The sequence below is a fragment of the Pseudoalteromonas espejiana DSM 9414 genome, from assembly GCF_002221525.1.
In the GTDB taxonomy this organism is placed as follows: domain Bacteria; phylum Pseudomonadota; class Gammaproteobacteria; order Enterobacterales; family Alteromonadaceae; genus Pseudoalteromonas; species Pseudoalteromonas espejiana.
Genome location: NZ_CP011028.1, coordinates 2672543 through 2730213 on the forward strand (window position 1 = coordinate 2672543; position 57671 = coordinate 2730213).

A 57671-nucleotide genomic window follows, 5' to 3' on the forward strand; every position below is an offset into this window, starting at 1 on the left:
GCAATTCCCGCTTAACCCCCAAATAAGATATAGCCATGCTTTATTTTTACGCTCTATAAATGATTATGAAGGTGCTTTAGATACACTTAAATACATTCCTTTTAAAAACCGAGATGCCGATATTATTGCTCTAGAGCAGCAATTGTTGCTCAATGAGTCTCTTACACAAAGTCAGCAATATCTTGATTTAAAAAATAAATCTGTCGCTATTTATCACTTAAGTAACTTAGAAGCGAGAGAGCTAACACCTGAAATGCAAGCCGAGCTTTCAAATAGTTGGTACAAAATTGATGAAAAACTACACGCACTTAAATTACTTTCAAGTGCCTTGTCCGCTGACCCATTACTGTCGCCTTATTGGCATATTTTACAAGGCCAATGGTTATTAGAACAAGGTGACCAAGTTGAAATAAAAGGCTGGTTTGAGGATTACGTGTTACCTGAGAACGCCTCTGAAACAGACACATTTCAATATATTCAGTTGCAAAATAACTATCTAAACCAATTTTATACTGGTAGTGATTTGATTGCTAAACTCAATCAGCTAGATCAAAAATATAAAAATATCCCAGCAACAACTACCGCACTTATTAATGCAAACCTAGCACTAGAACAATATGAAGCAGCTGTAATTTTGTATCAGCGAAAAGTGCAAAGCAATCAAACAATCGAACCGCAAGCAATGCTCGCTATTGCAAATGCATACAAAGAACTTGGTAATGACTTTCAAGCAAAAGAAGTAACTAAGCAAGCAATAGCACAAACCACCTCACAAGAAGGTTACTTGCAGCGCCAAATAATGTCGTCACTCAATGAGTTTAATTATTCAGGCGATGCGCTTTATTTAGCAAAACAACTTATTGATAAGTCACCAAACGATCAAGAGCTTCGTTATTTGGGCGCACAGGTAGCTAGTAACTTTAATGAATCAGAGCAAGCTCAAACTTGGTATTCGCAAACACTTTCACCTGATCGAACTCTAAACGATAAAGAGCTATATGAGTCCCTTTTAAAAATAGATGAAAACGACCCTTGGTATATAAATGGTGCTAAACGCGAGCTAATAAACGAGCAAAACAAAAACCAAGCTTACATTGCCATAGGCGTAAACTTTAGCGGCCAAACTAGTACCGAAAGCGAAGCAACGCTTGGAGCCGGTTTAGTGCCAATAGAAGCATACTTTCCTCTATGGCAAGGCCAAGGTTTTATTAAAGTAGACCCTACTAGTATTAGCGCACAAACCACACGTTTTGATGAACAGTTTGCAGGCAGCCGCTACGGGCAAGGTGCACTGTGTATTTTTACCTGTGCAATCGATGAAGTCACACCAGAGGAAAGCGGTGTAGATGTAGGTATTGGCTGGCAAAATGAAAATTGGCGCGTAGATGTAGGCACTACCCCACTTGGTTTCTTAATTGAAGATATTGTATGGGGTGTAAATTATGCAGATAGTTTTGGTGACTTTGGTTATAGCCTAGAACTTGAAAAGCGCCCTGTAACAAGTTCAGTGCTTTCTTATGCGGGCCTTGAAGATATAAACACCGGTGAAGTTTGGGGGGGCGTACGTTCTACAGGCCTAACTGCTAATGTATCACATGACTTAGGCGGCAAATGGGGTTTTTGGTCAAGTGCCGACTTTACCATGTATAAAGGCCAAAACGTAAAAGATAACCAACGCTATCGTATGTTGGGTGGCACTTATTACCGTGTACTTAGCAATCAAGAACGTGAATTTACCGCTGGCGCTAGTTTATTATATTGGGCATACAAATATAATTTAAGTGAAGAAACATGGGGCCATGGTGGTTATTACAGCCCACAAAACTACGTAGGTTTATCTGTACCTCTCACTTATGATGCACGTTGGGGCGATGATTTTGTTTACCGATTAAAAACCGGTGTTTCATATTCACAAACAAAAACTCAGTCAATTGACTTTTTCCCTAATGATGAAGAGTTACAAATAGCTGCATACAATAGAGAATTAATAACAGGTGTTGACCCTGTTTTTGAAGGCGATACAAGTTCTGGTGTTTCCTATAATCTCGAAGGTAGTTTTGAGTATCGTGTAACACCACATTGGTTTTTTGGTGGTTACTTAGCTATTGACCGCTCTGATTTTTATGAGCCGAACTTTGGCCAGCTGTATATTCGTTACTACTTCAACCCTGTATACGGTACATTAGAGTTTCCAGGTACGCCGATTATACCTTACGCTGACTTTTAACGCGGTAGGCGGTGATACATCGCGAATGCTTCCCCTCGCACTAAGGTATATGTATACTTGAGCCCAATTGTAACTAGGATAAGGGTGTGTCTCTTACCTTGTGGTGTTACTACCATTTAGCAAATCATTATCTTAGCTACAAATAATATACAGAATGGTCGAGCGTTTAAGTGTTTAAAAAAACACTCAAACTGCTAAAGCAAAAAATTATAAGGCCATTACAACAATTCTTAAAGTTAGGAAGTAAATATGAGTTCAGCTCCAGATAGTGGTTGGTTTGGCCACCCTAAAGGACTTTCAACATTGTTCTTCACTGAAATGTGGGAACGAATGAGTTACTACGGCATGCGAGCGATGCTCGTATTGTTCATGACAGCAAGCTTACAAGAAGAAGGCCTTGCCTTTACCGTTGCATCAGCTGCTGCAATATATGGTTTATACACAGGTGCAGTATACTTTTTAGGTTTACCAGGTGGTTGGCTTGCCGATAGATTATTCGGTGGTCAAAAAGCTGTGTGGTATGGCGGTATAATCATTATGTGTGGCCATATTATTTTGGCTGTTCCACATGAATATTCATTTTTTATTGGTTTAATATTTGTAGCAACAGGTACTGGTTTACTTAAACCAAATATCAGCGCAATGGTAGGCCAATTATACAGTGATGCTGATGAGCGCCGCGATGGCGGTTACGCTATATACTACATGGGTATTAACTTAGGTTCTTTAATTGGTTACTACGTATGTGGTTACTTTATGGAAAACGTTGGCTGGCACTGGGCATTTGGTGCTGCAGCTGTAGGTATGGCGATTGGCTTAATCCAATATAAACGTACATTAAACAACTTACCAGAGCACAGCGCACTACCTGCTAACCCATTAAGTCCTCAAGGCACTACACGCACATGGGGTGCAATTGCTTTGTTTGTTGCTGTTGTTACTGGCGTTACAGTAGCCGCTATAACGGGTGCAATTGTTATCAACCCTTCTGTTGTAGCGGGTTATACAGCTGTTGCCTTCACAATTATTTTCTTTGTTTACTTTGGGCTTATTTACTTTAAAGGTAATTTAACCGGTGAAGAAAAACAAAGAATGTGGGCACTATTTTTAGTGTGTGTTGCCTCTGCATGTTTTTGGTCTGGCTTTGAGCAAGCGGGTTCATCACTTAACTTATTTGCCCGTGATTACACAGACCGCCTGATTGGTACCTTTGAAATTCCAACTACATGGTTCCAGTCGTTAAACTCAATATTTATTATTGTTCTTTCACCATTTTTTGCTGCGCTTTGGATTAACTTATCTAAAAAAATGATCTCGCCAACTTACAGTGTTAAATGTGCACTTGGCTTAATTATTATGGCTTCTGGCTTTTTAGTTATGTTTATGGCTGCTCACTACGCTGCTGAAGGTTTAAAGGTTGCGCCTTACTGGCTTGTTACTACTTACTTTTTACATACTGTGGGTGAGCTTTGTTTAAGCCCTGTAGCATTAAGTGCAGTAAGCAAGTTATCGCCTCGTCGCTATACAGGCCAAATGATGGGTGTGTTTGTATTAACCTACTCTATTGGTAACATTATCGCAGGCTTACTAGCTGGTAACTTCGATCCAAATAACGTTCAAGAAATCCCTAATCTTTACCTACAAATTGCTCTATTTAGCATTGGTGTTGGTATTGTTTTAGTACTTATGAGCTTTAAAGCTAAAGTATGGGAAAAACAAGGCTTAGAAGAAGCCTAATCCTAAACGTTTAAATACGCGTTATAGTATTTCCCCCATACCCTAATGGGGGAAATTTTACCAAACCCCTAGGTCGTCACGCTGTAAACTGGTATTATCTCCTGATTAATTTTTAACTAGACTCAGGGAAGCAGTACATGCGCTTGTTAACTTTATCTCGCACCACATTTTTAACTTTATGTATTCTTTTATTATCTGCCTGTGGTGGTACAGATGATCAAGTTACAACTAATCCTAATGATCCAGTCGAACCAGAGCCAAGCGAATTAACAGTATCTGCAAGTGTAGGCCTAGATGTGAGCCTTGATGAAGGCAACTTTTTACTCACAATACCTGCCAATGCAGTATCGCAAAGCACTGAAGTTACCTACGAAAAAAACGTTTTAGATGATGCTAATGCACTTCTAAATATTATCTCTGATATACATGTACTCACTCCAAACACTGCTTCTTTTAGTAATCTAATAACCATTACCATAAAAATACCAGATGATTACCAGTTAGGCGGGCAGCTCTTTATTGTTAGTCAATCAGGTGATAGCTGGGCAGTTATTGAAAACTCTTACGTTGAAGATGGCTTTGTAAGCGCCCAAGTAAACACACTTGGCACATATGCCATTATTATGCAGCGCAACGAAGCCTTTGCCGATATTGGCCCAACTTGTGATATTAATGCGACTGAGCAATCAGTAAGGTTTATTCATGTTGCCGATTTACACGCGCGATTTGGTTATGAGGAGCAATATTTTAGCCGCATAAAAGCCTACTACAACCAAGCGTTAGCGCAAACGCCGCACACCCTTTTTACCAACGGGGGGGATGACTACGAAAAAGGCACTGTTGCCGAGCAGCTATCGCAAGGCAGCGCAACTGAAGAAGCAATAAAAGCAATGCAGTTCGACTTACGTGTTGTAGGTAATCACGATTATGCTTGGGGCCCAGAAAAATTACTGAGCTACTCGCAAGATGACAGCGCCATAGTACTTGCAAGTAATACCCGCTATGAGGGCGAACAGCTACAAGACTTTGCTGCAGTAGGCTTTGCTAAAGTGCAAGTAGGTTGTGTTACCTTGGGCGTATTTGGTATGACCTCAGTACCATGGAACGAGCTAGATGAACCTATAGACGATGAGCCAATTCCTGATTTTATCAAACAGTTTAAAATGAGCTGGCAATGGCAACAAATAGCACTAAGTATAGTAAGCCAATACCAAGACGACGTTGATTATATGGTAATGCTAAGCCATTTAGGTGAAGGCTTAGATATTGATATGGCAACCGATGTTACCGGGATAGATTTAGTTTTAGGTGGACATACACACGGCGGTGAAAGTTATACTACGCTTGAGAACGGAAGCGTTGTTATTCAGCCAGATTTTTATGCAAGAGGTATTACCGACGTAACACTTACCTTTAACACACAAGATAAAACATCACCCACAATTAACTACAATACAATTGAAACCGACAGTGTGGCAGAACTCGATGAGCCAACTAAACTGGCAATTGATGAAATTATGGGTCGTTATGCCCCTGATGCAGATACTGAAATTGCTATTTCTGAAAACTACCCTAGCAATTTAGAATTAGCAGAAATAACGGCACTCGCAGCAGTACATACAAGTAATATTACCGCAGCACTACTAAACCCAGATTTAGTACAAAAACGCTGGACCCCAGGTACGCTTACACAAGAAGACTTTCACAAAGCCTATTACGTTGAGAGGCAACCTTCTAATACGCCTGGGTTTAACTCTGTATATGCAGTTACAGTATCTGGTACTAACTTAAACAGTATGTTTGCCAGCCAACCGGATTGGTTTTTACTTAAACCGGATGAAATACAAGCCGATAGTAATTACCGAGTCGCTTTATTTAAAGGCGCAGCGCTTAATCCTGAGTTATTTTTTAATGGTGTGACGTTCTCAAATGTAGAAGTCATTAGCGAAGCATGGTGGTTACTAGATCAATATGCGCGCTTTAGAACGAGCCAATGCTTATATCTAGATACCGATAATCAATTATTTTCATGTAATGAGCAAAACAACATCACAGTGTGGAATTTTGACGATGAAAATAACCCCTTAATCGCAGATTATGGTCCCTCAGTGTTAAGCTATTTTGATCCTGAAAATACTTTATGGGGACCAGATAAAACCCAATATAAAACAACAACAGCATTTTCTATTGAAGATTTAAATGATGGACCTTCTGGTGTCATGGCCTTTACTGATCATTCACCTACGCAAGGGCTATTATTAACTTTAAATACTCAAGCTAATGGTGATTACGCCGATCAAGGGATGGTGTCAGACTACACTATCATTATGGACTTATATTGGCCCATTGAAGGGAAAGATATATATCGTCCAATTATTCAAGCAAATACCACTGATTACTTAACTGATGATGCTGATATTTTTATTGACCCCTCTGGAGGCTACGGACAAGCAACTAGCGACAGTGGTTACTTTGGCTCTACCGAGCCTGAAACATGGCATCGCGTAGCATTTGTTTTTTATACCGCTCCAGTTAATGGAGCATATGAAATATATATTGATGGTGAGCTTGTAGGAGTGAAAGAAGATGGCGAAATAAATAGTCGCTGGGCACTTACTCAAGCCGCATTACTGTTTGCTGATAATAACTATGAAACAGAGCCTGGTTATTTAAATGCGCTTTTATATGCCGGACGTGCAATGACCCGAGATGAAATTAAAAGCATGGGTAACGCGCAATCAAAGCTTAGTTTTGAACCTGCGACACGTGTGTTAAGTCAAACTATTGAACGTCACTATCAAGCTGCCCCTGAGATAAAACCTAATGCATGGCTAGAGCAACGTAACAAGTTTTTTAATAGCGGCCCAGAAACTGTAAATAATTAATTACAAAACTCAACGTAAAAACTCATCACTAAAAGAGGTTTTAATTATTTAAAACCTCTTTTTTATTTATATAAAACAATATTTTAAATATAACTCGCACTATTAGCCGCAGTTAATTTTGCCTCTAGTATTTCAAACCGTAATGTAAAAAACTAACATTTTAGTAAACGTCTTATTTAATTTACAGTTAGGCTATTTACTAAATATTGCCCCCCTCTTCCCCAAATCTAAAATCTGGTTGATTATCTAGCTCAATACGACAACAACACATAATCGCAGTAGCAATATTTATTGCAGGAGTAATAAAAAATGAGTGAAGCAAATAATCCACTAGGTTTAGTTGGTATTGAGTTTACTGAATACGCAACACCCGATGTAGACTATATGGATAAAGTGTTTACTGATTTTGGTTTTTCAAAATTAAAAAAATTCAAAGGCAAAGATATTGTCTACTACAACCAAAACGACATTCACTTTTTACTAAATAACGAACGCGATGGTTTTTCAGCAGAATTTGCTAAAAGTCATGGTCCGGCAATCTGTTCTATGGGCTGGCGCGTTAACGATGCGCAGCACGCATTTGAAACAGCGGTATCGCGTGGTGCAAAACCCGCAACCGATTCAACACACAAAGATCTACCTTATCCTGCTATCTACGGTATTGGCGACAGCCTAATTTACTTTATTGAGCAGTTTGGCGATAAAGGCACTATTTATCAAAGCGACTTTGAAGATTTAGCCACAGCAAACATTGTTGATGATAAAGGGTTTATGCGCATCGACCATTTAACTAACAACGTTTATAAAGGCACAATGGAAACATGGGCTAACTTTTATAAAGATGTATTTGGTTTTACAGAAGTCCGTTATTTTGACATTAAAGGTCAAAAAACAGCGCTTATTTCGTATGCTCTTAAATCACCTTGTGGCACCTTCTCTATTCCAATCAATGAAGGTAAAGGCAACGACAATAACCAAATTGATGAGTATCTAGGCGAATATAACGGCCCAGGTGTTCAGCATTTAGCGTTTTTAACTGATGATTTAGTGAGCTCACTTGATAAGCTTGATAAATCGACCATTGCTACTTTAGATATTATTCCAGAGTACTACGATACTATTTTTGACCGTGTACCTTGGGTTGCAGAAGATAAAGAAAAAATTCGTGAGCACCAAATACTCGTAGATAGCCAAAGTGAAAATTGCTACTTATTACAAATATTTTCTAAGAACTTATTTGGACCAATTTTCATTGAAATGATCCAACGTGTTGACGATGGCGGCTTTGGCGAAGGTAACTTCCAAGCGCTGTTTGAATCAATTGAACGCGATCAAGAGCGTCGCGGCGTTTTATAACTTTTTGAGTAAATTAAAAGCAGCGATTTTCGCTGCTTTTTGTCGTTTTAAATTTAAAAAGTATTGTGCCAAGCACTAGTATGATTAAATAAACCATACCTTGTCGCTATACAGTAAAAATAAAAAGGAAATGTAATGAGCCTTATTAACGAAACCCATGATATTAATTTAACAAGCTGGGTAAGCTCGGCAAATAATGCAGAGTGTGATTTTCCGATTCAAAATTTACCTTTTGCAGAGTTTCGCACCAAAGGCACTAATGAGACCTTTCGTGGCGGTGTAGCCATAGGCGATCAGGTTATCGATTTAGCAAAATTAAGCCATTTAAACATTTTTACCGGTGATGCTAAAACAGCGCTTGATGCAGCAAGCGAATCTACATTAAATACGTTTATGGGGCTTGGCCAACAATATTGGTCTGCACTGCGTTTAGCACTTTCAAAAGCACTTCGCGAAGGCGCAAAACAACAAAAAGAAATTGAAAGTACATTAATAGCCCAAGCTGATATAGAGTTTTCACTCCCGTGTCGCATTGGTGATTACACCGACTTTTACACCTCAATTTACCATGCAACAGCCGTTGGTAGCTTATTCCGCCCTGATAACCCATTACTGCCTAACTATAAATGGGTACCAATTGGCTATCATGGTCGCTCTTCATCTATTGATGTATCAGGGCAAACCTTTCATCGACCTAAAGGGCAAACAAAAGCGCCTGATGCTGAAACACCTTCTTTTGGCCCATGTAAACGCCTAGATTATGAGCTAGAACTTGGTATTTACTTAGGTAAAGGCAATGCACTTGGCGATGCCATAGCCATTGAGAATGCTGAAAATCATGTATTTGGTTTTTGTGTATTTAACGATTGGTCAGCACGTGATTTACAAGCATGGGAATACCAACCTCTAGGCCCATTTTTAGCTAAGAACTTTGCATCAACCGTATCGCCTTGGATTGTAACCACTGAAGCACTAGCCCCTTATAGAACAAGCTGGACACGTGATGAAAACGATCCGCAACCTATGGCGTATCTAGAGTCTGCGGCTAACCGAGAGCAAGGTGCGTTTGATATTCAGATGGATGTTAAAATTCAGACTGAAAAAATGCGCAGCGAAGGCCACTCACCTGCACAAGTCTCTACTTCTAGCTTTAAGCACTCTTACTGGACTGTAGCGCAAATGGTAACGCACCATACAGTTAATGGGTGTAACTTTATGCCAGGTGATATGCTGGGCTCTGGTACGCAGTCAGGCCCAACTCATGAAGAAGCAGGCTCTTTATTAGAGCTTTCTCGTGGTGGTAAAGAAAAAATAACACTCAGTAATGGCGAACAACGCAGCTTTTTAGAAAATGGCGATAACGTGATTATGCGCGGCTGGTGTGAAAAATCAGGTTTTGCGCGCATTGGCTTTGGAAGTGTAGAAAGTACAGTGCTTCCTGCTAAATAACCCATTTATTTAAGGCAAATAAAAAGCCAGCTAGTTAATTAACTAGCTGGCTTTTTTATACTTAACGTGCTTAGTGATTAAAGTTCTTTTTCAACTTCATCAAATAGCGCTGTAATGTTTTGCTCAGGCTCTTTTGTTGCCAAGCTCACTACTACAATTGCGATGCTCGCTAAAATAAAGCCAGGTACAATTTCGTACATGTAGCTGCTTAAGCTTTGTCCATCAATAGTAAATGGTGAGTAAATCCAAAACAGAACAGTACCCGCACCTACAACCATACCGGCTAACGCACCTTCAAAGTTCATACGCTTCCAGTAAAGGCTAAATAGCACAAGAGGACCAAATGCCGCACCAAACCCAGCCCACGCATTACTTACTAAGCTTAAAATTGAGCTGTCTCTGTCATACGCTAGATAAATAGCACACAGTGCAACCGCTGCAACACTAATACGCCCTACAGTAACAAGCTCGGTATCGCTTGCTTCTTTACGTAAAAATGTTTTGTAAAAGTCTTCTGTTAACGAGCTTGAACTAACAAGCAGTTGAGAAGAAATAGTGCTCATTATGGCAGCTAAAATTGCAGCTAATAAAAAGCCAGCAATTAATGGGTGGAATAATAGCTCTGAAAGAATTAAGAAAATTGTTTCAGGGTCATCAACCACAATGTTGTTTTCATAGGTGTACGCTGCACCAAATAAACCAGTGCCTACAGCACCAATGGCTGCAACAATCATCCACGTCATACCAATACGACGTGCTGTTGGCATGTCTTTAACGCTGCGTACTGACATAAAGCGTACAATAATATGCGGTTGACCAAAGTAACCTAAGCCCCATGCCATTGCAGATATAATACCTAACGCAGAGCCCGCACCAATCCAGTTAAGCATATCTGGATTAACACTGTGTAGTGTTGACTCAAGTGGTTGCTCTAATAGTGAATAAGCAACTGTTGGTACAAGTATTAAGGCAATAAACATAATACAGCCTTGTACAAAGTCAGTTAAGCTTACCGCTAAAAAACCACCAAATAAGGTATATAAAACAACAACACCCGTAGTGATATATAAGCCCATCTCGTAGCTTAAACCAAACGAGCTTTCAAATAGTTTACCGCCAGCTACAACGCCAGAAGACGTATAAAGCGTAAAGAACACAATAATTACGACAGCTGAAACTACGCGTAGAAGGTTTGATTTATCGTTAAAACGATTAGAGAAGTAATCTGGGATTGTAATTGAGTCGTTTGCTTTTTCTGTATAAACACGCAACCTTGGTGCTACAAGAAAGTAGTTTAACCAGGCACCAATTACTAAACCTATTGCTATCCATGTACTACTAAAGCCAGTAACGAACATCGCGCCAGGTAAACCCATTAAAATCCAACCGCTCATATCTGATGCGCCAGCAGATAACACTGCAACACTTGGCGATAAGCTTCGTCCACCTAACATATAACCCGATACATCACTTGTAGATTGTTTGTATGCATAAAGTCCGATGCCAAGCATGACTACAAAATACAATGCCAGTGAAATAATCATTCCTGTTTCCAAATTCGCCTCCACAAAGTTGTATAAAACAGGCTTTTAATCCTAATAATGACTCTTAAAATATTATAATGAAGACACTATTGGGGTAAAAACCATCCTTCTCGACTATATCATGCTTAAAGGTGATAACTCCAACTTGTTACACAACAGTGAATAAAAAACATGTAAATCGAACATTTAACATTCAAACAGCAAAAACAACGTTAATTTATGTTGTATATATTGCTAATATTTAATAACAATTTATTAAATCAATAATAATTTACTAATGCTATTTAGAGCGTTTTCCCATATATTATAGCCATAGCCACTTATATTAATTTGTACGGAATTTTTTATGTATTTTTATGCTGCACGCCAACCTATTTTAGACCGCGAAAAGGAGCTCGTTGGGTACGAGCTGTTATTTCGTGATGGCGTAGATAACGTATTTCCAGACATAGATGGCGATGAAGCAACGACTAAATTAATTGAAGGTAGCCAATTCAATTTTGGCCTTGAAGATTTAACTGATAATAAACCAGCCTATATTAACTTTACTCTTGAGACCTTACTAAAAGGTTACCCAACCATGTTGGGTAAAGACACGGTAGTAGTAGAAATACTCGAAACCGTTCAACCAGGTAAGCGCTTACTCGCTATAGTTAAAGATTTAAACGAAAAAGGCTATACACTGGCACTAGATGACTATATTCACCAACCTGTATGGCGCCATTTTTATCCTTTTATCAATATTATAAAAATAGACTTTTTAAGCACTGATGAAGAAACCATAAAAAAAATAATTAGTGATTTAAAACCGTTCCCACATATTAAGCTGTTAGCTGAAAAGGTAGAGACGTATGAAACCTATAATTTAGCTCTCGAATTAGGGTTTGATTACTTTCAAGGGTTCTTTTTCTCTAAACCAGAAATGGTGCAAAGCAAAGCGCTCCCACCCTCTGAAATGGCTCTCGCTGAGCTTCTTTACGAGACATCATCGGTTGAAATGGATCTTAAAAAAATCACCGATGTATTCGAGCGCGACGTAAATTTGTCGTATAAACTTTTACGCTACTCAAACTCTGCGGCGTTTGCGCGTAGGGCTGAAATTAGTACCATTAAACAAGCTCTTATCGTATTAGGTGCCAACGAAATTAAAAAGCTACTCTCTCTGTTATTTGCCGCTCAGGTATCTGCAGATAAACCAGTGGAGCTTATTCGATTATCTCTGACTCGTGCGCGCTTTGGTGAGCTGTTGGCTATTTCTCATGGTCAATTTAAAGATACTGGCATGGCCTTTTTAACCGGTATGATGTCGCTTATGGACGCTATTTTAGATGAAAGCATGGAAAGCGTGATGCAAAAGCTCCCTCTTTCTGCAGAAATAAAAGCAGCACTATTAAATGACGAAGGTTTATTAGCACAGTACCTAAATTTAGTTAAATTTTATGAGCATGCTGATTGGGAAGCCGCTAATAACATTGCACAGCAATTAAAGCTAGGCGAGGAAGTTGCCGATGCTTACCATGAAGCGTTAACTTGGGTAAATGAACAAATGCAGTTAATGGTTAAAGAGTAGCTATGTTTATATACAGACTTACGAATTAACTATATAAAAAAATGCCAGCAGTTGCTGGCATTTTTTTATGGGTTCAATTTATAGGCTTTCTAAGAAGTCTTCATCAAAGTCTTCTGGCTCTTCTTTAATTGGCGGGTTGCCATCGTACAGCTCATACAGCTGGCGCTGAAAGTAAATATCTTTAACAAACAAGTACGGGTCTAATGAATCGTTAAGTAGACCTTCTTGCGGAATAAGCGCCGCACGAGCTTCAACCGCTTTTAACGCAAACACTAAAATAGTTTGTGGTGTAGTAAGTGCTATTTCAGGTAATACAAAGTTATCTACTACATCGCCCGTTAAATTACGCGCTGTTGTTGGCCCCATAGCCGGAAGCATAATATAAGCACCGTCGCCAACGCCCCACACGCCTAGTGTTTGGCCAAAATCTTCATCTACCAGCTCAAGCCCTAGTGAGCTTGCCACATCAAAAATACCAAAAATACCTACTGTTGAGTTTACTAAAAAACGTGCAAGGCTTACCCCTGCATTACCTGCTTTACCCTGCAGGCCTGCGTTAACCATATCAACTGGCGCACTAATGTTATCAGTAAAATTAACAATACCATTTCGCACCGGCACCGGGGTTACTTCAACATAACCAACCGCAACAGGACGTAAAATATAAGCATCAAGTATGTCCATATTAAAGTCATACAATGGGCGGTTAATGCTTTGTAGCGGATCGCGCTCATCAACTTTGCTTTGTGGTACTTGAGCACATCCGGCTAGTACCAATAAACATAAAAAAGTAAAACTGTGCTTTAACATCTAATGTCCTTAAGGTATTAATGTATCAATTTGAAGTTGGTAATCACTTAGGCCTTCACGCTGAAGTGTGTCAGAGTGCCCTTCGAGCTCGCCGCTGCTTGGCATAACCGACTCATCGTTTGAAATCCTAGCAGATATAACGATGTTTTTGGCGCTTGATAAGTTTAAACCAGCAACCATTGCATTGGCATCGGTTAGTTCAACACTTATCGGGAAACTATACTCTTTAAGCTTTACAACCGCTAGAGGCATTGGCGAGCCTTGAGCGGCTTTTGCAAATACAAACAAAATGCCTTTTTCTGGCTGCTTATTTTGAAGCTCGTCAGATAAACTAACCGTTACGCTAATGGCGCTACTCGTTGATACAGGCATAACCGAGCCTTCATTTTGCATTTGCTGCTCTATATCGGCTATACGCTGAGAGATCATTGCATAACGGGTATCGCTTTGTTCCATGCTAGCAAGCAACACTTCAAAGGCAGCTTTAGCTTGCGGCCAATCTTTTCGCTCATAAGCAATAAGTGCTAATAAAGATATAGCATCTAAATTAGTTGGCTCTACTTTTAATACCTTAGAGAGCATACCTGCTGCGCGTGTCATATTCTCTTCACTACCTTCAAGCAATAAAACTTGGCTGTAGCTAATTAACACCTGCATGTTATCTGGGTTCATACGCAGGGCTTTATCAAATGACTGCTGCGCCATATCAAACTCATTTAGCGACATAGCTACACGCCCTAGTAGCATCCATGCAACTTCGTCATCACCGGTTTCGCTAAGCTTAGTGCGCAGCGCTAAAGCAAATGCTTGTAACTCATTTTGCGTCAGGGGCTCGCCCTTTTGCATCACGGCACGCTCGCCATAATCAGCAAGGTTATCCATAGCATCATGCCAGGCAGCTATTTGCTGTTGGCTACCAGTAAATGTGTAAAAAACACCAGTAAGTGCCAGTAAAAATGCAGCACCAGTTAACGCGAATATACGGTTATTACCTTTACTGTTTAATGACTTTTCTGGTGATAACTCGTTTAATAAACGACGTTTTAATTCAATGACTGATTCACCATGACTTTGCGAGTCAATACGTTGGTTATCTAAATCAGTTTGTAACTCAACTAAACGCTGCTCATAAATGCTGATCAATTCAGCATTAGCATTATGAGTAATGGTTTGCACACGCTCTTTTTTTAAAAAAGGCAGCATAATAAATGCCAAAGCTATTAGTGTGAGTAAAGCAAAACACGCCCACATTAAAATCATTTAGTTTTGCTCCTGACGTTTATTTTGTGCAATTAACTTAGCTAGCTTGGCTTCATCATCACTATTCCAGGTTTGTTTAACCGACGCTTTACGCTGACGAATAACAATAAAGCCAAAACCAATTATTACAATCAGTACAGGTAAAACCCACAGTACTAATGTGGCCGGTGTAACTGGCGGATCGTAATGAACAAAATAACCGTAACGATCAATCATATAATCGATTACTTCGTCTTTTGTTTTGCCATCTTTTACTAATGTTAATACTTTATCGCGTAAATCCTTTGCCACTATTGCATCTGAATCTGCAATATTTTGGTTTTGACATTTAGGGCAACGTAGCTCTTTAGTTAGCTCTTCAAAGCGCACCGCTTGCTCATTGTTGTCAAACTGGTAGCGGTCTTGCTCGGCATAAACAGCCATGCTTATAAAAAAGCTAAGGGTTAATAAAAATAGTCTCATTAATTTAGCTCCTGAATAACAGGAGCAAATTTAGCGCGCCATACACGAGGGTTTAAATCTCCCGTATGGTGCAATAAAATTTTACCTGTTTTATCTACTAAAAAAGTCTCTGGCGCACCCGATACGCCTAAATCGAGAGAAAGCGTGCGGTGCAAATCAAGTATATTAAACTGATATGGGTCACCTGCTCGGCCAAGCATATCCGTTACATCAGTACGTAAAGCCTGCATATCAAATGGGCCATCAAAATCAGCGTCATAGCCTTGAACATAATAAAGACCAATAATTTTTACGCCTTGCTCACGCAGTTTAGTTAAGTAACCAAGCTCAACTAAACACGTTGGGCACCATGTACCCCACACATTGAGTAAATATACTTCGCCTTTTAGGCTTTCGTTGGTCCAGCGCTTATTGTCTTGCATTAAATCGGATAAATTAAATTCAGGCATATTTTGCCCAATTCGCCCCGTTTGAATTTCACGCGGGTTAGCAAATAAACCTTGGTATAAAAACACACATAAAAATATAAATATTAATAACGGCGCAATAGCTAAAATTTTACGGTTCATTACGCATTCTCCAACGCTTTTTTACGTGTGCTTGCTGATGTACGGTAACGTTTATCAAATAAAATCATAAAACCAGCTAGTGATATAAGTACACCACCAATCCACATCCAGCGAACAAAAGGTTTATGGTAAATACGTAGCGACCAAGCACCTTTACTTAATTGCTCACCCAGCGCTAGATACAAATCGCGGGTAAAGCCGGCATCAATTGCCGCTTCGGTCATAAATTGCATGCCTATATCATATTTACGTTTTTCTGCATGCAGTTGAGTAACTAATTCGTTATTTTTTAATACTGATACCACGCCAGCGTGCCCGCTGTAGTTAGGGCCGCGTATACTTTTAACCCCTTCAAAACGGTATTCGTACTGGTTAAGCGTTACAATATCGCCTTGCTTCATCGATACGTCGCGCTCCACCGAGTAAGCAGAAGTCAGCGTTACCCCAGCAATTACAAAGGCAAGGCCAACATGGCCAAGCACCATGGCCCAGTAACTTACACCTAAACGTTTAAAGCCTTCTTTTAATGTGCCGTGCACAGACGCTTTTGCGTATAAATCAATTGCAGTTGAAACAGCAACCCATACACCTAGGGTAGTCGCTAATAAAGTGAGCGGTTTAACTACGTCATAACTTGAGAACAACCATGCACAGGTAATAACCACACTGACTAGCACACCCATTAATACTTTATTTTGAAGTACTGCCCACTTGTTTTGTTTCCAGCGTAAAAATGGCCCTATTCCCATTAAAATGGCAAATGGCACTAACAAAATGGCAAACATTTTATTAAAAAACGGTTCGCCAATAGAAATACTGCCAAGACCCATTTCTTTGTGCACCATAGGTAACAATGTACCTAGCAATACAATAAGGGTTGCTACAACTAAAAATATGTTGTTAAGCCATAAAGCGACTTCGCGCGATACAAACTTGTAACGCCCTTCACTTTTAACTTGTGATACACGCAGTGCATAAAGCGATAAACCGCCGCCAACAACTATGCCCAAAAACGCGAGAATAAACAGGCCGCGGTCTGGGTCTGTGGCAAATGCGTGAACCGATACAATAATGCCCGAACGTACTATAAAGGTACCCAAAAGGCTTAACGAAAATGCGGCAATAGCCAGTAATACTGTCCATGATTTAAACACACCACGTTTTTCGGTCACGCTAAGAGAGTGCAATAAGGCCGTGGCAACCAACCAAGGCATAAGTGAAGCGTTTTCTACTGGATCCCAAAACCACCAGCCGCCCCAGCCAAGCTCCGAATAAGCCCACCAGCTGCCAATGGTAATACCTAAACTTAAAAATCCCCATGCAGTCATTGTCCAAGGACGAGACCACTTAGCCCAAGTATTATCTAACTTACCTGTTAAAAGTGCAGCAATAGCAAATGAAAATGCAACCGATAACCCCACATAACCCATGTAAAGTAATGGTGGGTGAATAATCATGCCTGGATCTTGCAGTAACGGGTTTAAATCGCGCCCCTCTACCGGAAAATACGGCAGTAAACGCTCAAACGGGCTTGAAAGCAGTAGCGTGTACATCATAAAGCCCACGCCTAAAAAGCCTAGCACTCCTAAAACACGAGCACGCAATACCCAAGGTAGTGACTGAGAACGCACTGCTACCACGGCGGTCCAGCCAGCTTGCATGACTAACCACAGTAAAATAGCCCCTTCGTGGCCACCCCAAGTAGACGTAATTTTATAATACCAAGGTAAAGTACTACTTGAATGATACGCCACATAAGAAACGGTAAAGTCATCAGTTAAGCTGGCATAAATAAGTGCCGCAAACGAAATAAGAACAAAAACAAACTGCCCAACAGCTAAAGAAGGGGCTGCACGCATTAAACGAAGATTACCGGTATGCGCGCCCCATAGCGGAAATATACACAGTAAAACGCTTAGCACCATGGCAAGCGTTAAAGAAAAATAACCGAGTTCTGGGATCATATTAGCTACCGCTATCTAGGTTGTATTTTGGTTTTTCGTGTTTAATTCCTTTTACTGCCTCTGCTACTTCTGCAGGCATGTATTCTTCATCATGCTTTGCAAGTACTTCAAAGGCTTCAATTACATTTGGTTCAATAAGAACGCCTTGCGCTACAATCCCTTGTCCTTCACGGAATAGGTCTGGCAAAATACCTTGGTACTTAATCGTTACCAATGGGCCTATATCGATTAATTTAAAGCTAACTTGTAAGCTTTGCTCATTACGTATTACCGAGCCAGGCACTACCATACCGCCTATACGCAATTTTTGGCCTATTTGGGGTTTTTCTTTATCAGGGCCTTTACCATCTATTAACTCGCTTGGCGTGTAAAATAAGTTTATGTTTTCTTGCAGTGCATACAGCACTAAGCCAATAGAGGCACCAACACCAAACAATACTGCAATAATTACCAATAGGCGCTTCTTACGTCTTGGGTTCATGAGGTTTGTTCCTGCTTCGCTTTTTTAATACGCGCTTCTCGCGCAACTTGCTGCTCTACCGAGGCCATAATACGTTTTGTATCACGCAAAGAGCTAATTAAAATACCTAATAAAATTAAGGCGCATGTGCCAAAAGAAAGCCACACATAAAAACCGTAGCCTCCCATTGCAATAAAATCAGAAAAAGAGTCAAACTGCATATTTACCCCTTATTTAACAACGCACGTACCCATGGGCGGTGTTTTTCGCGTTGTAAAATTTCATTTTTAAGACGAATTAAAGTCACAGTACCTACAAAAGCAGCAAAGGCTAAAATGTTCACCATAAGTGGCCAAAACATACTAGAGTCGATTGCTTTTGTATCGAGTTTGGTAATGGTGGCGCCTTGGTGAAGCGTATTCCACCACTCTACTGAGTAATGAATAATAGGTAGGTTAATAACCCCCACAATGGCTAAAATAGACGCGGCGCGCCCTGCTGCTTTTTTATCTTCAAATGCATGATAAAGCGAAAGCACACCTAAATATAAAAATAATAAAATGAGTTCAGAGGTTAAGCGTGCATCCCACACCCACCATGCTCCCCACATAGGCTTGCCCCAAGCTGCACCGGTAATTAAAGCAATGGCAGTAACACATGCTCCCACAGGGGCAATAGCTATAACCGCTAATTCGGCATTTCGTAATTGCCACACTAAAGCAACAATGGCGGCAATAGCCATAGAGGAATACGCACCCATAGACAAAATAGCCGACGGCACATGAATGAAAATAATACGGTAGCTGTCTTTTTGTTGGTAGTCGGCAGGCGCAAACCCTAAGCCCCAAATCCAACCAACAAGCATACTTATAACCGTAACAACGGCAAAATAAGGCAGTAACGTATTACATAACTGGTATGCTCGCTCTGCTTTTGCGTAGGGATGTAACCACTTCCACATATTAACTTACACTCACTTTCAATGCTGACGATATGGCGATGGGTGCACACATAATAGCAACTACTAACATGGCCCCAAGAATGGCAAGCTGGCCGCTATAATCCAGCGACATAGTGCTGGTATCAATGGCAGACGTTGCAAAAATTAAAACAGGAATATACAAAGGCAGCACCAGTAAGCTCATTAATATGCCACCTTTTTGTAATCCCACGGTAAGCCCAGCCCCAATTGCGCCGATAAAACTCAAAAGTGGCGTGCCTAATAATAATGTTAATACGGTTGCAAGTAGCGCAGAGCTCTCTAAATTAAGCAATAATGCGAATAAAGGCGTCATAAGTACTAAAGGCAACCCTGTTACAACCCAATGTGCCGCCACTTTTGCCAGTACAGTGAGTGATAATGGATAGGATGAAGCAATAAGCTGCTCAAGCGAGCCATCGTGGTAGTCATCTCTAAATAACTTATCAAGCCCAAGCATGGTTGAGAGCAATGCGGCCACCCAAATAATACCTGGTGCCATACGTGCTAATAGACCGGGCTCTGGGCCAATAGCTAACGGGAACAACGAAATAACAATTAAAAAAAACAAAATAGGATTTACTATTTCAGCGCGCTGGCGAAACGCAAGCTTTACATCTTTACTGAAAACCGCACTAAACAGCAGCCAATATGAATGTTGACGAGTCATTAGTGACGGTACTCCAAGGTCACGGTTTGCAGGTTTTCAAACTGGGTTGTTAGGTCTTGGTGGGTAGTAAGTAAAATAGCACCACCGCTATTTAAGTGTTCACTAAAGCGCTGCTGTAAAAAGGCCACCCCACTTTTATCAAGCGCGGTAAAGGGCTCATCAAGCACCCACAATTTTGCATCACTTAACCAAAGCCTAACCAACGCCACTCGGCGCTGCTGCCCTGCAGAGAGCATTCTTACCGGCACATCTTCAAGGCCTACTAAACCAAGCTTGGCTAAAATGGGATATAGGTCGGGCTCGTTAGTATAACCATTAATGTGAAGCCAGTGACGAACGTTTTCGATTGCACTGAGCTGCACATTGACACCTGTTTTATGGCCGATAAATAACAGCTCACGCGCGTACTCTTCATAATGCTTACCAATTGCTTGCTGATTATAAAAAATAGCGCCTTCATCAGGCACACTAAAACCTGCGATAATACGCAATAATGATGTTTTACCAGCCCCATTAGGACCCGCTAATTGCATGATTTGACCGCTATTTAGGCTAAAATTAAGATCCGCAAACAAACAACGTTCTTGCTTGATGCAGGTGACGGACTTAATGTGTAACAAGATGACGTTTCTCTATGCCAAAAATTAGGCGTTAGTCTACCATAATGATAGGGTAATACGAATATTGCTTTAAAATCGATTCACGAAAAATAACGAAAACTTGATTTAAAATAATGAATAATCCAACGCAAATCACATTAACTAATTCTGTTGTTAACAACCACACTGCGAATACCTCTTCACAGGAGTTAGTACAATTACCTGAACATGTGCTTGCGGCAAAAAACATTCAGTTTTCAAAAGGCTCTATTACACTCGATGTATTTATTGATAAGCATTGGCAAACACTTCGCTTAGGCACCACTAATGCGCCACAAAATTTAGATAAAATAGCAAGTGCTAACATACAACTTAGCTCAGATGGCAAGCAATTAAATATAGTGCCAAACAACACCAGTATTACGCTTAATCAAGCACCGCAATTTCAACGTTTGCTAAACTTTGTGAGTACAGGAACTGAGGTACACAGCAAGCCTTTGCCTGTTAGTGTACAAGTCACCCCTTCGCCTAAGCTTGTTATACTCAATTTAAATGCCAGTATTGCAATTAACAAACAAACCGCAGAGCTTTTAAGCTCAGAGCAACCTTTGCAAATTGTAATGAATGCAACTAACAAAGGTACACAAATCAACATTATTAATCGCTTTGCCGATACAGTGCATACACATACCATCAGCCAAAATAAAGTGGCTAATTTATTGGCTAACTTACTACCTAACGCACAATTAAAAGCAACCCCAAACCTTGCCATTATTACTAAGCCCGAGCAATCTGGGTCTTTTACAACAGCGTTAAATTCAAAGCAACTGAGTGAGTTACCAAATAAAGCTGTTGCCGTTACTATTTCAAGCCAAGCAGATAAGCTGTTAATAAAAACAAATTTACCCACTGTCCAGGTTTCGCTTAACAACTCTTTTAGTAAGCCTTTTTCCGACTTATTATCAGCGCAACAGCAGCAAAGCCCATCAAGTGCTACAAGCGATAAAACAAGCCTTCAACTGAGCGCGCAAAGTCCTATTAAGTCGTGGCTTAAAACAAGCTATACCGATTTAAAAACCCGTATTAACGACGCTGTTAAATATTTCGAAAACAAACCTTTTGCAAGTTCAGTAACGCAGCAAACACTGCAAACTAAGGGAGAGACAAATAAACCTGAAGCCGCGCCACTTTTAAATACGTTAAGTGGGAGTAATTTAGCAAAAATAAATATAACTGAAGGTTTATCAGCTCAACCACTAGTACAAAACACACAAGTATTGGCTAAGCACTTCAATCAGCTAGCGCCACTGGTGCAGTTTACCCAACAACTAAAAGCAAACGTATCACTGTGGCAATCACCTAATAGCGCTGGTTTAACAAAAAACATTAGCAATATGCAGCCTAGCAAGGCCAGCATTTTAAGCGCTCCTCAATTGCCGACTAAGCCAAACAGTACGAACAATGCCGCGATACAATTAAAAATAGTAAGTAACCTCACCTCACCTATGACTGCACCTAATGTTTCTAAGAGTCAGCAGCTACAACCTACTGAAGCTAAGCTATTAACCCCATTATTGAATTTGCCACCTTCAGCCTTAAAAGCCGATCCCCCTTTAAAGCATAGCCCTTTGTTAAGTGGCCAAATTACCGATATAGCAAACAAAGCAACGCAAAACACACCTGATTTAACGCGTTTAGTAAACCAAGCTTTTAATAGAATGGTTTCGAGTAATAATATTCACCCCGCGACCATACAGCGCGAGCTTTTAAGTACATTACAGCCATTACATACAAATAACGACAGCCTACAAAGCAGCTTTACTAAAGGGCTTGAACAGCTCGCGGTTACGATATTAGCGGCTCCTATAATCAATAACAGTACCTCGCCTATTAGCTTTAATAACCAAACCGGAGTAGATGCGCTACTCAATGTACTTTTACCTACTTTTAAGGTTGGAAACGGTGGCGAAAAATTAGTAGAGCAACTTCAGCTTGCACAAATACAAGAGCTAGCGGGTGAGCTTATACAAGTGAAGAACACACTTAGCCAAGTACAACTAACTACCCCAGCTCAGCAAAATGACTCTAACCCTTTGGCGCAATTTTTATTTCCAATGAAATTACCGCCTGAAGCTGGGCAAACAGAAATCACCTTAGGACAATATAAAAAGCCAAGCCATGATAAAACTCAAGATAAAAATGTTTGGTTTGTAAGGCTTAATTTTGACTACGCACAACTAGGCCAATTACAAATAATGGCAGAACTGATGGACAAGGCCCTTGATTGTCAGTTACTTGCCTCGAGCCAAGAAGTTAGTGCTATTGCCCACCCTCATTTAGATAACCTAAGAGCTAAATTGGCTCAACATGGGCTTCAAGTCGGGGAGCTTAATTTAAAGCGAGGCGATGCAAGTCATCAGTCTTTTTATCAATCTCATGCCATTATAAATATTAAGGTTTAATATGAGTGACACCGCAAATAAAGCCGCTAACAACAAATCAGCAATTGGGCTTTTGTACGAGGCAGGTAACACCCCTTCGGTAAGTGTTAAGGGATTTGGCGAACTCGCTGATGAAATAATTGCTGCGGCAAAGAAAAAAGGCATTATGATCCACGAAGATGAAGCTCTGGCTAAAACACTATCGCATTTAGAGTTAGGTGAAGAAATACCTAAAGAGCTCTATTACGTTATTGCCGAATTAATTGCTTTTTCGTATGTACTGCGCGGGCAATTTCCGCCTGGTTGGCAAGACTTTCAAGGTAAATTAAACATCAAAGCTTAAGGCTTATGTTTTCACAGGTTATCACCGCTCTAAAGCAAAAAAGACGCTATGCGTCTTTTTGTTTGTGTAACGAGAAGAGTAATTCAGCTTCGGCCCTGGGCAATTCGCATTCACGTATTACTTCATCTAAATCGGCGCCAAGCTCTACCATTTTAACAGCACGAGAATATATTTTTGCGTCTGGATCATCATACTTTTGCGCGGCTTGCTGCTGTATTAAATCTTGGTTTTGCTGCTCAACTTCAAGTACACGTTTACCTATACTTAATAACCCTGTTCTGAGCTCCGACACTTCACTGCGCAGAATGTGAGTTTGCTCTGAGGTATCTTTTAACTGCTGCGACATTGCATTTAGTTCAGCCGCTTGGTTATTTTTTAGTGCAACTATTAGCGCCAACGAAATTAAAGCTATCGCAAGCGCCGCTATCGCTATACTTAGTAACAACATAGTTTTAGTGGCAAAGCTTAAATATCGCTTAACTCATCCCATTCATCATCGCTAAGCAATTTATTTAAATCAACCAAAATAAGTAGTTCGTTATCGCGATTACATACGCCTTGGATGAACTTAGCGCTTTCTTCTGTACCCACATTTGGTGCACTGTCTATTTCTGAACTACGAAGGTACACAACCTCAGAAACACTATCAGCCAAAATACCAATAACTTGCTCTTCAGCTTCAATAATTAAAATTCGTGAATTATCAGTAGCATCAGCCGCAGCTAAACCAAAACGTGCACGAGTATCAATAACCGTTACTACATTACCACGTAAGTTAATGATACCAATTACATAAGATGGTGCGCCAGGTACTGGGGCTATTTCGGTATAGCGCAAAATCTCTTGCACTTGCATTACGTTTACACCGTAGGTTTCTTCCTCAAGCTTAAACGTTACCCACTGTAAAATTTCGTCATTATCTGCATTTTTATTTGCTGATAGTAGTCTGTCTTCACTCATGCTGTTACCCCGTAATGGTCGTTACTACTGACGGCTATCTAAGCCTTTTTCTAATAGTGCATTTAAATTATCTACATCTATTAAAGCACACATTTTTTCTTTAATGACACCAGCAAGCCAAGGGCGTTTGCCGTTGTTTGTTCGCCATTTTACATCTTCTTTACTCAATGTAATGTTATTTATTAACTTTTCTGCCAATAAACCCCAGTTACTATCGCCTAAAGTAATCAAATATTGATAGTTAAGAGACTCTTCAAGTTTTTCATCATATTTCTCTGGCATTACCCAACGCGCGGTATCTACTACATTGAGCTTCTCATCTCTATTTAGCATAACGCCTTTAAACCACTTTGGCTTACCAAATAGATGATTTACCTCACCTAGTTGATGAATTCCACCCAGTGCTTTTAATGGCACTGCTAATGTGAGACCTGCAACTTCAAAAAATAACGCCTGAAATTCCCCTTCAAAATAGTCTTCTTGACTTTGTAATAACGGTGCCTCTTCAGTGGTATGTTGGTTTTGTAGAGCCGATGGCGTTGCTATTGGTGCAATCTCTTCAGGAGCTGGCGATGCAGGTTCAGCCTCTACTGGCTCTTCTACTTGTTTAGTATAAAGTTGCTCAGTGGCTTTTAACTGCTCTTTAGGTTTTAAAAGTACGTCTTCATTTTGCAAGGCACTAGGCACTTGCTCGAGTAATTTTGCTACTGGCTCAAGGTTTTCCTCAGGCTCGTCTTCGCATAACAGCGCACCTAAGTATTGAGTCATTACTTTTTCATTAGCAAATAATTGCTTACTCATTCATTAACCTTGTTCAATTAAATAATCTAATAACGCTTTATACGCGTATACACCACGCGAACGTGGGCAAAATTCAATAGGCACTTTTTGTGCTAAGCTTGCATCTCTAAATTTGGTATCCACGGGTATCACGCCCGGCCACACCTTGTCTTTATATGTATTTTGCAATGTTTTATATGCTTCTAGCGATGCTTTAGTTCGCTTGTCATACATAGTTGGAATTATAGTATATTCATACTGTTTCGCTTGAGAGCTCTGCATTAATTCCATCGTGCGCATCATTCTATCAAGCCCTTTCAGTGCCAAAAACTCAGTTTGTACTGGCACTAAAATTCGTTCACTGGCGGCTAGGGCGTTTACCATTAAAACACCTAAAACGGGCGGGCAATCAAGCAGCGCATAATCGTAATGTTCACTGATTTTTGCAAGTGTTTTTTTAAGAATTAAACCCATTCCCGTTTTATTCCCCATACTCCTATCAAGCGTAGCAATAGCCATTGTTGCAGGGAGTATATCGAGGTTTTCCATCGTTGATGGGCAAAGCGCTTGGAGTATTTCTTCACTTTGCATTGATGTACCGCGGGCAAAAATATCGTAAACACTCACTTCTAAATCTTCAGAGTCGATACCAAAATAGTATGTTAGTGAAGCATGGGGATCAGTATCAATAAGCAGCACACGCTTACCCTGCAGCGCTAAAATCCCCGCCAGGCTAACAGCGGTTGTTGTTTTACCAACTCCACCTTTTTGATTTGCTACAGTCCAAATCTTCACATTTAGTCCTAATTACTGTTCATTGCGAGTGGTTATTCTGATCCCACCATGGGGCAACCGAATTATTTTAATTGTATCGTCGTCTGAGGGAAGCTCGATCTCAGGCTCTAAAGCTTGCTGCTCCTGTTTAGGTTCGCTCTCGCTTTCAGGGTCTTGTTCTGGCAAGCCATATTTCGAAAGAGCAATCACTACTTTTCGATTTTCAGCGCGGCCTTGCTGCGTGTCGTTATCAGCAAACGGAGAGTATTGACCATAGCCTTCAATTGCCATTCTCGCAGGGTTAATACCTAAAGCTTCTAGCTCTACTAAAATTGAGGTGGCCCTAGCAACCGAAAGTTCCCAATTTGAGCGAAATATCTCATTGCGGATTGTTTCGTTATCAGTATAGCCTCTGACCCTTACATAGTTATCTACGGGTGCAATAATATCGTTAACAATCTTAACTACTTGCTTTGCCCTTGAATGCGCTACAGAGCTACCACTAGAGAACAGCATCCCAGAGCTAAGCTCTATAATAAGCCAATCCTGATTAAGTTCTAAACTTGCTTCGCCATCACGTATTTCATCAATAAGCGCCGATTGCAGTTTAGTTAATAAACTATCAAGTGGCTTACCCAAGTGCTTTTGTTTTATGTTGCTCGTATCACTTTGGCCATCAAGTAACTCAGGGCCAGACTCTTGCTTTTGAATACTTTCACCATATAAAAGCTCCTGCTCAGGGGTAACTCTATCGGTAAGTAGCCCTTCACCAGTTACGCCTTCGCCTTGTTGCGAATGCTGCCTTGCTGATTTATCAAAGACGTGCTCTAAGGAGTCTGAAAGAATTTGAAAGCTTTCTTCTTTATTGATCGCGATTGCATACATCACGACAAAAAATGCAAACATGATGGTCATGTAATCCGCATAAGACACTAACCAACGTTCCGTATGTTGGCTTTTTTCAGAAGATTGACGTAGTCGCCGGCGTAACATAAATGTTATTCAACCACTACATTAGGACGCTCTGTGCGGTAAGCTTCAAGTTTTAATTCTATGTTCAATGGGCTTTCACCTAGGCTTATCGCAATAACACCTTCAGCCATCATTTCGTGATAAAGCATTTTTTGCTCCACACGCTGCCTTAATTTATTGGCCATAGGTAAAAAGAGTAAATTTGCCAAGCCTACACCATAAATTGTGGCGATAAATGCTGTAGCAACCCCTGCACCCAGCTTTTGCGGATCGGTAATAAAAGACATGGCTTGAATAAGGCCTAGTACAGCACCTAAAATACCGATTGTGGGACTATATCCGCCCATCGCTTCATACACTTTACTTGATTCAAGTAAGCGGTCTCGCTCTAGCATTAAATCAATTTCAAGGGTGTCGCGTAATTTTTGTTCTGAGCAGCCATCAACTAATAAACTTAAGCCTTTGGCTGCATATGGATCTGGATGACTAAGCGCCTCATTTTCAAGAGCTAAATACCCTTCTTGGCGAGCCTTATGAGACCAGCTTTTGATTTGTTCTATTGCTTTTTCAATATCATAATTAGGCGTAAAAAATACCCAATGGCTCATGCTCAACGTTTTTTTAAACGTACTGGTTGCTGTTTGCAGCATTACAGCACCTAAGGTGCCACCTAATACAATTATAAGCGCTGGGCCATTAAATAAAGCTGATACTACCCCGCCCTCTAAAGAGTAACCAATCGCGATGGCACCTAAAGCGATTATTAACCCTAAAACAGAGAGCTTATCCACAATTTGTTTCTCTTTTTATTCTTGAGGCAACGTCGTTTAACGCTAAATGCTCTGAAGCAAGCCCTGCATTTGCTATAGCTTGTGGCATACCATAAACAACACAGCTTTTTTCATCTTGCGCCCATATTGTTGCGCCTGTTTGCTTGAGCATACGAGCACCATCACGTCCATCAGCTCCCATACCCGTGAGAACAATAGCTAATACATCACCCAGATAGCTCTTGGCTACACTTGCAAAAGTTACGTCAACGCTCGGTTTATAACTAATACGCTCACTATTATCTTCAAATACACGTAGTGTTTTATTACCACCACGTCCCTCAACCATCATCTGCTGTCCACCTGGCGCTAAATAGGCAGTTCCAGCTTCTAAGCGGTCACCTTGTTGAGCTTCTTTAACGCGAATTTTACACAGGCCATTTAATCGCGCTGCAAAAGCAGGAGTAAATGCGGCAGGCATATGCTGAATAAGTAAAATAGGGTGTGGGAAATTTGCTGGTAATTGCGTAAGAATAGTTTGTAGTGCAACTGGCCCACCCGTTGATGTGCCAATTGCCACCAATTGATATTTTTTCCCGCTGGCACGCGTTGGTAAAGTCTGCGCTGAGCTTGGTTGCTCAGAAGCTGTACGTTGAAAGCTTCTATCGGGTTGCCTAACCGATGTACTTGCAGGCGGCACTTTATTGCTAACGGGTGAAGTAACTCGGCTTGGAGCTAATGGCTTTATAGGGCGAGGAGCACGTCTGCGACCAATTTCTTTTACTTTAGCTTGCAATAGCTTAATTGCATCTTCGTTATTGCGTGCTATGTCTTCAAACTTTTTAGGTAAAAAGTCCATCGCACCTGCATCTAGTGCATCTAAAGTTGCTGTAGCACCATCACGTGTAAGCGAAGAAAACATTAAAATGGGCGTCGGATTACTCGCCATAATTTCTTTAACAGCACTAATTCCATCAAGCACTGGCATTTCCACGTCCATGGTGATCATATCAGGGCGTAGTTGAGCCGTTTTTTCCACAGCCTCTCTGCCATTAACGGCAAAACCAATTACTTCAATACCGCTGTCATGTTCTAGGATTTCGCTTACTCTGCGGCGAAAGAAACTGGAATCGTCAACAACTAAAACTTTTACGGCCATTGCGCTCTCTTATTAAATTTATTTGCAGGCACAGATGAATGTGCCCGCTTTTTATCCTGCGTAATGCTTAAGCATATTTGGCACATCAAGAATCAATGCTATACCACCATCAGAGGTAATAGTTGCACCTGCCATTCCCGGAGTACCTTGTAGTAACGCATCAAGAGGCTTAATTACTACTTCTTCTTGGCCAATTAATGAATCAACTACAAAGCCTACTTGCTGAGTACCAATTTGTACAATAACAACATGCCCTTGGGCTTTACGTTGTGAACAATCAGCGCCTTTAACTAACCAGTGCTCTAGGTAAAATAACGGTATCGCTTTTTTACGCACAATAATGGTTAATTGACCGTCAACCACATTAGTTTTAGTTAAGTCGAGATGGAATATTTCACTCACACCAGCCAACGGCAGAGCAAATGTTTGCTCCCCTACCACCACCATTAATGTTGGTAAGATAGCTAATGTTAGCGGTACTTTGATTTCTAAAACAGTACCAACGCCTAGCTCTGATTGAATATTTACAGAACCATTGAGTTGTGTGATTTTAGTTTTAACCACGTCCATACCCACACCACGACCAGAAATATCAGATATTTCTTCTTTGGTAGAAAAACCTGGTGCGAAAATAAGGTTATATGCTTCAGTGTCTGATAAGCGGCTTGCTTGGTCGTGATCTAGCACGCCTTTGCTTATTGCTATTTTTTTCAGTTTTTCAGCGTCCATACCTGCACCATCATCTTTAATGGTTAGCAAGATATGATCACCTTCTTGCGATGCAGATAATGTAACGTTACCTGTTCTTGGCTTGCCAGCAGCTTCACGATCTGCAGGCATTTCAATACCATGATCCACTGAGTTTCGTACTAAATGCACAAGAGGATCAGCAAGTGCCTCGACTAAGTTTTTATCTAAGTCAGTCTCTTCACCTACTAGCTGTAAATTAATATCTTTATTTAAGCTTCGAGCTAAATCACGAACAACACGCGGAAAACGACCAAATACTTTCTTGATTGGCTGCATCCGAGTTTGCATAACAGCGCCTTGAATATCAGCAGTCACCACATCTAGGTTTGAAATAGCTTTACCCATTGCTTCACTGTCTGTATAGGTCGCTAGGCTTACTAACCTGTTACGAACTAATACAAGTTCACCAACCATATTCATAATTTGATCAAGGCGTTTAGTATCAACTCGAACCGTTGTTTCTGCAGGTGGTGGCGTCGCTTTTTTAGGGGCCGTGTTACTAGCTGGTTTTTCTACAGGTTTAGGAGTAGGTGCGGCTTTTGCTGCAGGTGCGGCTTTAGGTGTAGGTGCTGATTTTGCTGCAGGCGCTTTAGCTGCTGGAGCCGGTGTTGCAGGTTTAGCCGCTACAGGCGCAGGTGTCGGCTTTGCAGCCTCCGGAGCCGGTTTATCAGCCTCTTTAGACTCGGGAGCTCCGCCTTTACCATGCAGCTCATCAAGTAATGCCTCAAATTCGTCATCACTTATTTCATCACCCTCTACATCACTTGAGGCTGATACAGCGGGCGCAGGCTGTTGTGCTGCGGGCTCATGTTCGGGTGTGCTATCTGAACCAACTGGGCCAAAACTACCAACGCCATGTAACTCGTCTAATAAGCTGTCAAACTCATCATCGGTAATGTCTGAACTTGTATCTTGAGCAGGGCTTGTGTCTGAAGATGTTACTGGACTTTGCCCTTTGCCGTGTAATTCATCGAGTAAGTTTTCAAACTCATCTTCAGTAATTTCGTCAATTTGTGAGTTGTCTGATGTAGGCGTTGAGCCGGCACTATCAAATAATTCATCAAACGCAAATGGGTCTTCATCATCACTTGCATCAGCTTGGGCTGCAGATGCTTCTTCAACGACTGCTTCAGCGGGTGTTTCAGCTAACTCATCATCTGTAGGCGGTTGGCCTAGCTTATGAAGGGTATGTAATAATTGCGGGTCTGCTGGGTCTGGTTGCTCGCGGTTTTGAATTGTAGCGAACATTTCATTAATAGTATCAAGCGCTTGTAATATAACGTCCATCAATTCAGAATTGACTGTTCTGACCCCTTGTCTTAAAAGGTCAAATACATTTTCAGCACCATGACACGCATCTACAAGCTCTGTCATTGCCAAGAAGCCAGCACCACCTTTTACGGTATGAAAGCCCCTAAAAATAGCGTTAAGTAACTCAGTATCTTCTGGGTTATTTTCTAGCTCAACTAACTGTTCAGATAAAAGCTCTAGGATTTCTCCAGCCTCTACAAGAAAGTCTTGTAATATATCTTCATCGACTTCAAAGCTCATGCAGTTACTCTCCTCTTAGAAGCCCAAACTTGATAGTAGGTCGTCGACCTCGTCTTGATCTGATACAACATCATTTCGCGACTCTTTATCAATAATAGGGCCTTCAGGACCTGCTAATGTTTGTGCGGCAACCAGTTCTTCTGTTTCTTGTTGTTCTTTACTTTCAACGATGCTGTCATCTTGTGCAGCAAATGCTGTTAAAAGGTGGATTAAACTTTCTTCTACTTCTCTGACAAGTTCAATAACGCGACGGATAACCTGTCCTGTTAAATCTTGGAAATCTTGCGCCATCAATACATTGGTCATTAAAGTTTGCAGCTCATCGGTTTTATGATGAGAGCTATTCATAAACTTATCTATGCTATGGCAAAGTGTTTTAAATTCACCGAGCTCTATTTCGCGATTCATAAGCCTATCCCATGTAGGCTTAATGTGCGCAATTTCGTCAGCTAATTGCTGCGCGATGGGTAAGCTAGCTTCAACTGCATCCATCGTTTTATTAGCCGCGTTTTCTGTCATTTCCATGACATAGTTCAAACGTTTTTTCGCATCGGGTATTGCATCAGTAGTTAAGTCAGTTAAACGTGTATCTAACTCAAAGCTTTTAAGCGCTTCGTGTAACTGACGCGTTAACTTACCTACTTCAGCAAATAGTTGCGATTGCTCTTTAGAGGCAGTATCTAAAATTAATTGATCAGCTTTATCTTGCTCACCGTTTTCTAAAAAAACGACAAGCTGACGAGCCTGTTCTAAAGTAATTTGAGGCGCAGCTGGTGCTGACATAAGCCTCTCCCCTCATTAACCTAAGCGTTCGAACACTTTTTCTAATTTAGTTTTTAATGTACCAGCAGTAAAAGGCTTAACAATGTAGCCATTAACGCCAGCTTGAGCAGCCGCTATGATTTGTTCTTTTTTAGCTTCTGCCGTTACCATTAAAACAGGAATATGCTTTAACTTATCGTCAGCTCGGATTGCTCGTAACAAGTCGATACCTTGCATTCCTGGCATGTTCCAATCAGTTACTACAAAGTCAAAAACTTGATTTTGCAACATAGGTAATGCTGTTGAACCATCGTCAGCTTCTTGAACATTCGTGAAACCTAAGTCACGCAACAGATTTTTTATAATACGTCTCATTGTAGAAAAATCATCAACAACAAGAATTTTCATGTTTTTATCCAAAACATCCTCCGGTGAGGTCTTAACCTATAATTTACTTACTACTAGTTTATCCAGTCATTGATTTTTGCTTTGAGCTTAATCATCGCCTGACCATGTATCTGACTTACACGCGATTCACTTACATCGAGTATATGTCCAATTTCTTTTAAATTCATTTCATCGTTGTAATATAAAGACAAAACCATTGCATCTCGCTCTGGTAAAGACTTTATTGCTTCCAACAATGATTTATTAAACCGTTCATTTTTAACATTATTAAATGGTTTGTCTAGCGCTAAATCTTGTCCCGCTGGGCTAATAACATCTTCATCGACCCCTAAGTCTTCTATACCTAGCACTTTACTTGAATTAACATCGTTTAAAATATGATGGTATTCTTCTAACGAAATTTCAAGTTTTTCAGCAACTTCTGTATCTTTTGGCTCTCGATTTAAGCTATTTTCAAGTTCGGTGATGGTTTCTGCTACTAATCGGCTTTTACGATGCACCGAACGAGGGGCCCAATCACCCCTGCGCATTTCATCAAGCATAGCACCACGAATACGAATACCCGCAAAAGTTTCAAAGCTTGCGCCTTTGCTTGCATCAAAGTTTTTTGAGGCTTCTATCAAGCCAATCATGCCTGATTGAATTAAATCGTCGAGTTGAACACTAGGTGGGAGTCGAGCTATTAAATGGCATGCCACTTTTTTGACAAGCGATGCATGCTTTTCAACAACCACATTTAAATTTTGTGTTGATTGATATCCCATAGCTCTATTCACCGATGTTGTCATAATTAGCCGTTTACTAGCTTCTCAATGAAAAACTCTAAATGTCCTGAAGGTTGATTAGGTATAGGCCATTTTACCGCTTTTGTCGCTAAAGTTTTAAAGGCAACTGCAGCTGGAGAGTTAGGAAACAGATCAACAATAACTTTTTGTTTACGCGTTGATTTACGCATATTTTCATCGTAAGGAATTGTAGCAACAAGCTCCATCGACACATCTAAAAAGCGATCTGTGACTTTTGAAAGCTTTGCAAAAAGCTCTTGGCCTTCACGCATACTGCGCACCATATTTGCTACAATTTTAAACTTATAAACGCCATGTTCACGGCTTAATACTTTTATTAGCGCGTAGGCGTCTGTAATTGAGGTAGGTTCATCGCATACAACAACCATTACATCTTGGGCCGCACGTGAAAAGCTAAGCACCATGTCAGATATACCCGCTGCGGTATCAACAATTAAAATATCAAATTCTGTATTAAGCTCGCTAAATGCACGAATTAGCCCAGCATGCTCAGATGGTGTAAGTTCAACCATGCTCTGAGAGCCTGAAGTCGCAGGTACAATTTTAATACCCGCAGGGCCTTCAACTAATATTTCATCTAGTTCGCATTCGCCCGAAAGAACATGCGATAGGTTTCTTTCAACACGTAGTCCTAGCATTACATCACAATTAGCTAAACCCAAATCGGCATCTAATACTAAAACCCGATTACCTTGCTGGCCTAATGCAATAGCTGTATTTAAAGATACGTTGGTTTTACCCACCCCACCTTTACCACCAGTTACTGCGATAACTTTTACGCCGTTGTTATTGTTTTGACTCATTTTGCGCAGGCCGCTTGCTTGATCTAATACTGTGTTAATCATACATCCCTACTGTGCTTGGCGCCACTGCTTGGTGCCTTGAATGTTGTGCTTTTGCTCTTTTTAAATACAATTGCTCAGCTTTTTTTACTAGTTTTTCTGCATTTGCAACGCGAATATCTTCTGGTACACGCTGACCATTAGTAAGATACCCTATTGGCAGGCGATTTTGAATCGCAATACTAATAATCTCACCTAAACTTAATGATTCATCTAACTTAGTGAAAATACAACCGCTTAGCTGTACCTTCTTAAAGTGCCTAACCGTTTCTTGTAGTACATTAATTTGCGCTGTAGCACTTAGTACTAAATAACTACGTATATCTACACGCTGGTTGCGCATTAATGTATTTAGCTGCTCTGTAAGGCGTAAATCACGTTGGCTCATACCCGCTGTATCAATTAATACTAGACGCTTATTGCGTAAATGATATAAAACTTCAGCTAATTCATTAGCATCTTTAACTTGTTTTACACCACAACCAATAATACGACCATAAGTAGCAAGCTGCTCGTAAGCACCAATTCTGTACGTATCTGTGGTAATTAACGCTACTTTATCAGCGCCGTACTTTTGAGCACCTAAAGCAGCGAGTTTAGCAACAGTAGTCGTTTTACCAACCCCTGTTGGACCAACTAACGCATAAACACCACCTTGACGGAGGATTTCATTGTTAGTGGTTTGCATTTGGTCTTCAACCATTTGCAGCAACGCTTTCCAGCCTTGCTGACGCGATACATCATCAGGAATGAAACAAGCCATTTGCTCTGCAACGTCTTTATCTATGCCCATGCCAATTAAACGGTCAATCATGCATGCACGTGTTGGGTCACGACGGGCCATATCTTGCTGCATTAAACCTGATACTTGATGCTCTAATAACTGGCGAATTGCGTTCATTTCATCACGCATTGCGCTCATTTCAGCAGTTTCTTTATTTTGTGCTTGAGGACGCGGAGCTACAGGCGCATCTAAATCGTCGAAATCGCGGTCTAAATCATCAAATCCTAGGCTATCAGCTTGAGTTTGCACACGTTTAGGTGCTTCATCTTCGCGGGCAAACATATTTGTTGTACGCGGCTGCGCTGGCTCTTGATAATGCTCAGACGTATCAATACCTGATTGAGAAAACATTGAAGCCAATTCAGGCGAACGAGGACGCGGCGACTGGCGTTCTAACAAAGCTTGTAAGCTGTCAGCGACTGCCGCTTGAGGCTCAGGTTGAGCACGCTGTGGCTCTGGCTTTACAAAGTTATGAGCAGGCTGTTGCTGATTGCGCACAGGTGCCGGTGCAGCTTGTGGTTGCGCTGCGGCTTTAGGGGCTGCTTTGTCGTAATCTACTGCGGCAACAATTTCTACACCATTTGCGAGTTTTTTGTTTGACATAATAACCGCATCAACACCTAGCTCATCTTTAACTTCTTTCAGTGCTGTGCGCATATCTTTTGCAAAAAAACGTTTAATTTTCATGGTTCAACCCCTGTTAAAATCTTATTGTTGGCCTACTGAGCTGACAATCTTGATCTGTCTTTCGTCTGGTACCTCTTGATAAGACATCACCCTTAAACCTGGTATGGTGTACTTAACAAAGCGAGATAACACAGTGCGTAACATTCCTGACGTTAGCAATATTGAAGGTTCACCGGCCATTTCTTGATTTTGATGCGCTTCGTTTAATGATGTTTGAAGTCGCTCAGCAAGACTTGGTTCTATTCCGGCACCTTCGTCGCCTGCATTTTGTAATGACTGATGCAACATCTGTTCCAACTCGGGCGCCAAGGTTATGACAGGGATTTCTGACGACATACCTACCGCGTCTTGAATAATTAAACGACGCAACGAAATACGCACAGCAGCGGTTAACACATCGGCATCTTGGCTGCGTGGGCCATACTCAACAAGGGTTTGTACAATTGAGCGCATATCGCGAATAGCTACGCCTTCGTTTAATAAATTTTGCAGCACTTTAACAACCGTAGTAAGTGGCAATACTTCTGGCACTAAACCTTCCACTAAGCGCGGATGACTTTTCGCTAACATATCAAGTAAGTTCTGAACTTCTTCATGTCCGAGTAACAATGCGGCACTATTAGTTAATAGCTGGCTGATGTGCGTGGCTACCACAGTGGCTGAATCTACAACTGTATAACCAAGCGATTGTGCTTCGTCTTTTTGGTCGGGCTTGATCCATACTGCATCTAAGCCAAATGCAGGGTCTTTTGTTTCTATGCCTTTAATTGGGCCAAATACCTGCCCTGGGTTTATTGCAAGCTCATCGCCATGTTTAAGCTCGCCTTCACCACTTGAAACACCCATCATAGTAATGCGGTATGCATTTGGGTCTAGCTCTAAATTATCGCGAATATGTACAGGGGGTACTAAAAAACCAAGCTCTTGAGATAGCTTTTTACGCACACCTTTAATTCGGTTAAGCAGTTCGCCACCTTGTGATTGGTCAACAAGCGGAATGAGTCTGTAACCGACTTCTAAACCAATTACATCAATTTGCTGTACATCGTCCCAACCAAGTTCTTTCTGCTCTTGTTTATTAGCCACACCAGTGCCTGGTGCAGCACCACTAGTAGCTTCTTCTTCAGCTTGCGCAGCTGCCTTTAATTTTTGCTGTTGGGTAAAGTAGGCTAAATAACCTAATAAGGCACCAAGGCTTAAAAAAGCAATGTGTGGCATGCCTGGCACAATACCCATAATAATAAGAATACCAGAGGCAATAAATAATGACTTTTCGTTACCTAGCTGTGTTTTAAACTGCTCACCCATGTTGTGTGATTCGTTTTGACGAGTAACAACAATCGCAGTACCAATAGAGAGTAATAAAGAAGGTAATTGGGCAACAAGACCATCACCAATAGTAAGCAGCGTATACACTTCCATTGCGCGACCAAAACTTAAATCATGTTGGATCATACCAACAAATAAGCCACCCACTATATTAATGATTAATATAACAATACCTGCAATGGCATCACCCTTTACAAACTTACTTGCACCATCCATAGAACCATAAAAATCAGCTTCACGAGTTACTTCGCTACGGCGTTCACGCGCTTGTTCTGCACTAATAAAACCTGCATTCAAATCAGCGTCTATAGCCATTTGTTTACCTGGCATAGCATCTAGTGTAAAGCGAGCTGACACCTCAGAGATACGCCCTGCACCTTTGGTAATTACTACAAAATTTATGATGATCAGGATTAAAAACACCACTAAACCAACGGCGTAGTTACCACCAATAACCACAGAGCCAAACGCTTCAATAACTTTACCTGCGGCGTCACCACCGTTATGACCTTCAAGTAATACCACTCGCGTACTGGCTACGTTAAGTGCCAGGCGCATTATGGTTGCAATTAATAACACAGCAGGGAACATACCAAATTCAAGAGGTTTCATGGTGTATACAGTCACCAGTAAAACCACTAACGCTAGGGCAATATTAAACGAGAATAATATATCAAGTAGAAATGGCGGCAGCGGTAAAATAACCATACCGAGGGCTGCAAGTACTAATAGCGGTGTGCCAACACCTTTGGCATACTCTTTTTTATCTTTGTTAAGTTGTTGTAATACCGCTTTAAAATCCATAACTCTACAATTCAATAAATTGACACTAGCTTGAATTTGCAATAACTATTCCAAGTTATAGAATTATTGATAAACCAGCTTGGCGAGGAGGTAAATTAAAGAGTATCACATAGCTTTACTTAAAAAAGCTTAGCGCTAATCGTATTTAAAATCATCAGGTATAGGGAGCTTAGATTTAAGCGGGATTGGGCGCTTCCCTCGGCCTTTTTTAAAGCGTTTAAGTTGAAAAACATACGCTAAAACTTGCGCCACTGCAGTAAAGAGCTGATCTGGAATTTGTTGTCCTATTTCTGCGGTATGGTAAAGCGCACGGGTTAGCATAGGCGATTCAACTACAGGGACTTCATTACCAATGGCAACTTTACGAATTTGCATGGCCATTTCATCCACCCCTTTAGCTAAAACTATTGGCGCACCAGCACGTTCTGTGTCGTATTTAAGCGCTACAGAGTAATGTGTTGGGTTAGTTACAATTACGTCAGCATCGGGTACATCTTGCATCATTCTTCGTTGCGACATTTGCCTTTGGGTTTGCCTTATGCGGGCTTTAATTTGCGGATCACCTTCAGAGTTTTTGTACTCGTCTTTTACTTCTTGTAACGTCATTTTAAGCTCTTTATGGTGTTTATGGCTTTGATACGGTGCATCGATGGCTGCAATAACCGTTAAAGTGCAGGTTAAGCCTAAAAACATCCAAGCCAGAATCTCTAAGGCATGTATAATATTGCCCGGAGCACTTTCAATGCTCAGGTGAAGAATCTCATCAAAAAAGGTATTAATTAAAAAAATAGCAAAACCACCCACTACTGAAAACTTCAAAATAGCCTTAACTAGTTCAACTCCTGCTTGGGGGCCAAACATACGCTTAAAGCCTTTTGCTGGTGACATTTTACTGGGTTTTGGGGCAGCGGCTTCCCAGCTAAAGTTAAACCCACCTAATAAAGTATTACCGATAACCCCTGCAAATAAAATAATAAAGACAAACATTGCCATAGGGAAAATAAGAGCGTCTGCAACACTCCCCCATACGGCAAACATTTTTGTCGTATCATAGGTTTCACTGCGATTTAAAGAGAGCATTCGACCCATAATATTGTACAAGCCTTTGCCTATCTCAGGGCCATACAATAACAACGACACGGCAGAAAAAATAAGCACAAACATAGTACCAAGCTCTTTTGAACGCGCTATTTGCCCCTTTTTCTTCGCGTCTTCAATTTTTTTCCCTGTAGGTTCTTCTGTTTTTTCTTGTCCTGAATCTTCAGCCATGGCCCCTCCTACACCGTGCAGCCAACAAGGCTACACATCAGCTCTATCATTTTAAGCCACTGAAACTCAAACTGCGTCACAAAATTACCTAACGTAGCCCAAATAATCATCAGGCCTGCGACTAGCGTAAACGGAAAACCAATAGAGAAAATATTTAACTGTGGCGCCGCACGGGTCATTACCCCAAACGACATATTAATAACCAGCATTGCCGTCAGGGGAGCTAAAGATAATACCAATGCAGTAGTAAACATCCAACCACCCCACGTTACTATGTTCCAGTAATGATCAACAGACCACCAGTTGCCATCAATTGGCAGCACCTGAAAGCTATGCACCACCATTTGAATCATCATTAAATGGCCATTAAAAACAAAAAATAAAAGAGTGGCTAAAATAAGAAAGAACTGGCCAACTGCCGGTACGCTTGCACCATTAGAGGGGTCGATTACAGAAGCAAAACCTAAACCGGTTTGCATTGCGAGTATTTGACCCGCTAATACAAACGTATTTAATAAAAGGGTTGATGCAAAGCCAATAGCAACACCTATCAACATTTGCTGAATAACCACTAAAATCATTTTAAACGAAAAAAGGTTAGTAAATGTAGCGGGCGGTAATACTGGTACCACTAAAAATGTAACAACTACCGCTAAGCCCATTTTAATCCGAGTAGGTACATTTTTAGCCCCTAAGCCCGCCATTATCATGATCATCGAGCTTATACGCACTAACGGCAATAAAAAGTCGCTTAACCACTGAATGATAACGGCAAATGGATATTCCACAGTTAACCTGCAATTTCAGGAATAATCAAAACTAAGCGCGTAAAAAAGTCCATTAGCTCTTGCGTTAGCCAATGCCCACCAAATATAAGTGCACTAATTGTTATTAGCAAACGCGGTAAAAAGCTTAATGTTTGCTCATTGATGGAGGTAGCAGCTTGGAATACAGCAACCACTAAACCAACAAGTAGACCAGGTACTACAATAGCTGAAACCAACTTAATCACTAAAAACAGTGCATCACTAAGAATATCAACAAAAATTTCTGGTTCCATGCTGTACTCCTAATTGAAAATTGCGCGAGTATAGAGCATTGCTAAGTCCCCAAACCAAAACTTTTGGCTAAAGTACCCATAACTAAGCTCCAACCATCGACCAGCACAAAAAGCATTATTTTAAACGGCAAAGATACAATCATTGGCGAGAGCATCATCATACCCATGGCCATTAACACTGAGGCAACCACTAAATCCACTATCAAAAAGGGTATAAAAAACATAAAGCCAATTATAAAAGCGGTTTGTAATTCACTCGTCACAAAAGCAGGTATTAGTACTATTAGCGGCGTGGCCTCTGGTGAGTCAAGCTGATCGTACCCTGCTATTTTGGCAAACGTTTCTAAGTCTTTTAAGCGCACCTGCGAGAGCATAAAGGCTTTCATTGGCTCTTTTGCAAGCTCCAGTGCTTGTACCGAAGTAACTTGCTCGTTTAGGTAGGGCTCTATAGCGCGCTCGTTAACTTGCTGGTAAATAGGCGCCATTATAAAAATACTTAAAAATAGCGACATGCCTAATAACACTTGGTTTGAAGGCGTTGATTGCAAGCCTATAGCTTGGCGCAATATTGCTAACACTACGATAATACGAGTGAATGAAGTCATCATAATTATAGCGGCAGGTATAAAGCTCAGCGCCGTCATAATTGCAAGTACTTGCAAAGTCACAGAGTAGTCTTGCGTGCCATCTGCATTTGTTGTGATGGTTAGTGCATCTATGCCCTCTGCACTGCTTGCAGCAGGTACAAATAACACAGCTAAAATAATAAGCAGCCACTTTATCATAGAGTTAGTTCTTTTTATTTTGATTAGTTTGCGGGTTTAATAATTTGCTAAAACGCTTTGCAAGCTCGGGGAGCTCTTTTTCACTCAGTGGCGTTTCTAATTTATGCAGATAGTTAATGCTATGTGGTGTTACGCCTAATAAATGTTGGGCATTATCAATTTCTACCACCATTAAGCGCTCACGCGATCCAAGCGGCAAGCTTCGAACTACTTTAAACTCGTCGCTATTGGCTAAATTTGGATTGAGCTTTTTAACAAAAAATGCCAGTACAATAATGAGTACTAGCACCATTATCAACGACAGTACCATAGACAGAATATCGGCCGTAGGCGTTACGGCGTCTGCTTTGGTAAATACTGAGCTGGTTAAAGCTACAAGTGTATTCATCGTAATTTTTTGATCCGCTCAACTTGGCTTATTACATCGGTTAAACGTATACCAAATTTGTCATTAACCACTACCACTTCACCATGGGCAATAAGTGTCCCATTTACCAATACATCTAATGGCTCACCAGCAACGCGGTCTAGTTCAACAACCGAGCCTTGGTTTAACTGTAATAAGTTACGAATATTAATTTTAGAGCGCCCTACTTCCATAGAAATAGTCACCGGAATATCTAAAATTGTATCGAGTTTACGTTTTTCATCACCGCTAAGCTCATGCTTTGCATCGCTTAACTCATCAAGCTCGGCTACTTGCGCCTCTGCGCCTTCATCACCGCCTTCGGCTTCTGCTAGGGCTGCTGCCCATTCGTCCATTGTGTCTTGATCATCGCTCATACTTTTAACCTTTTAATTAATTACCAGTCTAAGTCTACACCGTCAGAAAGGTGTAAATCATCTTCTAGTTCTGCTAATTCTGCATCTGAATCAATTTTCTTGCCGCCTTTCGTAAACACATGCAGCTCAGACTTAACTGAATCAGGACGTTTAATTTTTTCACTAATTTGTAATGCAACATTATCCCGTGAGCGACCCATTTTAGCTCTAAATGTCGGAAGTTCTTCAACAAATACGGTTATATGCTCAGGCATCTCTACCGGAATAATATCGCCCGCCTTAAGCTCCATTATTTGCTTAAGAGACAAGTCTACTTCAAGAAGTTGGGTCGACATATCAACCTCAACATCCATAATTTCATCACGCAGTGCTTTACTCCAACGTAAATCAGTATCTTCTGTATCTGATTGCACACCCGCATCAAGCAGCTCTCGTATTGGCTCAAGCATTGAATACGGAAGCGCGATATGGAAGTCACCACCGCCACCATCAAGCTCAATATGAAAAGAGCTTATAACCACAACTTCCGTAGGGCTAACAATGTTTGCCATGGCAGGGTTTACTTCAGAATCGAGATACTCAAACGATACATCCATTACCGGAGCCCATGCTTCTTTATAATCTTCAAAAATTATTTTAAGTAGCATTTGGACTATACGGCGTTCGGTGGGTGTAAATTCGCGGCCTTCTATTTTTGCATGGTAACGCCCGTCACCACCAAAAAAGTTATCTACCAAAATAAACACTAGGCGTGCTTCCATGGTAATTAAGCCTGTGCCTTTGAGAGGTCTAAAACGCACCATGTTTAAACTCGTTGGCACGAACAAGGTATGTATATATTCGCCAAATTTAATCATTTGTACGCCGTTAATAGACACCTCTGCGGTGCGGCGCATCATGTTAAATAAGCTAATTCGCATATGACGGGCAAAGCGCTCATTAACAATTTCGAGGGTCGGCATGCGACCACGCACGATCCGATCTTGCGAAGAAAAGTCGTACTGTAGCGTACTGCCTCCGCCGTCTTCACCTTCGTGTATATCTTCCTCTTCAACTTCATCAACGCCGTGTAATAACGCATCGATTTCGTCTTGGGATAATAAATCGCTCACGCTAACCCCTTATTGCATTACAAAGCCGGTAAACAATACCCGCTCAATTACTTTGGTGCCTTCAACATCATTTAGCGCTGCTTGTACTTTTTCAAGCGCAGTAAAACGCAATGTTTCTTTGCCGGCACTTGTGCTTAGTTCGTCGGCTGTTGTGGTTGAAAACACGCTTAACAAAGTGCCTTCAATTAACGGAATATGTTTTTTTGCTGTTTCTTCGTTAACATCACCACGAACAAGTAACTGCACTTTAATTTGAACAATTCTATCTCTACTAGAGCCTGGTACATTGAATACAAATGGTCTTGGCATAGCAACATAAAGCGCGCTGCCTATTTGAGCCGATGAACCAGCAGGCTCAGCTGCATCACTTTGCTCAGCGGTTGTGGTTTCTTCATCAAGAGTTTCTACGGGAGCGTCTGAGCCCGACATAAAAAAGTAGCCTGCCCCTGCGCCAACAACAAGTAAAACTGCAACTATAATAATTATTAGCTTTTTTTTACTTTTGCCAGTTTCTTCTATTTCTAAACTTGTTTCTTCGGCCATCGTGATTCCTTTTTTAGCAAAGGTACTTGCTTGTTTTACTTATTATAATAGCAGCACTTAGGCATAGTAATCTATTGATGATGAAGTTTGTTGTCGAGAACTTTGCAAGTTAGCGCCAACAAGCTCATCATTTTTATCCTGCTCGGTATTTTTATTCGCCATTTGTTCTTGCGAATGTTCAGCATTTTGCTCATTTTCATCGCCACTTGATTGGCCATATGAAATTGAGCTTTCACCTAAATCAATCCCCTGCTCTGCTAACATTTCACGCAAACGTGGCATTGATTGCTCTAGCGCTTCTTTGGCTTGCTGGTTTTGCACTACAAAGTTTATTTGCGCCTGCTCTGCATCGCTTCTAATACGAATTTGCATACTGCCCATTTCTGGTGGGTCTAGGCGAATCTCAGCTTCTTTGTTACTAATACTCAACATAGAAGATACGCGCTCTTGAAGCATTTTAGCTGCATCACTTTTCACAATATTAATAGCTTGCATCATGCTTGCATCAATATTTACTTGCTTAACTTGAGCACTATTTGTTTGTAACTGTTGTGATTGTAACGCTTGGTTTTCAATTATTGATTGCTCATAGCTTAAACTGTCGTACTGTGTATTTATTTGCTCTTGAGTGCTATTTAGCCCATTCATTATTAATGAAAATACTTGAGCTACCCGCGGCAATGCAGCCTGCGAATTAGACTCTTTTGCAAGGCTTTGCTGCTGTAGCTCTTTATTTAATGCATCAAAATCATCAATGCTTACATCAGATGTTTGCAGGCTCTGCAATTTAACGCTCGATTGCGCATCGCTATTAACAGATGAACTAATGCTGTTAGCCACTGTAGAGCCATTACTTTGCTCTGCTTTTAAAATCGAGCTTGTATTACTCGCGGCTGGTAAAACTTTGCTTTGGTTTGGCTCAGCCTCAATTAAAGCCTGTAAATCTTTTATTGATTCATTCACCTTATCAAGCGTTTTTCCACTAGGCTGCTCTGCACTCACATAATTATTTAATTGATTTAGTAATGCTTGCTTTTCAGTACTGCTTAATGTTTTTAACTGCAATTGAATGGTGGGTTCTTCTGAGGTGGCAGTCTCTTTATTTTGTACTGCAAACTCATTCAATAATTGTTTAATCGAGTCAATGCTACTATTACTTTTAGGCGTTAAGCCGTCATTGCTTAGTGTTTCAATTTTTAAGTTTAATTGCGCGCGCTGATCATCGGTTAGTGAGCTAAAAAGCTTAGACGTTGTTGTAAGCGATGTCTGTGCCATTGATTGTTTAGAATCAGATGCAGTAAGCGAAAGCTCTTTTACTAACTGTTCAATTTCTCCGTCGCTAACAGTTAACGACTCTTGTGCTTGAGAAGCTGCTTCGCTGCCAAGCGCAGCTAGGTCGGCCTTAGATTCAGCAGCATTGACTGCAGTGTTTAGCTGCGCATTTACAGCCTGAGCTATTGGCGTTTTCGATGTACTTGTATCGGTTAAGGTTCTCTCTTTTAGCTCATTTTTAGGTGACTCACTAATCGTTTTGGCGTTTGCCGCACCACTGACTGGTAACTGCACCTCAGAAGTTACTAACGCACTTTTGAGTGAGCTGTTTTTAATTAGAGAAACATCACTTGTGGCGCTATTTAAGCGCTGTGCGTCTTCATCAGTTAAAGTTTCAGAAGTGGTTGTTTTATCACCTTGAGAATCCATAACCGCGGCCGGTGTTAAAGCTTGCTTACTTGGCTGAGTATTTTCCTCTATGTAGCCATGTTTTTTAACACTTACATCTAATGCTTGTGAAGAATTTATTTGCGCTAAAACACTATCGCCGGTTAACACGTCGCTATTTTCAAGCTCTGAATGAGTTGATTTTTCTGCATCCTGATTGTGTGCTTCATCCTCAGCGCCTTCTAAAGCTATTAAGCTTTGCTGAGTATTAGCATTTGACGAAGTTTCTGCCATATGTGATTTATCAGCATCTTGTAGCTGGCTTAAAAAAAGCGTTTTAGATGCTTTATCTGTAGATAAGTCGCTGTCTTTAAATGCTAAAAAAGAGTCTTTCTCAGCTGTTGCTGCTATCGATATATCGTTTATCGCCATAATTCACCTACAGATCACTGCGGCAAGTTGCCACCGCAATTTGCCTAAAATTAAATACCACATGCTAGCAAAGCAATAAACGCGCCATTTTTTATAAGCTTTTACGGCGCTGAAAAAATTGATTAGCTGAAAATTCATCTAGCATTTTTTGCTCGCTTTTTGCCAATAACGCTGCCGCTTTTAAGTTTTGTTTTTCAATTAACTTAGCCACAGCTTTTGCTTTTACTTGCTGCTTTAACCATAAGGCTTTGCGCTGCGATACAACCTGTTTAGCAGTATTTACGGTACTCGCTTGTTGACGAATTGCTTCTTCTATTTTAGCTATAAACGCATGGTACTGGCCAAACCCCGCACTTGATAAACCAGATTTACCCTTAACGTGTAATTGTTGAGAATACTCAAGCCTAAAGTTATTTAGCCCTTGTAACTTTTGTTGGTTTGCCTGAAAGTTTTGATTTGCTTGCAGGTAACTCATACGCAAATTTTCTTCTTTATCGTTCTCGAGCTTTAGCAGTAAATCGAGCTTATTTTTAGCCATTATGCTTGCCCTAATAGCTGTGCAAGGCCATGCAAGCCATCATCGTAACTAATAACATCACGCATACCTTGTTGTAAAAAGGCATTTACTCTGGGCATCATATTAATAGCTTGGTCTAGCATTTGATCAGCCCCCTTTTGATAAGCACCAAGGGTGATCATATCTTTGTTTTGTTGATACATTGAATACACTTGTTTTAAAACTCGTGCCTGTTGCATGTGCGGCTCAGATACAACCTGTGGCATAACACGCGATATAGATTTTTCAATATCAATCGCAGGGTAATGACCGCTATCGGCTAAATCTCGCGAGAGCACAATATGGCCATCTAAAATAGCACGCGCAGCATCAGCAATTGGGTCTTGCATATCATCGCCTTCACTTAATACAGTAAAAAATGCGGTAATTGATCCTTGGCCTTCTCCACCGTTACCAGCTCGTTCCACCAGCGCGGGTAATTTAGCAAATACTGAAGGCGGGTAACCCTTTGTTGCAGGTGGTTCGCCTACCGCAAGTGCAATTTCGCGTTGCGCCATGGCATAACGTGTAACCGAATCAAGCAAAAGTAGTACATTTAAACCTTGATCACGAAAATACTCTGCAATCGTCACTGCGCTTTCGCAGCCTTTTAAGCGCATAAGGGGTGACGCATCCGCAGGCGCTGCAACCACAACCGAGCGTTTACGCCCCTCTACGCCGAGTATTTCTTCTATAAACTCTTTTACCTCACGGCCACGTTCGCCAACTAGGCCAACAACAATGACATCGGCTTCGCTGCCGCGGGTCATCATTCCTAACAATACCGATTTACCAACACCCGAGCCTGCAAACAAGCCCATGCGCTGGCCTTGGCCTACTGTAATTACAGAGTTTATTGCGCGCACTCCAACATCCATAGGCTGGCTTATTGGTCTTCTTGCAAGGGGATTTATAGGATTTTGAGCAAATTTTAAATAGTGCTCGGCATTAATTTTTCCGAGCCCATCGAGTGGGCGGCCTAAGCCATCAACAACGCGACCAAGCAGGTTCATGCCCACCGGTAAACCTGTATCATTTACTTGTGGTATTACACGTGCCCCAGGCAGTACACCCGAGATATGATCGTTTGGCATTAAGTAAAGTGTTTGATCGCTAAAGCCAACTACCTCGGCATCAACAAAGCCCGACATAGTCTCTATTTTACATTGACTACCTACAGGCGCGCGCAAACCTTTCGCCTCAAGCGTAAGCCCTACTACACGAGTTAAAATACCCGCTACAGCAGGTTTAAATGCGCTAATATGTTGTTGATACTGATTTAAGCGTTCGCTTAAGGGTGCACGTTGAGCTGCCATAACACGCCACAAAAATAGTTAGATACCGCTATTATGCAAAAAGCTATCCAACGTTTCTTTGACACGTGTTTTTAAGGTCATGTCTAATGACGACTGCTGTGTTTTAACTTCGCATCCGCCACGCTCTAAAGTCGGCTCTGCAATAAGTTGCCAATTGTTATCAGCAATAGTTTGTTCGCCATAACTTTCTTTTATGAGCGCTAGATCATCTGGGTTTAAATGTATGCGTACTTTTTCTTGCTCAGCATTAAGCGCATCAATGCTTTGCTTTAATGTGTGTAAAATAACATCGGGCGATGTTTTTACTTCTTGGTATATAATGGCCTCAGCAAGCATAACAGCTAGTTGCACTAAGTGTTTTTCTGCTTGCTCGTCCACTTTATTAAGTGGTGTGGTAAGGTTTTCAAGCACGCTTCGTAAGCTCGTTAATTGCTCTTCAATCAGTGGTTTTACGTCTTCTTGGCCTTGCGTTTTACCAAGTTCAACACCTTCTTTATAGCCAGCTTCTTTACCCTCACCTACCCCTTTTTCAAAGCCATCTATGTAGCCTTGTTCATGGCCTTGCTTTAAGCCTTCTTCATAGGCATCTTGCCTAATACGCTCAAGCTCAGCCATTGTTAGTGATGGTAACTCTGGTTCTTGAGGTTCATCCTCTGTTGGTTGCTGCTCTACTTCTTTTTTATAAAGCTCAGAAAGAGGAGTACCAAACGCGGTAGAGCGATTACCAAAACTTTGCTCATCGGGTGCTACATCAGGAATAGGCCAATTTTTTAAAAGCTCATCGGCTTCATCCGCATGTAATGGGCGTCCTTTTAACTTAGACATAGCTTACAAGAACTCCTCGCCGCCACCGCCGCCGAGCTGTATCTCACCAGAGTCAGAGAGCCTACGAGCAGTAGAGAGGATTTCTTTTTGCGCTGCTTCAACTTCGCTAATACGTACAGGCGCCATTGCCTCTAAATCATCAGCTAGCATTTCAGCGGCACGTTTAGACATATTGCCCAAAATTTTGTCTTTAAGTGCTTCATCGGTGCCTTTAATAGCTTTCATAAGTACATCTTGCTGCACTTCACGTAATATAGCTTGAATACCGCGGTCTTCCACATCCATGAGGTTTTCAAATACAAACATAAGATCTTGAATTTGTTGTGACATTTCTTCGTCGTGCTCACGGATTGAGTCCATTAACTGCCCTTCTACATTGGTATCTAGGTAGTTCATAATATCTGCCGCAGCTTTTAAGCCACCCATTTTAGCTGCTTGCGCGCCTGCTTGGCCGGCAAATTGTTTTTCCATAATTTCGTTAAGTTCTTGCAGTGCAGCAGGCTGAACTTCTTCAAGGTTGGCAATTCGCATTGTTAAATCTAAACGCACTTTTTCAGGAAATTGCGCCAGTATTTCTGCCGATTGCTCAGGCTCTAAGTACGATAAAACAATGGTTTGAATTTGCGGGTGCTCATTACGAATAATATTTGCAACTTGCTTTGAGTCCATCCATTTAAGCGAGTCCAAACCTTTAGCGCCAGATCCCATAACAATTTGGTCAATAAGGCTGGCTGCTTTATCTTCACCAAGAGCTGCGGTAAGTGCTTTTTTAATAAAGTCTTCAGATTGAAAACCTATTGTACTAAAGCTTTGAATCTGCTCTATAAATAGATTGTGTACAGCGCTTATTTTAGATTGAGACAAGTCATCTAAGGCGGCCATAGCCATACCCACTTTTTGCACTTGCTTTGGCTCTAAATGTTTAAGTATTTGGGCGGCATCTTCTTCTGAAAGGCTCAGAAGAAGAATAGCTGCTTTATCTACACCGTCTAGCTTATCAACATCAAATGCTGGCGGGAGTTGTTTTTGTTCTTGATCAGTCATCTTCTGTTAACCACGCTTTCACTACTTGTGATGATAGTTCTGGTTCGTTAGCTACAAGGGCACGAACAGCTTTTAATAAGTCTTCGTCGCCATGTAAGTCTGGCAGTTGTAGTGTACCATCGCTTGAGAAGCCAACAGAAGCAGAATCAAAGTCTTTATTTAGCATATCAAGCGTACTATCGCCAATATCAACACCTGAGCTTAGTGCGTCTTCGTCGTACTCTTCAAGCGTGTCGTCTGGGTAGATTAAGCGTTTGAGCATTGGTTTAACTACCGCCATTATTAGAACAATAATTACCAGCGCACCTAATACTAAGCGAATGATTTTCATAAACCAGTCTTGTTCCCAAAGCGGCACTTCTATGTCTAAGTCCACGGCTTCACGTACGAAGGGAACAGTTACAACCTCAAGTGCATCACCTCGTTGCATATCAAACCCAACACCGCCTTGTAATAAACGACGAATATTTGACAGTGCCTCAACTGAGCGTGGCGCCATGGTTGTTTCGCCGTTTTCACCTGCTTTAGGTACGTAGTCAACAGCTACCGATACGCTAATTCTGCGAATAACTCCGGTTTGTTGGCGCTTGTGAGAAATCGTAGTATCGAGTTCAAAGTTACGCGTAGCTTCTTTGTGCACGCGACTAGGTGTAGTTGCCGTACCCGCTCCGCCTTGTCCTGCGACTTCTGGAATTGTAGAGTTAACCGGCGGCTGGTTAGTTAAAGCACCAGGAATACCTACCGCTAAGCCACCTATATTGTTTTCTTCAAACGTGGTTTCACTTCTAACTGCTGGTAGGTCTGGGTTGTAGCGTTTTTGTGTTTCTTCTACCGAGCTAAAGTCCATGTTTAAATCAACTTGTGCTGTGTAGTTACCCAAGCCCACTACAGGTATCATTATGCTGTCTATTTTTTCTAGGTATTCTTGCTCACGCTTGCGTTCTATATCGTACTCTTTACGAGAGCGTGCTGCTAATGAGTCTTGTGAGCCAGAATTAAGTAAACGGCCATTTTGATCTGTTACTGTTACCTTTGAAGGCTCTAAGCCTTGTACTGCAGAGGCAACCATATCAACTACTGAATCTATTTCTTCGCCATCAAGCGAACGCCCACGTTTAAGAGTAAGTACCACTGTGGCTGATGGTTTTTTCTCTCTGCGTGCAAATACGTTTTCTTTAGGAATAGCTAATAATACTTTGGCGCGAGTGACATTATTTAACTCTTCAATGGTGCGTGCTAATTGTTGCTCGCGGCCGTGCTTTAAACGCTCACGCTCTAAGCGTTGGCTCACACCAAAGCCCATATCTTGCATTATAATATCGGTACCAGATGTAGGGCCTTGCTCTAACCCTTCTCGGGCCATGAGTAGTTTTATATTTTGGTATTCGCTTTCATCAACCGAAATAACATTACCATCTAGCTCATATTCAATTTTTTGCGCATCTAAAAAATCAAGTGTTTGAATTAGCTCTTCGGTAGGCATTTTACCAAGTGGGCGCATATCTGGTTGGCGTGCCCAAATAATCACAAATATAGCAATTGCTAAACAAATAGCTAAAGCAATAATAAGGGTTACTTGGCGAAGCACATCAACCCCGTTTAAGGCGCTTAAATAGCCCGACTTTTGTTCTTGTTGCTCGGTGTCACTGCTTTGGTCTATACCGCCGCCAGCAAGAGCAAGATCTGTTGATTGATTAGTTTGCGCCACAATAATTCTCCACTACCTAGTTAAACAGGCATGTTCATAATTTCTTGGTATGACTCAACAAGTTTATTTCTAACTTGAACAGTTGCCTCAAACGCGACTGAAGATTTTTGTGAGGCAATCATGGCCTCAGCAAGCGATACACTTCTATCACCCATTTCTACCGCGACTACTTTTTCTTTCGCATCTTGCTGCAGGCCGCTCACCGTATTGATTGCATCACTGAGTAAATCACCAAATTGTGCACTTGAAGTAGGTTGAGCTTGCGTTGGTAGCTTATTAACCTGATTTGATTGGCCGGCTTCTAAAGCCATAGATTGCATTTCTTGGAATAAAGCACTGTTTTGAATTTTCATAATTTTCTCTGGCAAATACAGTTAACGTTCTTAGTAGTTATAAAGCACAAACTGTGCCATATAAATAAACCTTTTATTACAACAGGTTAACTTTAATTTAGATGAGTCAGAGATTTGACAACCCTAAACTAAGCAAAGTTAGTTTAGGGTTATTTAAGGTGGGTCTAGCTAAGTTTAAGCGGGAAGTGAAATACCTAAGTCGCGCATTTGAGCTAACTTATAACGCAGCGTACGCGGGCTTATGCCAAGTGTTTGTGCAACATCTTTACGCTTGCCTTGGCAGCGAGCCAAGGTTTCTAAAATAATTTTATGTTCTTTGTCTTTTAACTCGTCTTTGTAGCTACCTGTATCTGGACTTGGTAGCGGCGCCGACGCCTCGCTTGGAGTGATTTTATCATCATAATAAGCACTGCTTTGCGACTGAGTTTGATCAGCAGGTGCATCTAATGGCTTGGGCAAGCACTGTGTATCCATTAGGTTTTCAATAAAAATAGCGTGCTCGCTAATTATATTGCCTGTTCGTAATATAAGTGCACGTTGAATCACATTATCAAGCTCACGCACATTACCTGGCCAAGCATGGCTAAGCAGCTTTTGCTCGGCGCTGGCATCTAGTTTTGCTAAAGGCTCTTTACTCTTAGCTAAATGGCGCTCAATTAAATGCTTAGCTAATACAATTATATCGCCAGGGCGCTCACACAGCGGTCGCCACATAAGCGGAAACACGTTTAAGCGGTAATACAAATCTTCTCTAAATTGATTTTCAGCCACGGCTTCTTTTAAGTCACGGTTACTGGTGGCAAGAACACGTACATCAAGCGAAATTGTTTTGCGCGCACCTAAGCGCTCTACTTCGCGCTCTTGTAATACGCGTAACAATTTAGCTTGAAGACCTAAGTCCATTTCGGTTATTTCATCAAGTAAAATAGTGCCGCCTTGTGCTTGTTCAAACTTACCAGGGCATGCTTGTATTGCTCCAGTAAAAGCACCTTTTTCATAGCCAAATAAGGTTGCCTCAAGCATGTTCTCTGGTATTGCAGCACAATTTATTGCAACAAATGGAGCATCGCAGCGGCTTGATTTATCATGAATATAACGCGCAAGTACTTCCTTACCTGAGCCACTAGGGCCTAACACCATAACACTTGCATCTGAGCGTGCCACTTTGCTTGCAAGCTCTAATAATTGAATGCTACTTGGGTCGGCAACGATAGGGCCGTCGGTCTCTTTTGGCTTTTCTGGTAGGTAACGGCTGACCATATTTAGTAGCACTTCAGGGGCAAATGGTTTTGCCATATAATCTATTGCACCTAAGCGCATAGCCTCTACCGCATCGTCAATCGTTGCATAGGCTGTCATCATAAGTACCGGCAGCTCTGGGTAGTTAAGCTTAATACTTCTGAGTAAATCTAAGCCACTCATAGCGCCCATTTGTACGTCGCTGACCACTAACGAAAATTCATATTTTTTTAACAACACCATCGCTTGCTCAGCACTTTCGGCGGCAACACATGCAATACCTGACATTTCTAATGTGTCTATTAGTGCTTCTCTTAATCCGGCATCGTCTTCAACCACTAGTATTGTATTGCTCATGCTGATTTCTCCTGCGTTGAGGTTGTGCATATAGGCAGCAGCAAGCTAAAACATGCCCCGCCACTGGCATTATTAACCACTTCAACACGTCCTTGATGCGCATTAGCCACAGAACTTACAACAGCAAGTCCAAGCCCTGTACCTTGACTTTTAGTGGTATAAAACGGTTCAAAAATTTTCTCTATTTGGCTTATTTCAACCCCAGGGCCGTTATCACATACGCTAATACGAACGCTATCGGGCTCGTTATTATCTCGTTGCGCTTTTAATGTAACTTCTGCTTGGCTACCAATAATTTGTATACTGTTATGAATAAGGTTTTGAATAGCGCTGGCCAAAGCCGTTTTATTACCCGTAATCTCAATATCTGGCTCAGGTAATTCAACGCTCAACACACTATTATTTAATGCAACCATTGCATCGGCGCCAAGCTTTACCTCGTTTAAAAGCTGCTGCATAGACACTTGTTCAACCACTTGCTGCTCACCACTTTTAGCAAATAACAGCATATCGTTTACTTGGGTTTCTAAATCTTTTAAACGCGACATTAATTTAGTTTGAAAGTTTTCACGCGATGTTTCAGGTAGTTTTTTAGAGCCTAAATTTGCGGCATATAACATAGCTGCAGAAAGCGGTGTACGTACCTGATGAGCAAGCGATGCCACCATTTTACCAAGCGCACTCAAACGTTGCATATGCGCAACGCGCTTTTGTAAACGGCGGGTTTCTGTTAAATCGGTCATTAATATAAGCTGACCAGGCTCTGGAGCGAGTGCAGTTATATCAAGTTTTATAAGGCGACCATCTTTTAAAGATACTTCGTGCCCATCATCTTGATGCGGGCGAAAAGAGCGTTGAATAATATTAAACCACTTTTCACCTTCTAGTGGCTCGCCAAGCATATCAATGGCTATTTGATTGGCCTTAGCAATTAACCCTTTGCCATCAAGTACAACGACTCCTGCTGGCATGGTATCAACCAAGTGCGACAACCAACTTGCTTGTTGTCTTAAATCACTTAACTCACCAATATACTCTTCTTGGAGTAAACATGGGTTATACTGATTTGCAGTAATAAACTGTGGTTTAAGTACACTTGCAAGGGCCATAATCAAATCTCTTCATGATGTAGATAAACAGCTAAATGCACAATTTATACCAAATTTTATTTATATATTTTTCATAAAGTTACACACTAAATTTAAGCGACATAAAAATGACGCACACGAAAAGGAATAATAATGGGAGAGCAAATAAAGTGCCGTTGCCCGTGGCTCGATACCACTAAACCAGATTACGTTATTTACCATGATGAAGAATGGGGTGTACCTCTTTATGATGACACTAAACTATTTGAGTTTATTACCTTAGAGTCGGCCCAAGCAGGGCTTAGTTGGTACACTATTTTAAAAAAGCGTGAAGGCTATAAAAAAGCATTTGCTAATTTTGATGTGTACAAAGTAGCTAAATTTACAGCTGATGACATTGAGCGACTCATGCTTGATGAAGGCATAGTGCGTAACCGTTTAAAAATTGCAGCAACGGTTAATAACGCCAACCGATTTATAGAAATTCAAAAAGAGTTTGGTAGTTTTAGTGATTACCAATGGCAGTTTGTAAACAACAAGCCAATTATCAGCAATTTAAATAGCATAGATGACTACCCTGCAATAACAGAGGCCTCTACCGCGTTTGCAAAGGATTTAAAAAAACGTGGCTTTAAGTTTTTAGGGCCTACAACGGTTTACGCACATATGCAGGCCTGCGGCATGGTTAACGACCACAGTAATGATTGCTTTAGAAAAGAAGAAATTATTAAGGCTTTTGGTGAATAAGTGATTTATAACCATAAAACTGATTTGTTCACAAAGAGGATAAGAGACGCTGCGCTTTAAAGAAGTAACGCATAAGTTAATTGTGGTTTCTCATTTGCCCTCTTTTTTAAGATGCGCGTTTAAGTAATTAAAAGCTGCGCTTTTTACGCGAGCAAGCTGTGCGTCTACCGCCAAAGTTTAAGTTTTGCGTTTAGCTTGTAGACGCGAAGCGTGCTGCTAATCTCGTGAAAGATTATACTTTTTCATTTTTTCGACGAGTGTTGTGCGCCTTACACCTAATATTTCTGCAGCGCGTGCCACAACATAATCAAAGCGTTCAAGTGCTTGGGTAATTAAGCTTATTTCAAGTTCGGCTAAATAATCTTTAAGCTCAATGCCCTCTTCTGGTAATACGCCTGAGCCAGCTTGGTTAAATTCAGGTTCTGGCTCGTTGTCATAATCGCTAAAGCCAGTACTGAAAATATCGTTAAACGCATCTTTTTCAAGTAGTTCTTCAGGGTATTCTGGCTCGTAAGCGTCTACATCAATATAACGGTATTTATTAGGTAGATCAGGTACATCAACCACCTTTTCAGGGAACATAATCACCATACGTTCCACTAAATTTGCAAGCTCACGTATATTGCCCGGCCACGCATGTTCTTTAAGGCTATCTACCGCGCGCTCCGTAAATTTTGCCGACGTACCGCTTTGCTCGTTTACCCGGCGCATTAGCTCTTTAAGTAATAAAGGTATATCGTCTGCACGCTCATTAAGTGATGGGTTTTCTATAGGAAACACATTTAAACGGTAATATAAATCTTCTCTAAAGCTGCCTTTTTCAATCATTTCTTCAAGGTTACGGTGAGTAGCGGCTATAACTCGCACATCTGCTTGAATTGCTTTAGTACCGCCAACTCGCTCATAACTTCGCTCTTGCAGTACGCGAAGTAGCTTAACTTGCATTTGCAGTGGCATATCACCTATTTCATCTAAAAATAGTGTACCGCCTTGAGCTAGTTCAAAGCGCCCTTTTCGCGCCGAAATAGCGCCGGTAAACGCCCCTTTTTCATGCCCAAATAACTCGCTTTCGAGCAGTTCCCCGGGTATGGCACCACAGTTTACTGGTACAAACGGCCCAGTATTACGCTTAGATAATAAATGTACATTACGCGCAACCACTTCTTTACCCGTCCCCGACTCCCCTAAAATAAGTACGTTCGCGTCGGTTTTAGCTACTTGCTCTATTAAAAAACGCACATTTTTAACAGCATCGGTTTCGCCAACTAAACCATCAAATGTTTTATGAGGTTTAGTGTGTTTGTGACTACCAGGAAGCATACGCTGATATTGCTGGCAATCGTGTAATAACTGTGTGGTTACTTCGTGATTAAACGGCTCGCAAATTAAACCGACAACATTTGCAATACTAAGGAGTGGTTTAAGTGTTTCACCGATTAATAAAAAAGGCAGGGTTGGGTAGCGTTTAATTAAGCTTTCATGATCTAAGCTTTGTAATGCACCTAAAATTACAATGCATTCTTGTTGTTGATACTTATTGCATACTTGTTCGAAGTTTTGCTCGTCAAAGCTTAAAACAGCTTCACCAATAAATGTCAGTGAAGCATGTAAACCAATCGCACGATTATTATTATTATCTAGAATCAAGATCATTAGTCAGCGAACCACAGTTACAACAAGCTATTAGTATTTAAATTGTAAGCGAGTTTGAGAGGGATGCAAGCACTAAGCGGCAGTTTTTTGACATCATTGCCAAAAAACTGCCGTTAGATTAACTTTAAGTAATACTTAAGAATTATCTGTTAACAAATCGAGAGAAAGTTTAAAAATGCTTGTGCTTTAGGTCTATGGATATTTGGGGTTCTTCGTACATTACAAAAGCTTGCAACTTCAGCATTATTCCAATGATAAACACCGGTTAAACAACCAAAAAAATGCCTGTAGTCTACATAATATTCACTTCTTGGTATTAAATTGTCAGAATGAGATAACAAGATTGCGGCACTTGATTTACGAGTATTAATAACAAATTTTTCTCTTATTTTATCATCAATCATAATATTAAAAACAAAATAATAATCTTCTAAATTTTCGGACTTCCTAAGCGCGTTAACAAGACTACTCTGAACAAGTTTTGAGAATTTTATCTTCTCATATGAGATACATATTTCACTTTCATAATCGAGTAACTCTTCTTGAAGTACTAACTTTCGCGCTTCATAATCTTCTTTCGAATAACACTGCTTTCTCTCCTTTGATAGCTCACCAGTTTGTAAGTCTATCTCGCCCTCACCTTTATCAGCTAGAATAATAGCTTTAGGATCAAATTCTTTTACTTCATATGCATCTGCAACCCCTCTAAAATCATTCAATTTAGCTAATTTACCACCTAACAAATATTTACCAGCAAATGGTAGATGATTTTTAGCAGGAAATAACTTTGTGTAATCTAGGTAACGTTTAAAGAATTGTTGCTTTTTCTGTTCTGCTTTAAATTCTAATTCAGGATCAGCAAAATCATAATAGGTTTGTGGATAAGGTCCAGCTCCAGTGTAGCCTAAAGCTAACAAATCTAATTCTGAGCAATGCCTTGAAATAATCGAATGTAACCTTGTTGTATGCTTAGCTGATTCTATACAGTCATTCAAGTTTAAAATATTTACACCATCACAACTTACAAATAAAGCAGAGTCTATATCTGAAGCAGAACCGTGTATATTTGGCACCACATATAAATGCGTATCTCCGTATAAGCCATACTCTATAGGGGTTACTTCAATCCCATCAGCCCTTGCTTTATATAAGAGATAATTATTTTCAAAAACAGGTATTATCACTGGTTTTTTGCCATATTTATCAAATAGTTTATGCAAAAAAATCGGATCATAATGATCTGGGTGAATATGTGAAATATAAATAACATCCGGTTCCTTTATAATCTCAAGTGGATTATCTATCAAAGGAAACTGATGCCAAGCTCCATCATATGCTCCAGGTGTAAACCAAGGATCTGTTAGTATCCTAATATCTTTTGTCTCGATTTCTATACAAGCACTATAAATATAACGAACCTTCATAAAGACTTCTTCCTGCTTTAATAACTAAGAAAGAAGTCTACATGATATTATAATAAACCTAAAATTGACTCAGCAGATTGATTTGCTTGACCGCGCAGTGCAATGGATGCTTGAGACAAAATATCATTAGAGGCTTGCTGAGATATTGCCTGTGCATAATCAGTATCTTCAATACGGCTTTGGCTCGCTGCAATATTTTCTTTCTGAGTACCCAGCCCCTTAATAGTACTCGCTAAAGTATTTTGAAAAGCCCCT

At 40.8% G+C, this 57671-nt stretch carries 54 protein-coding genes (2 of these 54 running past the window's edge); 9 read left to right on the top strand and 45 right to left on the bottom strand.

Annotation, left to right across the window (positions count from 1 at the left end; genetic code table 11):
- The 5 genes from PESP_RS12210 to fahA form a co-directional block, all read left to right on the top strand.
- Window positions 1-2227: the 3' portion of a cellulose synthase subunit BcsC-related outer membrane protein gene (locus PESP_RS12210; protein WP_089348253.1), read on the top strand. It extends 1592 nt beyond the left edge of the window; 2227 of the gene's 3819 nt are visible here — the last part of the coding sequence; the start codon falls outside the window, past its left edge; it ends in the stop codon at window positions 2225-2227.
- Window positions 2228-2476: 249 nt separating this feature from the next.
- Window positions 2477-3964 (top strand): peptide MFS transporter, encoded by a 1488-nt coding sequence (locus PESP_RS12215; RefSeq protein WP_089348254.1) that lies wholly within the window; start codon window positions 2477-2479, stop codon window positions 3962-3964.
- Between the two features lie 137 nt (window positions 3965-4101).
- Entirely contained in the window at window positions 4102-6849 is a 2748-nt protein-coding gene (locus PESP_RS12220; RefSeq protein WP_089348255.1) for a metallophosphoesterase, read from the top strand.
- Window positions 6850-7158: 309 nt separating this feature from the next.
- Window positions 7159-8205: a 4-hydroxyphenylpyruvate dioxygenase gene (hppD, locus tag PESP_RS12225; protein WP_089348256.1), complete on the top strand. Its 1047-nt coding sequence runs from the start codon at window positions 7159-7161 to the stop codon at window positions 8203-8205.
- A gap of 135 nt (window positions 8206-8340) precedes the next feature.
- Window positions 8341-9654, top strand: a complete 1314-nt coding sequence (fahA, locus tag PESP_RS12230; RefSeq protein ID WP_089348257.1) for a fumarylacetoacetase — start codon at window positions 8341-8343, stop codon at window positions 9652-9654.
- A gap of 77 nt (window positions 9655-9731) precedes the next feature.
- Here the strand turns inward: fahA and putP are convergent, their stop codons facing one another.
- Window positions 9732-11210: a sodium/proline symporter PutP gene (putP, locus tag PESP_RS12235; RefSeq protein WP_089348258.1), complete on the bottom strand. Its 1479-nt coding sequence runs from the start codon at window positions 11208-11210 to the stop codon at window positions 9732-9734.
- Window positions 11211-11544: 334 nt separating this feature from the next.
- On the opposite strand from putP, the gene PESP_RS12240 reads away from it, so the two are divergent.
- Window positions 11545-12768 carry an EAL and HDOD domain-containing protein gene (locus PESP_RS12240; protein ID WP_089348259.1) on the top strand — a complete coding sequence of 408 codons (1224 nt, stop codon included), beginning with the start codon at window positions 11545-11547 and terminating at the stop codon, window positions 12766-12768.
- Window positions 12769-12846: 78 nt separating this feature from the next.
- Here the strand turns inward: PESP_RS12240 and PESP_RS12245 are convergent, their stop codons facing one another.
- The 10 genes from PESP_RS12245 to ccmA are packed head-to-tail and all read right to left on the bottom strand — an operon-like array spanning window position 12847 to window position 20562.
- Complete coding sequence (locus PESP_RS12245; protein ID WP_089348260.1) at window positions 12847-13578, bottom strand: MlaA family lipoprotein; 732 nt, start codon at window positions 13576-13578, stop codon at window positions 12847-12849.
- Window positions 13579-13587: 9 nt separating this feature from the next.
- Window positions 13588-14838 (bottom strand): c-type cytochrome biogenesis protein CcmI, encoded by a 1251-nt coding sequence (gene ccmI / locus PESP_RS12250; protein ID WP_089348261.1) that lies wholly within the window; start codon window positions 14836-14838, stop codon window positions 13588-13590.
- Window positions 14839-15300: a cytochrome c-type biogenesis protein gene (locus PESP_RS12255; RefSeq protein ID WP_089348262.1), complete on the bottom strand. Its 462-nt coding sequence runs from the start codon at window positions 15298-15300 to the stop codon at window positions 14839-14841.
- Entirely contained in the window at window positions 15300-15869 is a 570-nt protein-coding gene (locus tag PESP_RS12260; RefSeq protein WP_089348263.1) for a redoxin family protein, read from the bottom strand. Before PESP_RS12260 ends, PESP_RS12255 begins: the two co-directional genes overlap by 1 nt.
- Entirely contained in the window at window positions 15869-17833 is a 1965-nt protein-coding gene (locus tag PESP_RS12265; protein WP_089348264.1) for a heme lyase CcmF/NrfE family subunit, read from the bottom strand. The genes PESP_RS12260 and PESP_RS12265 overlap by 1 nt, the downstream gene beginning before the upstream one ends.
- Window position 17834: 1 nt before the next feature.
- Window positions 17835-18314, bottom strand: a complete 480-nt coding sequence (ccmE, locus tag PESP_RS12270) for a cytochrome c maturation protein CcmE (RefSeq protein ID WP_089348265.1) — start codon at window positions 18312-18314, stop codon at window positions 17835-17837.
- Window positions 18311-18514: a heme exporter protein CcmD gene (gene ccmD / locus PESP_RS12275; protein WP_089348266.1), complete on the bottom strand. Its 204-nt coding sequence runs from the start codon at window positions 18512-18514 to the stop codon at window positions 18311-18313. Before ccmD ends, ccmE begins: the two co-directional genes overlap by 4 nt.
- A gap of 2 nt (window positions 18515-18516) precedes the next feature.
- Window positions 18517-19254, bottom strand: a complete 738-nt coding sequence (locus tag PESP_RS12280; protein WP_089348267.1) for a heme ABC transporter permease — start codon at window positions 19252-19254, stop codon at window positions 18517-18519.
- A gap of 1 nt (window position 19255) precedes the next feature.
- A complete protein-coding gene (gene ccmB, locus PESP_RS12285) occupies window positions 19256-19942 on the bottom strand; it encodes a heme exporter protein CcmB (protein ID WP_089348268.1) in 687 nt (228 codons plus the stop codon).
- A complete protein-coding gene (gene ccmA / locus PESP_RS12290; protein WP_089348269.1) occupies window positions 19942-20562 on the bottom strand; it encodes a cytochrome c biogenesis heme-transporting ATPase CcmA in 621 nt (206 codons plus the stop codon). The genes ccmB and ccmA overlap by 1 nt, the downstream gene beginning before the upstream one ends.
- Before the next feature lie 113 nt (window positions 20563-20675).
- Between ccmA and fliK the strand changes: the two genes are divergently transcribed.
- Window positions 20676-23003 carry a flagellar hook-length control protein FliK gene (gene fliK, locus PESP_RS12295; RefSeq protein ID WP_089348270.1) on the top strand — a complete coding sequence of 776 codons (2328 nt, stop codon included), beginning with the start codon at window positions 20676-20678 and terminating at the stop codon, window positions 23001-23003.
- Window position 23004: 1 nt separating this feature from the next.
- Window positions 23005-23325, top strand: a complete 321-nt coding sequence (locus PESP_RS12300) for an EscU/YscU/HrcU family type III secretion system export apparatus switch protein (protein WP_089348271.1) — start codon at window positions 23005-23007, stop codon at window positions 23323-23325.
- Between the two features lie 46 nt (window positions 23326-23371).
- On the opposite strand, the gene PESP_RS12305 is transcribed toward PESP_RS12300, so the two are convergent.
- The 31 genes from PESP_RS12305 to PESP_RS12455 form a co-directional block, all read right to left on the bottom strand.
- On the bottom strand, window positions 23372-23773 hold the full coding sequence (locus PESP_RS12305; RefSeq protein WP_089348272.1) for a DUF2802 domain-containing protein: 402 nt from the start codon (window positions 23771-23773) through the stop codon (window positions 23372-23374).
- Between the two features lie 17 nt (window positions 23774-23790).
- Complete coding sequence (locus tag PESP_RS12310; RefSeq protein ID WP_089348273.1) at window positions 23791-24285, bottom strand: chemotaxis protein CheW; 495 nt, start codon at window positions 24283-24285, stop codon at window positions 23791-23793.
- A 24-nt stretch (window positions 24286-24309) separates the two neighbouring features.
- A complete protein-coding gene (locus PESP_RS12315; protein ID WP_089348274.1) occupies window positions 24310-25086 on the bottom strand; it encodes a chemotaxis protein CheW in 777 nt (258 codons plus the stop codon).
- A gap of 3 nt (window positions 25087-25089) precedes the next feature.
- Window positions 25090-25860, bottom strand: a complete 771-nt coding sequence (locus PESP_RS12320; RefSeq protein ID WP_089348275.1) for a ParA family protein — start codon at window positions 25858-25860, stop codon at window positions 25090-25092.
- Between the two features lie 12 nt (window positions 25861-25872).
- Window positions 25873-26832, bottom strand: a complete 960-nt coding sequence (locus PESP_RS12325) for a flagellar motor protein MotB (protein ID WP_089348276.1) — start codon at window positions 26830-26832, stop codon at window positions 25873-25875.
- 5 nt (window positions 26833-26837) lie between these two features.
- On the bottom strand, window positions 26838-27602 hold the full coding sequence (locus PESP_RS12330; protein WP_089348277.1) for a flagellar motor protein: 765 nt from the start codon (window positions 27600-27602) through the stop codon (window positions 26838-26840).
- The gene (locus PESP_RS12335; RefSeq protein WP_089348278.1) at window positions 27595-28740 is read right to left on the bottom strand and encodes a protein-glutamate methylesterase/protein-glutamine glutaminase; all 1146 of its coding nucleotides are present in this window, start codon (window positions 28738-28740) and stop codon (window positions 27595-27597) included. Before PESP_RS12335 ends, PESP_RS12330 begins: the two co-directional genes overlap by 8 nt.
- Window positions 28741-28791: 51 nt before the next feature.
- On the bottom strand, window positions 28792-31041 hold the full coding sequence (locus PESP_RS12340; protein ID WP_089348279.1) for a chemotaxis protein CheA: 2250 nt from the start codon (window positions 31039-31041) through the stop codon (window positions 28792-28794).
- Between the two features lie 15 nt (window positions 31042-31056).
- Window positions 31057-31824, bottom strand: a complete 768-nt coding sequence (locus PESP_RS12345) for a protein phosphatase CheZ (protein WP_089348280.1) — start codon at window positions 31822-31824, stop codon at window positions 31057-31059.
- A gap of 15 nt (window positions 31825-31839) precedes the next feature.
- Window positions 31840-32223 carry a chemotaxis response regulator CheY gene (gene cheY / locus PESP_RS12350; protein ID WP_008132609.1) on the bottom strand — a complete coding sequence of 128 codons (384 nt, stop codon included), beginning with the start codon at window positions 32221-32223 and terminating at the stop codon, window positions 31840-31842.
- A 41-nt stretch (window positions 32224-32264) separates the two neighbouring features.
- Window positions 32265-32975 (bottom strand): RNA polymerase sigma factor FliA, encoded by a 711-nt coding sequence (locus tag PESP_RS12355; protein ID WP_089349168.1) that lies wholly within the window; start codon window positions 32973-32975, stop codon window positions 32265-32267.
- Window positions 32976-33001: 26 nt separating this feature from the next.
- Window positions 33002-33862, bottom strand: coding sequence for a MinD/ParA family ATP-binding protein (locus tag PESP_RS12360; protein ID WP_089348281.1), 861 nt, complete (start codon window positions 33860-33862; stop codon window positions 33002-33004).
- Window positions 33855-35330 (bottom strand): flagellar biosynthesis GTPase FlhF, encoded by a 1476-nt coding sequence (gene flhF / locus PESP_RS12365; RefSeq protein ID WP_089348282.1) that lies wholly within the window; start codon window positions 35328-35330, stop codon window positions 33855-33857. The genes PESP_RS12360 and flhF overlap by 8 nt, the downstream gene beginning before the upstream one ends.
- Window positions 35331-35351: 21 nt before the next feature.
- Window positions 35352-37463: a flagellar biosynthesis protein FlhA gene (gene flhA / locus PESP_RS12370; protein ID WP_089348283.1), complete on the bottom strand. Its 2112-nt coding sequence runs from the start codon at window positions 37461-37463 to the stop codon at window positions 35352-35354.
- Between the two features lie 135 nt (window positions 37464-37598).
- Entirely contained in the window at window positions 37599-38732 is a 1134-nt protein-coding gene (gene flhB / locus PESP_RS12375) for a flagellar biosynthesis protein FlhB (protein WP_089348284.1), read from the bottom strand.
- Window positions 38733-38740: 8 nt separating this feature from the next.
- Window positions 38741-39520, bottom strand: a complete 780-nt coding sequence (gene fliR / locus PESP_RS12380) for a flagellar biosynthetic protein FliR (protein WP_089348285.1) — start codon at window positions 39518-39520, stop codon at window positions 38741-38743.
- Window positions 39521-39522: 2 nt separating this feature from the next.
- Window positions 39523-39792, bottom strand: a complete 270-nt coding sequence (fliQ, locus tag PESP_RS12385) for a flagellar biosynthesis protein FliQ (RefSeq protein WP_089348286.1) — start codon at window positions 39790-39792, stop codon at window positions 39523-39525.
- A gap of 41 nt (window positions 39793-39833) precedes the next feature.
- Complete coding sequence (gene fliP, locus PESP_RS12390; protein ID WP_024032315.1) at window positions 39834-40577, bottom strand: flagellar type III secretion system pore protein FliP; 744 nt, start codon at window positions 40575-40577, stop codon at window positions 39834-39836.
- A 4-nt stretch (window positions 40578-40581) separates the two neighbouring features.
- Window positions 40582-40965, bottom strand: coding sequence for a flagellar biosynthetic protein FliO (fliO, locus tag PESP_RS12395; RefSeq protein ID WP_089348287.1), 384 nt, complete (start codon window positions 40963-40965; stop codon window positions 40582-40584).
- A complete protein-coding gene (gene fliN, locus PESP_RS12400; protein WP_089348288.1) occupies window positions 40962-41360 on the bottom strand; it encodes a flagellar motor switch protein FliN in 399 nt (132 codons plus the stop codon). The genes fliO and fliN overlap by 4 nt, the downstream gene beginning before the upstream one ends.
- A gap of 20 nt (window positions 41361-41380) precedes the next feature.
- The gene (gene fliM / locus PESP_RS12405; RefSeq protein ID WP_089348289.1) at window positions 41381-42472 is read right to left on the bottom strand and encodes a flagellar motor switch protein FliM; all 1092 of its coding nucleotides are present in this window, start codon (window positions 42470-42472) and stop codon (window positions 41381-41383) included.
- Window positions 42473-42481: 9 nt separating this feature from the next.
- Window positions 42482-43015 (bottom strand): flagellar basal body-associated protein FliL, encoded by a 534-nt coding sequence (gene fliL / locus PESP_RS12410; protein WP_089348290.1) that lies wholly within the window; start codon window positions 43013-43015, stop codon window positions 42482-42484.
- A gap of 57 nt (window positions 43016-43072) precedes the next feature.
- A complete protein-coding gene (locus tag PESP_RS12415; protein WP_089348291.1) occupies window positions 43073-45106 on the bottom strand; it encodes a flagellar hook-length control protein FliK in 2034 nt (677 codons plus the stop codon).
- A gap of 91 nt (window positions 45107-45197) precedes the next feature.
- Window positions 45198-45644, bottom strand: a complete 447-nt coding sequence (fliJ, locus tag PESP_RS12420) for a flagellar export protein FliJ (RefSeq protein ID WP_089348292.1) — start codon at window positions 45642-45644, stop codon at window positions 45198-45200.
- Window positions 45644-46978, bottom strand: coding sequence for a flagellar protein export ATPase FliI (gene fliI / locus PESP_RS12425; RefSeq protein ID WP_089348293.1), 1335 nt, complete (start codon window positions 46976-46978; stop codon window positions 45644-45646). Before fliI ends, fliJ begins: the two co-directional genes overlap by 1 nt.
- 18 nt (window positions 46979-46996) lie before the next feature.
- Window positions 46997-47803, bottom strand: a complete 807-nt coding sequence (gene fliH, locus PESP_RS12430) for a flagellar assembly protein FliH (RefSeq protein WP_089348294.1) — start codon at window positions 47801-47803, stop codon at window positions 46997-46999.
- Between the two features lie 3 nt (window positions 47804-47806).
- A complete protein-coding gene (fliG, locus tag PESP_RS12435) occupies window positions 47807-48847 on the bottom strand; it encodes a flagellar motor switch protein FliG (protein ID WP_089348295.1) in 1041 nt (346 codons plus the stop codon).
- A complete protein-coding gene (gene fliF / locus PESP_RS12440) occupies window positions 48840-50555 on the bottom strand; it encodes a flagellar basal-body MS-ring/collar protein FliF (protein WP_089348296.1) in 1716 nt (571 codons plus the stop codon). The genes fliG and fliF overlap by 8 nt, the downstream gene beginning before the upstream one ends.
- A 20-nt stretch (window positions 50556-50575) precedes the next feature.
- Complete coding sequence (fliE, locus tag PESP_RS12445; protein WP_089348297.1) at window positions 50576-50908, bottom strand: flagellar hook-basal body complex protein FliE; 333 nt, start codon at window positions 50906-50908, stop codon at window positions 50576-50578.
- Window positions 50909-51082: 174 nt separating this feature from the next.
- Window positions 51083-52504: a sigma-54-dependent transcriptional regulator gene (locus tag PESP_RS12450; RefSeq protein WP_089348298.1), complete on the bottom strand. Its 1422-nt coding sequence runs from the start codon at window positions 52502-52504 to the stop codon at window positions 51083-51085.
- The gene (locus PESP_RS12455) at window positions 52501-53613 is read right to left on the bottom strand and encodes a sensor histidine kinase (protein WP_089348299.1); all 1113 of its coding nucleotides are present in this window, start codon (window positions 53611-53613) and stop codon (window positions 52501-52503) included. Before PESP_RS12455 ends, PESP_RS12450 begins: the two co-directional genes overlap by 4 nt.
- A gap of 132 nt (window positions 53614-53745) precedes the next feature.
- On the opposite strand from PESP_RS12455, the gene PESP_RS12460 reads away from it, so the two are divergent.
- A complete protein-coding gene (locus tag PESP_RS12460) occupies window positions 53746-54339 on the top strand; it encodes a DNA-3-methyladenine glycosylase I (protein WP_089348300.1) in 594 nt (197 codons plus the stop codon).
- Window positions 54340-54555: 216 nt separating this feature from the next.
- Here the strand turns inward: PESP_RS12460 and PESP_RS12465 are convergent, their stop codons facing one another.
- From PESP_RS12465 to PESP_RS12475, 3 genes are all read right to left on the bottom strand, one after another.
- Window positions 54556-55992, bottom strand: a complete 1437-nt coding sequence (locus PESP_RS12465; protein WP_089348301.1) for a sigma-54 dependent transcriptional regulator — start codon at window positions 55990-55992, stop codon at window positions 54556-54558.
- Between the two features lie 149 nt (window positions 55993-56141).
- Window positions 56142-57416 carry an MBL fold metallo-hydrolase gene (locus PESP_RS12470; protein WP_089348302.1) on the bottom strand — a complete coding sequence of 425 codons (1275 nt, stop codon included), beginning with the start codon at window positions 57414-57416 and terminating at the stop codon, window positions 56142-56144.
- Between the two features lie 47 nt (window positions 57417-57463).
- Window positions 57464-57671 carry the final stretch of a flagellin N-terminal helical domain-containing protein gene (locus PESP_RS12475; RefSeq protein WP_089348303.1) on the bottom strand. Its footprint extends 578 nt past the window's final position, so only the last 208 of its 786 coding nucleotides appear in the window; its start codon lies off the right edge, out of view; the stop codon is at window positions 57464-57466.

What these genes read in the sequence shown, in the direction of transcription:
- PESP_RS12215 (WP_089348254.1), top strand. Translation starts at nt 2,477, where the DNA reads ATGAGTTCAGCTCCAGATAGTGGTTGGTTTGGCCACCCTAAAGGACTT.
- PESP_RS12220 (WP_089348255.1), top strand. Translation starts at nt 4,102, where the DNA reads ATGCGCTTGTTAACTTTATCTCGCACCACATTTTTAACTTTATGTATT.
- hppD (WP_089348256.1), top strand. Translation starts at nt 7,159, where the DNA reads ATGAGTGAAGCAAATAATCCACTAGGTTTAGTTGGTATTGAGTTTACT.
- fahA (WP_089348257.1), top strand. Translation starts at nt 8,341, where the DNA reads ATGAGCCTTATTAACGAAACCCATGATATTAATTTAACAAGCTGGGTA.
- PESP_RS12240 (WP_089348259.1), top strand. Translation starts at nt 11,545, where the DNA reads ATGTATTTTTATGCTGCACGCCAACCTATTTTAGACCGCGAAAAGGAG.
- PESP_RS12245 (WP_089348260.1), bottom strand. Translation starts at nt 13,578, where the DNA reads ATGTTAAAGCACAGTTTTACTTTTTTATGTTTATTGGTACTAGCCGGA.
- ccmI (WP_089348261.1), bottom strand. Translation starts at nt 14,838, where the DNA reads ATGATTTTAATGTGGGCGTGTTTTGCTTTACTCACACTAATAGCTTTG.
- PESP_RS12255 (WP_089348262.1), bottom strand. Translation starts at nt 15,300, where the DNA reads ATGAGACTATTTTTATTAACCCTTAGCTTTTTTATAAGCATGGCTGTT.
- PESP_RS12260 (WP_089348263.1), bottom strand. Translation starts at nt 15,869, where the DNA reads ATGAACCGTAAAATTTTAGCTATTGCGCCGTTATTAATATTTATATTT.
- PESP_RS12265 (WP_089348264.1), bottom strand. Translation starts at nt 17,833, where the DNA reads ATGATCCCAGAACTCGGTTATTTTTCTTTAACGCTTGCCATGGTGCTA.
- ccmE (WP_089348265.1), bottom strand. Translation starts at nt 18,314, where the DNA reads ATGAACCCAAGACGTAAGAAGCGCCTATTGGTAATTATTGCAGTATTG.
- ccmD (WP_089348266.1), bottom strand. Translation starts at nt 18,514, where the DNA reads ATGCAGTTTGACTCTTTTTCTGATTTTATTGCAATGGGAGGCTACGGT.
- PESP_RS12280 (WP_089348267.1), bottom strand. Translation starts at nt 19,254, where the DNA reads ATGTGGAAGTGGTTACATCCCTACGCAAAAGCAGAGCGAGCATACCAG.
- ccmB (WP_089348268.1), bottom strand. Translation starts at nt 19,942, where the DNA reads ATGACTCGTCAACATTCATATTGGCTGCTGTTTAGTGCGGTTTTCAGT.
- fliK (WP_089348270.1), top strand. Translation starts at nt 20,676, where the DNA reads ATGAATAATCCAACGCAAATCACATTAACTAATTCTGTTGTTAACAAC.
- PESP_RS12300 (WP_089348271.1), top strand. Translation starts at nt 23,005, where the DNA reads ATGAGTGACACCGCAAATAAAGCCGCTAACAACAAATCAGCAATTGGG.
- PESP_RS12305 (WP_089348272.1), bottom strand. Translation starts at nt 23,773, where the DNA reads ATGTTGTTACTAAGTATAGCGATAGCGGCGCTTGCGATAGCTTTAATT.
- PESP_RS12310 (WP_089348273.1), bottom strand. Translation starts at nt 24,285, where the DNA reads ATGAGTGAAGACAGACTACTATCAGCAAATAAAAATGCAGATAATGAC.
- PESP_RS12315 (WP_089348274.1), bottom strand. Translation starts at nt 25,086, where the DNA reads ATGAGTAAGCAATTATTTGCTAATGAAAAAGTAATGACTCAATACTTA.
- PESP_RS12325 (WP_089348276.1), bottom strand. Translation starts at nt 26,832, where the DNA reads ATGTTACGCCGGCGACTACGTCAATCTTCTGAAAAAAGCCAACATACG.
- PESP_RS12335 (WP_089348278.1), bottom strand. Translation starts at nt 28,740, where the DNA reads ATGGCCGTAAAAGTTTTAGTTGTTGACGATTCCAGTTTCTTTCGCCGC.
- PESP_RS12340 (WP_089348279.1), bottom strand. Translation starts at nt 31,041, where the DNA reads ATGAGCTTTGAAGTCGATGAAGATATATTACAAGACTTTCTTGTAGAG.
- PESP_RS12345 (WP_089348280.1), bottom strand. Translation starts at nt 31,824, where the DNA reads ATGTCAGCACCAGCTGCGCCTCAAATTACTTTAGAACAGGCTCGTCAG.
- PESP_RS12355 (WP_089349168.1), bottom strand. Translation starts at nt 32,975, where the DNA reads ATGGGATATCAATCAACACAAAATTTAAATGTGGTTGTTGAAAAGCAT.
- PESP_RS12360 (WP_089348281.1), bottom strand. Translation starts at nt 33,862, where the DNA reads ATGATTAACACAGTATTAGATCAAGCAAGCGGCCTGCGCAAAATGAGT.
- flhF (WP_089348282.1), bottom strand. Translation starts at nt 35,330, where the DNA reads ATGAAAATTAAACGTTTTTTTGCAAAAGATATGCGCACAGCACTGAAA.
- flhA (WP_089348283.1), bottom strand. Translation starts at nt 37,463, where the DNA reads ATGGATTTTAAAGCGGTATTACAACAACTTAACAAAGATAAAAAAGAG.
- flhB (WP_089348284.1), bottom strand. Translation starts at nt 38,732, where the DNA reads ATGGCTGAAGATTCAGGACAAGAAAAAACAGAAGAACCTACAGGGAAA.
- fliQ (WP_089348286.1), bottom strand. Translation starts at nt 39,792, where the DNA reads ATGGAACCAGAAATTTTTGTTGATATTCTTAGTGATGCACTGTTTTTA.
- fliP (WP_024032315.1), bottom strand. Translation starts at nt 40,577, where the DNA reads ATGATAAAGTGGCTGCTTATTATTTTAGCTGTGTTATTTGTACCTGCT.
- fliO (WP_089348287.1), bottom strand. Translation starts at nt 40,965, where the DNA reads ATGAATACACTTGTAGCTTTAACCAGCTCAGTATTTACCAAAGCAGAC.
- fliN (WP_089348288.1), bottom strand. Translation starts at nt 41,360, where the DNA reads ATGAGCGATGATCAAGACACAATGGACGAATGGGCAGCAGCCCTAGCA.
- fliL (WP_089348290.1), bottom strand. Translation starts at nt 43,015, where the DNA reads ATGGCCGAAGAAACAAGTTTAGAAATAGAAGAAACTGGCAAAAGTAAA.
- PESP_RS12415 (WP_089348291.1), bottom strand. Translation starts at nt 45,106, where the DNA reads ATGGCGATAAACGATATATCGATAGCAGCAACAGCTGAGAAAGACTCT.
- fliJ (WP_089348292.1), bottom strand. Translation starts at nt 45,644, where the DNA reads ATGGCTAAAAATAAGCTCGATTTACTGCTAAAGCTCGAGAACGATAAA.
- fliI (WP_089348293.1), bottom strand. Translation starts at nt 46,978, where the DNA reads ATGGCAGCTCAACGTGCACCCTTAAGCGAACGCTTAAATCAGTATCAA.
- fliH (WP_089348294.1), bottom strand. Translation starts at nt 47,803, where the DNA reads ATGTCTAAGTTAAAAGGACGCCCATTACATGCGGATGAAGCCGATGAG.
- fliG (WP_089348295.1), bottom strand. Translation starts at nt 48,847, where the DNA reads ATGACTGATCAAGAACAAAAACAACTCCCGCCAGCATTTGATGTTGAT.
- fliE (WP_089348297.1), bottom strand. Translation starts at nt 50,908, where the DNA reads ATGAAAATTCAAAACAGTGCTTTATTCCAAGAAATGCAATCTATGGCT.
- PESP_RS12450 (WP_089348298.1), bottom strand. Translation starts at nt 52,504, where the DNA reads ATGAGCAATACAATACTAGTGGTTGAAGACGATGCCGGATTAAGAGAA.
- PESP_RS12455 (WP_089348299.1), bottom strand. Translation starts at nt 53,613, where the DNA reads ATGGCCCTTGCAAGTGTACTTAAACCACAGTTTATTACTGCAAATCAG.
- PESP_RS12460 (WP_089348300.1), top strand. Translation starts at nt 53,746, where the DNA reads ATGGGAGAGCAAATAAAGTGCCGTTGCCCGTGGCTCGATACCACTAAA.
- PESP_RS12465 (WP_089348301.1), bottom strand. Translation starts at nt 55,992, where the DNA reads ATGATCTTGATTCTAGATAATAATAATAATCGTGCGATTGGTTTACAT.
- PESP_RS12470 (WP_089348302.1), bottom strand. Translation starts at nt 57,416, where the DNA reads ATGAAGGTTCGTTATATTTATAGTGCTTGTATAGAAATCGAGACAAAA.